General features: G+C 69.7%; 58 protein-coding genes (2 of these 58 only partly in view). 39 read left to right on the top strand and 19 right to left on the bottom strand.

The features are described 5' to 3' along the window. Together IE660_RS03085 and IE660_RS03080 are read left to right on the top strand one after the other, a co-directional pair. Positions 1-583 carry the 3' portion of an ABC-F family ATP-binding cassette domain-containing protein gene (locus tag IE660_RS03085; RefSeq protein ID WP_203566816.1) on the top strand. The gene continues 1016 nt to the left of window position 1, outside the view, so 583 of the gene's 1599 nt are visible here — the last part of the coding sequence; the start codon falls outside the window, past its left edge; it ends in the stop codon at positions 581-583. 568 nt (positions 584-1151) lie between these two features. Continuing rightward, a complete protein-coding gene (locus tag IE660_RS03080) occupies positions 1152-3035 on the top strand; it encodes an ABC transporter ATP-binding protein (protein WP_235996722.1) in 1884 nt (627 codons plus the stop codon). 4 nt (positions 3036-3039) lie between these two features. Here IE660_RS03080 and IE660_RS03075 read toward each other — a convergent pair whose 3' ends face one another. The 4 genes from IE660_RS03075 to IE660_RS03060 are packed head-to-tail and all read right to left on the bottom strand — an operon-like array spanning position 3040 to position 5713. Further along, positions 3040-3813 carry a methyltransferase domain-containing protein gene (locus IE660_RS03075; RefSeq protein WP_328701814.1) on the bottom strand — a complete coding sequence of 258 codons (774 nt, stop codon included), beginning with the start codon at positions 3811-3813 and terminating at the stop codon, positions 3040-3042. A 59-nt stretch (positions 3814-3872) separates the two neighbouring features. Continuing rightward, on the bottom strand, positions 3873-4625 hold the full coding sequence (locus IE660_RS03070; RefSeq protein ID WP_203566814.1) for an SDR family oxidoreductase: 753 nt from the start codon (positions 4623-4625) through the stop codon (positions 3873-3875). A gap of 1 nt (position 4626) precedes the next feature. After that, complete coding sequence (locus IE660_RS03065) at positions 4627-5430, bottom strand: SURF1 family cytochrome oxidase biogenesis protein (protein WP_203566813.1); 804 nt, start codon at positions 5428-5430, stop codon at positions 4627-4629. 10 nt (positions 5431-5440) lie between these two features. Beyond that, positions 5441-5713: a DUF3099 domain-containing protein gene (locus tag IE660_RS03060; RefSeq protein WP_407928984.1), complete on the bottom strand. Its 273-nt coding sequence runs from the start codon at positions 5711-5713 to the stop codon at positions 5441-5443. Positions 5714-5864: 151 nt separating this feature from the next. On the opposite strand from IE660_RS03060, the gene fabG reads away from it, so the two are divergent. Further along, positions 5865-6593 (top strand): 3-oxoacyl-ACP reductase FabG, encoded by a 729-nt coding sequence (gene fabG / locus IE660_RS03055; RefSeq protein WP_203566812.1) that lies wholly within the window; start codon positions 5865-5867, stop codon positions 6591-6593. 113 nt (positions 6594-6706) lie between these two features. Next, the gene (fabI, locus tag IE660_RS03050) at positions 6707-7477 is read left to right on the top strand and encodes an enoyl-ACP reductase FabI (RefSeq protein ID WP_203566988.1); all 771 of its coding nucleotides are present in this window, start codon (positions 6707-6709) and stop codon (positions 7475-7477) included. Between the two features lie 6 nt (positions 7478-7483). On the opposite strand, the gene IE660_RS03045 is transcribed toward fabI, so the two are convergent. Continuing rightward, positions 7484-8209: a hypothetical protein gene (locus IE660_RS03045; protein WP_203566811.1), complete on the bottom strand. Its 726-nt coding sequence runs from the start codon at positions 8207-8209 to the stop codon at positions 7484-7486. 65 nt (positions 8210-8274) lie between these two features. Between IE660_RS03045 and IE660_RS03040 the strand changes: the two genes are divergently transcribed. The 5 genes from IE660_RS03040 to IE660_RS03020 all read left to right on the top strand — a co-directional run bounded on the left by IE660_RS03040 (position 8275) and on the right by IE660_RS03020 (position 13451). Next, positions 8275-9096, top strand: coding sequence for an ABC transporter ATP-binding protein (locus IE660_RS03040; protein ID WP_203566810.1), 822 nt, complete (start codon positions 8275-8277; stop codon positions 9094-9096). Positions 9097-9157: 61 nt separating this feature from the next. After that, a complete protein-coding gene (locus IE660_RS03035; protein WP_203566987.1) occupies positions 9158-9589 on the top strand; it encodes an NfeD family protein in 432 nt (143 codons plus the stop codon). Positions 9590-9633: 44 nt separating this feature from the next. Beyond that, positions 9634-10923 (top strand): SPFH domain-containing protein, encoded by a 1290-nt coding sequence (locus tag IE660_RS03030; RefSeq protein ID WP_407928983.1) that lies wholly within the window; start codon positions 9634-9636, stop codon positions 10921-10923. A gap of 798 nt (positions 10924-11721) precedes the next feature. Next, positions 11722-12630 (top strand): hypothetical protein, encoded by a 909-nt coding sequence (locus tag IE660_RS03025; RefSeq protein WP_203566808.1) that lies wholly within the window; start codon positions 11722-11724, stop codon positions 12628-12630. Between the two features lie 11 nt (positions 12631-12641). Next, a complete protein-coding gene (locus tag IE660_RS03020) occupies positions 12642-13451 on the top strand; it encodes a TrmH family RNA methyltransferase (RefSeq protein WP_203566807.1) in 810 nt (269 codons plus the stop codon). A gap of 81 nt (positions 13452-13532) precedes the next feature. Here IE660_RS03020 and def read toward each other — a convergent pair whose 3' ends face one another. From def to IE660_RS03005, 3 genes are read right to left on the bottom strand one after another with little or no spacing between them, the layout of a single operon-like run. Next, entirely contained in the window at positions 13533-14162 is a 630-nt protein-coding gene (gene def / locus IE660_RS03015) for a peptide deformylase (RefSeq protein ID WP_203566806.1), read from the bottom strand. Then, on the bottom strand, positions 14159-15400 hold the full coding sequence (locus tag IE660_RS16325; RefSeq protein ID WP_203566805.1) for an amidohydrolase: 1242 nt from the start codon (positions 15398-15400) through the stop codon (positions 14159-14161). Before IE660_RS16325 ends, def begins: the two co-directional genes overlap by 4 nt. 28 nt (positions 15401-15428) lie before the next feature. After that, positions 15429-16445, bottom strand: coding sequence for a lactonase family protein (locus IE660_RS03005; protein WP_203566804.1), 1017 nt, complete (start codon positions 16443-16445; stop codon positions 15429-15431). A gap of 88 nt (positions 16446-16533) precedes the next feature. On the opposite strand from IE660_RS03005, the gene IE660_RS03000 reads away from it, so the two are divergent. After that, positions 16534-17454, top strand: coding sequence for a tyrosine recombinase XerC (locus IE660_RS03000; RefSeq protein WP_203566803.1), 921 nt, complete (start codon positions 16534-16536; stop codon positions 17452-17454). Positions 17455-17493: 39 nt separating this feature from the next. Here the strand turns inward: IE660_RS03000 and IE660_RS02995 are convergent, their stop codons facing one another. After that, a complete protein-coding gene (locus IE660_RS02995) occupies positions 17494-18420 on the bottom strand; it encodes a M23 family metallopeptidase (RefSeq protein ID WP_203566802.1) in 927 nt (308 codons plus the stop codon). Between the two features lie 317 nt (positions 18421-18737). On the opposite strand from IE660_RS02995, the gene rpsB reads away from it, so the two are divergent. The 6 genes from rpsB (at position 18738) to rlmN (ending at position 24144) form a co-directional block, all read left to right on the top strand. Beyond that, entirely contained in the window at positions 18738-19721 is a 984-nt protein-coding gene (gene rpsB / locus IE660_RS02990; RefSeq protein WP_203566801.1) for a 30S ribosomal protein S2, read from the top strand. A 33-nt stretch (positions 19722-19754) separates the two neighbouring features. Further along, positions 19755-20567: a translation elongation factor Ts gene (gene tsf, locus IE660_RS02985; protein WP_203566800.1), complete on the top strand. Its 813-nt coding sequence runs from the start codon at positions 19755-19757 to the stop codon at positions 20565-20567. Between the two features lie 110 nt (positions 20568-20677). Continuing rightward, positions 20678-21391 (top strand): UMP kinase, encoded by a 714-nt coding sequence (pyrH, locus tag IE660_RS02980; protein ID WP_203566799.1) that lies wholly within the window; start codon positions 20678-20680, stop codon positions 21389-21391. Positions 21392-21490: 99 nt separating this feature from the next. Continuing rightward, positions 21491-22048, top strand: coding sequence for a ribosome recycling factor (gene frr, locus IE660_RS02975; protein ID WP_207730865.1), 558 nt, complete (start codon positions 21491-21493; stop codon positions 22046-22048). Between the two features lie 16 nt (positions 22049-22064). Beyond that, complete coding sequence (locus IE660_RS02970; RefSeq protein ID WP_203566798.1) at positions 22065-22955, top strand: phosphatidate cytidylyltransferase; 891 nt, start codon at positions 22065-22067, stop codon at positions 22953-22955. A gap of 103 nt (positions 22956-23058) precedes the next feature. Then, complete coding sequence (gene rlmN / locus IE660_RS02965; RefSeq protein ID WP_235996965.1) at positions 23059-24144, top strand: 23S rRNA (adenine(2503)-C(2))-methyltransferase RlmN; 1086 nt, start codon at positions 23059-23061, stop codon at positions 24142-24144. A gap of 63 nt (positions 24145-24207) precedes the next feature. Here the strand turns inward: rlmN and IE660_RS02960 are convergent, their stop codons facing one another. Together IE660_RS02960 and IE660_RS02955 are read right to left on the bottom strand one after the other, a co-directional pair. Beyond that, the gene (locus tag IE660_RS02960) at positions 24208-25350 is read right to left on the bottom strand and encodes an LOG family protein (RefSeq protein WP_235996720.1); all 1143 of its coding nucleotides are present in this window, start codon (positions 25348-25350) and stop codon (positions 24208-24210) included. A 2-nt stretch (positions 25351-25352) separates the two neighbouring features. Continuing rightward, a complete protein-coding gene (locus tag IE660_RS02955) occupies positions 25353-26696 on the bottom strand; it encodes a serine hydrolase domain-containing protein (RefSeq protein WP_203566796.1) in 1344 nt (447 codons plus the stop codon). A 66-nt stretch (positions 26697-26762) separates the two neighbouring features. Here IE660_RS02955 and IE660_RS02950 point away from each other — a divergent pair, with 66 nt between their 5' ends. From IE660_RS02950 to IE660_RS02905, 10 genes are all read left to right on the top strand, one after another. Beyond that, positions 26763-27263, top strand: a complete 501-nt coding sequence (locus IE660_RS02950; RefSeq protein ID WP_203566795.1) for a hotdog fold domain-containing protein — start codon at positions 26763-26765, stop codon at positions 27261-27263. A 70-nt stretch (positions 27264-27333) separates the two neighbouring features. Beyond that, positions 27334-28548 carry a 1-deoxy-D-xylulose-5-phosphate reductoisomerase gene (gene dxr / locus IE660_RS02945; protein WP_328701813.1) on the top strand — a complete coding sequence of 405 codons (1215 nt, stop codon included), beginning with the start codon at positions 27334-27336 and terminating at the stop codon, positions 28546-28548. Continuing rightward, on the top strand, positions 28545-29831 hold the full coding sequence (locus IE660_RS02940; RefSeq protein WP_203566793.1) for a M50 family metallopeptidase: 1287 nt from the start codon (positions 28545-28547) through the stop codon (positions 29829-29831). The genes dxr and IE660_RS02940 overlap by 4 nt, the downstream gene beginning before the upstream one ends. Positions 29832-29903: 72 nt before the next feature. Further along, complete coding sequence (ispG, locus tag IE660_RS02935; RefSeq protein WP_203566792.1) at positions 29904-31049, top strand: flavodoxin-dependent (E)-4-hydroxy-3-methylbut-2-enyl-diphosphate synthase; 1146 nt, start codon at positions 29904-29906, stop codon at positions 31047-31049. Between the two features lies 1 nt (position 31050). After that, complete coding sequence (locus IE660_RS02930) at positions 31051-31887, top strand: GNAT family N-acetyltransferase (RefSeq protein WP_203566791.1); 837 nt, start codon at positions 31051-31053, stop codon at positions 31885-31887. 68 nt (positions 31888-31955) lie between these two features. Continuing rightward, on the top strand, positions 31956-33800 hold the full coding sequence (ilvD, locus tag IE660_RS02925; protein ID WP_203566790.1) for a dihydroxy-acid dehydratase: 1845 nt from the start codon (positions 31956-31958) through the stop codon (positions 33798-33800). Between the two features lie 302 nt (positions 33801-34102). After that, positions 34103-35872, top strand: coding sequence for a proline--tRNA ligase (locus IE660_RS02920; protein WP_203566984.1), 1770 nt, complete (start codon positions 34103-34105; stop codon positions 35870-35872). Next, entirely contained in the window at positions 35869-36153 is a 285-nt protein-coding gene (locus IE660_RS02915) for a glutaredoxin domain-containing protein (protein WP_328701812.1), read from the top strand. Before IE660_RS02920 ends, IE660_RS02915 begins: the two co-directional genes overlap by 4 nt. Before the next feature lie 76 nt (positions 36154-36229). Next, positions 36230-36373, top strand: a complete 144-nt coding sequence (locus IE660_RS02910) for a ribbon-helix-helix domain-containing protein (protein ID WP_203566789.1) — start codon at positions 36230-36232, stop codon at positions 36371-36373. Next, positions 36370-37125 (top strand): hypothetical protein, encoded by a 756-nt coding sequence (locus IE660_RS02905; protein ID WP_203566788.1) that lies wholly within the window; start codon positions 36370-36372, stop codon positions 37123-37125. Before IE660_RS02910 ends, IE660_RS02905 begins: the two co-directional genes overlap by 4 nt. Before the next feature lie 90 nt (positions 37126-37215). On the opposite strand, the gene IE660_RS02900 is transcribed toward IE660_RS02905, so the two are convergent. Then, positions 37216-37668: a globin domain-containing protein gene (locus IE660_RS02900; RefSeq protein WP_203566787.1), complete on the bottom strand. Its 453-nt coding sequence runs from the start codon at positions 37666-37668 to the stop codon at positions 37216-37218. 15 nt (positions 37669-37683) lie between these two features. Then, the gene (locus IE660_RS02895; protein ID WP_203566786.1) at positions 37684-38649 is read right to left on the bottom strand and encodes an aldo/keto reductase; all 966 of its coding nucleotides are present in this window, start codon (positions 38647-38649) and stop codon (positions 37684-37686) included. Between the two features lie 74 nt (positions 38650-38723). On the opposite strand from IE660_RS02895, the gene IE660_RS02890 reads away from it, so the two are divergent. After that, positions 38724-39506, top strand: coding sequence for a sulfite exporter TauE/SafE family protein (locus tag IE660_RS02890; protein ID WP_203566785.1), 783 nt, complete (start codon positions 38724-38726; stop codon positions 39504-39506). Between the two features lie 3 nt (positions 39507-39509). On the opposite strand, the gene IE660_RS02885 is transcribed toward IE660_RS02890, so the two are convergent. Continuing rightward, positions 39510-40532: a DUF4439 domain-containing protein gene (locus IE660_RS02885; protein WP_203566784.1), complete on the bottom strand. Its 1023-nt coding sequence runs from the start codon at positions 40530-40532 to the stop codon at positions 39510-39512. A 98-nt stretch (positions 40533-40630) separates the two neighbouring features. Here IE660_RS02885 and rimP point away from each other — a divergent pair, with 98 nt between their 5' ends. Then, complete coding sequence (rimP, locus tag IE660_RS02880; RefSeq protein ID WP_203566783.1) at positions 40631-41200, top strand: ribosome maturation factor RimP; 570 nt, start codon at positions 40631-40633, stop codon at positions 41198-41200. Between the two features lies 1 nt (position 41201). Continuing rightward, positions 41202-42176 carry a transcription termination factor NusA gene (gene nusA / locus IE660_RS02875; protein WP_203566782.1) on the top strand — a complete coding sequence of 325 codons (975 nt, stop codon included), beginning with the start codon at positions 41202-41204 and terminating at the stop codon, positions 42174-42176. Between the two features lie 50 nt (positions 42177-42226). On the opposite strand, the gene IE660_RS02870 is transcribed toward nusA, so the two are convergent. From IE660_RS02870 to IE660_RS02865, 3 genes are all read right to left on the bottom strand, one after another. Beyond that, on the bottom strand, positions 42227-42838 hold the full coding sequence (locus tag IE660_RS02870) for a hypothetical protein (RefSeq protein WP_203566781.1): 612 nt from the start codon (positions 42836-42838) through the stop codon (positions 42227-42229). A 60-nt stretch (positions 42839-42898) separates the two neighbouring features. Further along, positions 42899-43036: a hypothetical protein gene (locus tag IE660_RS15610; protein WP_235996717.1), complete on the bottom strand. Its 138-nt coding sequence runs from the start codon at positions 43034-43036 to the stop codon at positions 42899-42901. An 88-nt stretch (positions 43037-43124) separates the two neighbouring features. Next, positions 43125-43658 (bottom strand): class I SAM-dependent methyltransferase, encoded by a 534-nt coding sequence (locus IE660_RS02865; RefSeq protein WP_235996715.1) that lies wholly within the window; start codon positions 43656-43658, stop codon positions 43125-43127. Positions 43659-43742: 84 nt separating this feature from the next. Here IE660_RS02865 and IE660_RS16105 point away from each other — a divergent pair, with 84 nt between their 5' ends. The 5 genes from IE660_RS16105 (at position 43743) to IE660_RS02840 (ending at position 49457) form a co-directional block, all read left to right on the top strand. Next, positions 43743-44006 carry a YlxR family protein gene (locus tag IE660_RS16105; protein ID WP_328701811.1) on the top strand — a complete coding sequence of 88 codons (264 nt, stop codon included), beginning with the start codon at positions 43743-43745 and terminating at the stop codon, positions 44004-44006. A gap of 187 nt (positions 44007-44193) precedes the next feature. After that, positions 44194-47055 carry a translation initiation factor IF-2 gene (gene infB / locus IE660_RS02855; protein ID WP_203566779.1) on the top strand — a complete coding sequence of 954 codons (2862 nt, stop codon included), beginning with the start codon at positions 44194-44196 and terminating at the stop codon, positions 47053-47055. 104 nt (positions 47056-47159) lie between these two features. Next, a complete protein-coding gene (gene rbfA / locus IE660_RS02850) occupies positions 47160-47666 on the top strand; it encodes a 30S ribosome-binding factor RbfA (RefSeq protein ID WP_203566778.1) in 507 nt (168 codons plus the stop codon). Beyond that, a complete protein-coding gene (truB, locus tag IE660_RS02845) occupies positions 47659-48531 on the top strand; it encodes a tRNA pseudouridine(55) synthase TruB (protein ID WP_203566777.1) in 873 nt (290 codons plus the stop codon). The genes rbfA and truB overlap by 8 nt, the downstream gene beginning before the upstream one ends. A gap of 23 nt (positions 48532-48554) precedes the next feature. Beyond that, a complete protein-coding gene (locus IE660_RS02840; RefSeq protein ID WP_328701810.1) occupies positions 48555-49457 on the top strand; it encodes a bifunctional riboflavin kinase/FAD synthetase in 903 nt (300 codons plus the stop codon). A gap of 539 nt (positions 49458-49996) precedes the next feature. On the opposite strand, the gene IE660_RS02835 is transcribed toward IE660_RS02840, so the two are convergent. After that, on the bottom strand, positions 49997-50485 hold the full coding sequence (locus IE660_RS02835) for a GNAT family N-acetyltransferase (protein WP_203566776.1): 489 nt from the start codon (positions 50483-50485) through the stop codon (positions 49997-49999). Positions 50486-50699: 214 nt separating this feature from the next. Here IE660_RS02835 and rpsO point away from each other — a divergent pair, with 214 nt between their 5' ends. The 3 genes from rpsO (at position 50700) to IE660_RS02820 (ending at position 54958) form a co-directional block, all read left to right on the top strand. Next, positions 50700-50963, top strand: coding sequence for a 30S ribosomal protein S15 (rpsO, locus tag IE660_RS02830; protein WP_203566775.1), 264 nt, complete (start codon positions 50700-50702; stop codon positions 50961-50963). A 462-nt stretch (positions 50964-51425) separates the two neighbouring features. Next, positions 51426-53666 (top strand): polyribonucleotide nucleotidyltransferase, encoded by a 2241-nt coding sequence (locus tag IE660_RS02825; protein ID WP_203566774.1) that lies wholly within the window; start codon positions 51426-51428, stop codon positions 53664-53666. Then, the gene (locus IE660_RS02820; RefSeq protein ID WP_203566773.1) at positions 53663-54958 is read left to right on the top strand and encodes a M16 family metallopeptidase; all 1296 of its coding nucleotides are present in this window, start codon (positions 53663-53665) and stop codon (positions 54956-54958) included. Before IE660_RS02825 ends, IE660_RS02820 begins: the two co-directional genes overlap by 4 nt. An 18-nt stretch (positions 54959-54976) precedes the next feature. Here IE660_RS02820 and IE660_RS02815 read toward each other — a convergent pair whose 3' ends face one another. Then, a complete protein-coding gene (locus tag IE660_RS02815; protein ID WP_203566772.1) occupies positions 54977-55522 on the bottom strand; it encodes a hypothetical protein in 546 nt (181 codons plus the stop codon). Between the two features lie 61 nt (positions 55523-55583). Between IE660_RS02815 and dapB the strand changes: the two genes are divergently transcribed. Continuing rightward, positions 55584-56321: a 4-hydroxy-tetrahydrodipicolinate reductase gene (gene dapB, locus IE660_RS02810; protein ID WP_203566771.1), complete on the top strand. Its 738-nt coding sequence runs from the start codon at positions 55584-55586 to the stop codon at positions 56319-56321. 7 nt (positions 56322-56328) lie between these two features. Next, on the top strand, positions 56329-56706 hold the 5' portion of the coding sequence (locus IE660_RS02805) for a hypothetical protein (protein WP_203566770.1). It continues 357 nt past the right edge of the window; the window shows 378 of its 735 coding nt (coding positions 1-378); the start codon lies at positions 56329-56331; its stop codon lies off the right edge, out of view.

Genomic DNA, 56706 nt, shown 5'->3' with positions numbered 1-56706 from the left:
GGTGTTCACCGACGTCGACCTCGCCATCGACCGTGGCTCGAAGGTGGTGGTGCTCGGGCTGAACGGCGCCGGCAAGACCACGCTGCTGCGGATCCTCGCCGCCGTGGAGCAGTCCGACACCGGTGAGGTGCTCCCCGGCCACGGGCTCAAGCTGGGCTACTTCGCCCAGGAGCACGACCTGCTCGACCTCGGTGCCACCGTGCTGCAGAACATGCAGGCCTCGGCCGACGCGATGAGCGAGACCGAGTGCCGGCGGGTGCTGGGCTCGTTCCTGTTCACCGGTGACGACGTCGACAAGCCCGCCCGGGTGCTCTCCGGTGGTGAGAAGACACGTCTCGCTCTCGCCATGCTGGTGGTCAGCGCCGCCAACGTGCTGCTGCTCGACGAGCCCACCAACAACCTCGACCCAGCCAGCCGGCAGGAGGTGCTGTCGGCCATCCGCGGCCACCGCGGGGCGATCGTCCTGGTCACCCACGACGAGGGTGCTGTCGAGGCGCTGGAACCCGACCGGGTGCTGCTGCTGCCTGACGGTGTCGAGGACCTGTGGAGCCCCGACTACGCCGACCTGGTGCAACTGGCCTGAGCCCGCTCCCGGGACCTGTTCCTGCGTACCTGTTTCTTGCGACCTGTTTCCTGCGACCTGTTTCCTGCTTCCTGTTTCCTGCGGCCTGCTCTCTGCGACCTGTGCCCGCCGCCCCTTCCTGCTTCGCGGTTGCCGATTTGGGGCAGCGACGTCGAACGGCTCACCGAGGCCACCGCACCCTCCCACCTTCCGTGCCCGGAATCGGCGAGACGTCGCTCTGGACTCCTGGCCTGTGCCCCCCTCCCGCCCTTCCGTCACATGTGACCCGTCCTCTGTCGGCCCGTCACCCGCGCCCCGTCCCGGCAACCCGTACTGAGGCCTCGTCCCCGCGCCCCCTCCCGGCCCCCATAACGGCCCCGTCCCAGCCCCTATGTCGGCCCCGTCCCGGCCATGTCCCGGCGCCCCTCACCTGACCCCGGACGCCGATTCCGGGCAGCGACGCCGAGCCGCTCACCAAGGCCAGCGCACCCTCCCGCCTTCCGTGCCCATAATCGGCGAAACGTCGTCCAACACCTCGTCCCAGACCGGGTCATCGGCCAGCGACTAGGGTTGCCGGGGGAGGTGGCCCATGGGCATGCCACACGGTGGCGGACGGATGATGCGCCAGTTCGGGCGCGAGGACGAGGTGCGTGGCCACCGACTCGCTGAGGGCACGGTCCGCAGGGTGCTGGGCTACGGCCGGCCCTACCGCTGGATGCTTGCTGCGTTCCTGGTCACCATCGTGGTTGGCGCAGTGCTGGGCGTCGCCCCGCCGCTGCTGCTGCAACGCATCGTCGACGACGGTGTGCTCGCCGGCAATGCCCGACTGGTGATCATCCTGGCCGCCGTGGTGGCCCTGATCGCCCTGCTCGATGCCGTCGTCGGCACCGTCGCCACCTGGCTCTCGAGCCGGATCGGGGAAGGCCTGATCCGCGACCTGCGGGTGCAGGTGTTCGACCACGTCTCGTCGATGCCGCTGGCCTTCTTCTCGCGCACCCACACCGGCCAGCTGGTGTCTCGCCTGCAGTCCGACGTGATCGGCGCCCAGCAGGCCTTCACCGCGACCCTGTCGCGGGTGGTGTCGAACCTGATCTCGCTGGTGCTGGTGCTGGTCGCCATGGCCGCGCTCAACCTGCCGCTGACCCTGGCCTCGCTGGCCTTCGTGCCCCTGTTGATCATCCCCAGCCGCATCGTCGGACGCCGGGTCGCCGCCCTGCAACGCGAGTCGATGCAGGTCAACGGCCGCCTCTCGGCGCTGATGACCGAACGCTTCACCGTCAGCGGCGCCCTGCTGGTCAAGCTGTTCGGCCGACGCCAGCGCGAGCATGACACCTTCGCCGAACCCGCCAACGCCCGACTGGGCATCGGCGTGCGGATCGCCATGGTCAGTCGCTACTTCGCTGCCTCGCTCACCCTGGTCGCTGCGTTGGCGACCGCCATCGTCTACGGCTGGGGCGGTGTGCTCACCGTCGAGGGCTCGATGACGCTGGGCACACTGACGGCCCTGGCTGGCCTGCTCGGACGCCTCTACGGCCCGTTGATGCAGCTCACCAGCGTGCGCGTCGACATCATGAGCGCCCTGGTCAGCTTCGAGCGGGTCTTCGAGGTGCTCGACCTGGAGCCGCTGATCAAGGACGCCCTGGACGCCGTCGACCTGCCCGATGGTGCCTCGCACCACGAGGCCAGCATCCAGTTCGACGACGTCTGGTTCACCTACCCCGAGCCGGCGCTGTACTCGCTGCGCTCGCTGGAGCCCGAGGGAGTGGTCGAGGAGCGTCCCAACGAGCCCGTGCTTCGTGGGGTGAGCTTCCGGGCCGAGCCCGGGCAGACGGTTGCCCTGGTCGGTGCCTCCGGGGCGGGCAAGACCACCATCACGCACCTGCTCAACCGCCTCTACGACGCCACGTCAGGCCGGGTGTGCATCGGCGGCCACGACGTGCGCTCGATCCGAGGCGAGTCGCTGCACGCCGCCGTGGGCTACGTCACCCAGGACGCCCACATGTTCCACGACACCATCCGCAACAACCTGCTCTACGCGGTGCCGACGGCCACCGAGGAGCAGATGCGTGAGGTGCTGGCCGCCGCGCAGGTGCTCGACCTGGTCGACCGGCTCCCCGACGGACTCGACACCATGGTCGGCGAGCGCGGCTACCGACTCTCCGGTGGTGAGCGGCAGCGGTTCGCGATCGCACGGCTGCTGCTCGTCCAACCTTCGATCGTTGTACTGGACGAGGCCACCGCCCACCTCGACCAGGAGTCGGAGGTGGCCGTGCAGCGTGCCCTCGACACCGCGATGGCCGACCGCACCAGCGTGGTGATCGCGCACCGGTTGTCGACCGTGCGCCACGCCGACCAGATCCTGGTGATCGACCGCGGCCGGGTGGTCGAGCAGGGCACCCACAGCGAACTGCTGGACGCCGATGGCCCCTACGCCCGGCTGTACGCCAGCCAGTTCCAGGGGGCAGACCAGTGAGGATTCAGCGGCGGTAGCTGCGCACGTCGACCGACAGCGTCACCGTCGCGGTCAGCCCCTGCGGTGCCGGGTGGTGGTGGGCGTTCGGTCCCATCGCGACCAGGTCGGCGATCGACGACTCGTCCAGCTCGATCCGGCGGACGACGCTGGTGTGGTCGACCTGCTGGTACCCCGCGAACTGAGCGGTGAGCTGGTCGTCCTTGCCCTCGTGGATGCCGAGCAGGCCGAGCTCTGCGCGCAGTTCCTGCAGGTGGTCCGGGCGAGGGGTGGCGACGATCGCCACGCCGCCGGGACGAAGTACCCGAGCGAAATCGGCGGCGTTGCGTGGGGCGAAGACGCAGAGCAGGGCGTCGACCGAGGCGTCCTGCAGGGGGAGCCTCGCCCAGGTGTCAGCGACCAGGCTGACCATCCGCGGATGGCTCCGAGCGGCGCGGCGGGCGGCGGCGGGCGAGATGTCGCTCGCCACGCCCAAGGCGTCCGGATGGCTGTCGAGGGCATCGGCCACGTACCAGCCGGTGCCAGCACCGACCTCGAGCAGCACCCGCGAGCCTGCCGGCACGGCTGCGGTCACGGCCTCGGCGAGCGGCCGGTAGTGACCGGCGGACAGGAACCGCTCCCGGGCTGCCACCATCGCTGGTGTGTCAGCGTTGGCCGGAGCAGCTCGGCCCAGCAGGTTCACGTGCCCCTGACGAGCCAGGTCGAAACGGTGCCCCGCGCCGCAGACCAGGCTCGCTGCGGTCCGCGCCATAGGGCCGGGGTCGCCGACGCGTCCACACACCGGGCACGCCAGCAGCCCAACAGCCCTGTCCCACAGCGCCAGGTCGACCACGTGTCCGCTCAGATCGCCCGGCCGGCGCCGCCGTCGACCGCGACCAGCGTGCCGCTGACGTAGCTGGCGGCATCCGACAGCAGGAAGGCCGCGACGCGTCCGAACTCGTCGGGATCACCCAGGCGGCGCAGCGGGATGGTTTGCTCGGCGGCTGCCCGAGCCGCAGCCGGGTCGGGCGCGCCGGAGTGCAGGTCGGTGATCCGGTCGGTGGCGATGCTGCCGGGAAGGACGCCGACCGCTCGTCCACCCTGAGGGCCGATCTCGTCGGCCAACTGGCTGACCAACCCGGCCAGGCCGGGACGCAGCCCGTTCGAGATCGCCATCCTGGGCAGGGGAGTGCGGGCGGAACTCGACAGGACGAAGCCCAGCCGCGGCGCCTCGACCGCTGGGCAGACCGCCCGCGCCACCCGCAGCGCGGGCAGGAAGACGCTGTCGAACCCGGCTCGCCACTGTTCCTCGGTGGTCTCGAGCACCGTCCCGGGTGGCGGGCCGCCGACACTGACCAGCGCCCCGTCCAGCCGGCCGAACCGGTCGATGGCGGTGCGCACCGCACGGGCTGGCAGGTCCGGGTCGGTCAGGTCACCGGGCAGGGCCAGGGCGCCATCGCCCAGCGCGGCCGCCTCGCGTTCCAGCAGATCGGCCCGGCGTGCCACCATCACCACGCGGGCACCCTCGGCGACCAGGGCGCGGGCACTGGCGAGCCCCAGTCCGCTGGAGGCAGCGGTGACGAGGAAGCAGCGATCGTGGAGTCCCAGGTCCATCTCAGTCCTCCCGGGTGGGGGTCACGGTGACGGGTGCGTCGTCGGAGGGGACCTGGTCGGCAGCGGCGGCGCGTGCCTCACGGGCCAACTTCTTGCGGCGTTCGCGCAGGTCGCCCCTGATCAGGATCACCGCGCCACCGACGGCGATCAGGGTGAAGACGAACCACTGCACCGCGTACGACAGGTGCGGTCCCTCGTCCAGGCTGGGTGGCGGCACCAACTGAAAACTCGGGTCGTCGGCCGGGGTCGTGCTGATCGCCTGGATGTGACCGTCGACCACGGGCTTGCCGAGCCAGGCCGCGATGGCGGGGGAGTTGATCAGCCGCACGGTGTTCTGCACCGGGGTGATCGCATTGGCTTTGCCCACCTCGTTGCGCCGCACGTACCCGACCACGGTCACCTCACCAGCCGGCGGGGTCGGGCTGACCGCGTCCAGGGTGTTCTTGGGGCGCGGCAGGAACCCGCGGTTGACCAGCACCACCTGGCCGTCGCTGGTGACCAGCGGGGTGACCACCTCGACACCGGCCTGGTCGGCCACGTTGCGGTAGCGCACGGTGAGCATGTGGTCGGGATCGAAGGTGCCGGTGACGCTGACCCGCTGCCACTGCTGGTCGTCGCTGATCGGTCCGGTGAACACCTCGTCCCACGGCTTCACCGGCTGCTGCTGGTGCGCCACGACGCGGGCGTTGGTCTCGCGGCGCTGCTCGAGTCGGTGGATCTGCCACTCACCGAGTCTGACGAAGACCGCAGCCAGCACGGCCACGAACACGGCCAGGGCCAGCCAACGGATCCAGAGCTTGCGCACCCTCGGCAGCCTAGCCTCGCAGTTCGTCCGACCCAACCGGGGTGGTCTCGCCCCGGATCACTTCGTGCGACATCAACGCGGGGCGCGTCTCGTCGTCCGGTTCCCAGGAACGTCGGGTCGGCTCGCGGGTGGAGATGTTGGCGAACAGCACCGCCAGCGGCGGAATCACCGCCGCGCCCAGCAGGAACAGCCAACGCCACGGGTGAGGGGTGACCACGAGCCCGAAGAAGCAGACCATGCGGATGCCCATCGACACCAGGTAGCGGCGCTGCCGCCTCGACAGGTCGTCACTGGTGCCGTGGGCTGCGTCGGTGATCACCACCGGTTGCAGGTTCGCGGGCTGCTGGGGCACCGGCCCAGCCTACGCCGACACGACGCGTCGGATTCGTGGTCAGTGCGGCGCCGTGGACGCTCCGCTGGGTAGGTTCGACCCCGTGAGTGAGACAGCCGAGCAAACAGGCGGACGAAGCGCCCTGGTCACCGGGGTGAGCAAGGGGATCGGACGAGCGATCGCCGAGGACCTCGTGGCCGCCGGGTACCGGGTCACCGGCACCTACCGCAGCGGCGACGTGCCGCAGGGTGTGCTGGGGGTGCAGTGCGACATCACCGACCCCGACCAGGTCGAGTCCGCCTTCGCCGCGGCCGAAGAGGCCCACGGGCCGGTCGAGGTGCTGGTCGCCAACGCCGGCATCACCAAGGACGGGCTGCTGATGCGGATGAGCGAGGACGACTTCGCCTCGGTCATCGACACCAACCTCACCGGCACCTGGCGGGTGGTCAAGCGGGCCACCCGGGCCATGATGCGCGCCCGATACGGACGCATCGTGCTGGTCAGCTCGGTGGTCGCCCTGCTCGGATCGGCCGGTCAGGTGAACTACGCGGCCAGCAAGTCGGCCCTGGTCGGCCTGGCCCGCAGCGTCTCGCGCGAGCTCGGCGGACGAGGGATCACCTGCAACGTGGTGGCTCCGGGCTTCATCGAGACCGACATGACCGCGGTGCTCGCCGACGACGTGATCGCCGGCTACAAGCAGCGGATCCCGGCCGGACGACTCGGCACGACCGCTGACGTGGCGGCCGCCGTGCGCCACCTGGTCAGCGACCAGGCCGGCTACACCACCGGGGCCGTCATCCCGGTCGACGGCGGCCTCGGCATGGGGCACTGAGTCATGGCGGGGGATGACCCCGCCACGCACACATTGCTGCGGGGGAGGACCCCCTGCACCCCCCACGGGGGAGGGCTTCCCGCCCCCTCACCACAGAACCCAAGGGAGAAGACCTGGGCCTCCTCGAAGGCAAGAACATCCTGGTCGCCGGTGTGACCATGAACACCTCCATCGGCTACGCGGTGGCGCAGGTCGCCCAGGCCGAGGGCGCGACCGTGCTGGTCAGCAACTTCGGACGAGCCCTGTCGCTGACCCGACGCGTCGTCCAGAAGCTCGACCCGGTGCCCCCGGTGCTCGAGGTCGACGTCACCAACGACGACCACCTGGCCGGGCTGCCCGACATGGTGCGCGAGCACGTCGACCGGCTCGACGGCATCGTTCACTCGATCGCCTTCGCCAACCCCGAGACCGCGCTCGGGGGCAACTTCCTGACCACCGGCTGGGACGATGTCGCCACCTCGCTGAAGGTGTCGGCCTACTCGTTGGCCAGCCTGACCATGGCCTGCAAGCCACTGTTCGGTGAGAAGTCCAGCGTGGTCGGCCTGACCTATGACGCCCGGGTGAGCTGGCCGGCCTACGACTGGATGGGGGTCTCGAAGGCCGCCCTGGAGTCGACCAGCCGCTACCTGGCCCGCTACCTCGGGCCCGAGGGCATCCGCTGCAACATCGTCTCGGCCGGCCCGCTCGAGACCATCGCCAAGAAGGCCATTCCCGGCGCCGAGCAGTTCAACGACGTCTGGTCGCAGCGTGCCCCCCTTGGCTGGGACCCGCGCGACCTCACTCCCACCGCCAAGGCCGTGGTTGCCCTGCTCAGCGACTTCTTCCCGGCCACCACCGGCGAGATGATCCACGTCGACGGGGGAGTGCACTCCACCGGAGCGTGACCGGTCTCACTGCATCAGGTGCGTCGGCCACGATGCCGCGGCCTCGATCGCGTCCAGACAGGCTGCCTCCAGCCGACGCAGCACCTGCTCACGGGTCAGCACCCCATGGGAGTGCAGCACCTCGGGTGCCGCCTCCAGCGCGGCCTCGATGTGACCCAGCAGAACGAGCGCCCGGTCGAGCAGCACCTGTGAGGTGGCGGGATAGGCCCCGCCAAGACGTACCGTCCCAGCCCGTTCGGCCAGCGCTCCTGCGGTCAGGCCGAGGGCCTCGAGGGTGGTGGTCGCCTCGCCGATGGTGCGGCCCAGCGCCTGCGCGGCCTCGTGGGGCAGGGGTGCGGTCGCCGGACGGTTGGCGGCTCGTAGCCGCCACCGGACCGCGAGCGTGCCATCAGCATCGGTCTCGCACGGCTCCCAGAGCAGGCCGGTCCGGGTATGGAGGACCACCGAACTCCGATTGGCCACCAGCGCACGGGTGACCTCCTTGGGGCCGCGAAGCGGTCCCGGGCGTCCAGGCGCGGGCAGGGCGAGGATCCAGCCCTGACCGAGCGGCTGGTGCGCCACTCGTCCCAGCGCCAGCCGCAGGCTGCCCCCGGTGCCGGGCAACAGGTCGTCCGGATCGTCCACGCTGTGCAGTCGGGAGCCACCGGTGAGGGCATGCTCAGCCTCAGCCGCGGACACCAGTCTCGCGTCCACGTGGTTGAGTGCGACCACCAGTCGCAGAGCCGTGAGCACCCACGCAGGGTAACCGCTGGCCTGCCCCACCCGGCAGCCCACCCGGGCACGGTAGGTTGGACGACATGAGCGCAGTGGTTGAACTGGTCGACGTTGGCGTCCGCCGTGGGAACGCCACCCTGCTGCGATCGATCGACTGGATCGTCGACGAGTCCGACCGCTGGGTGATCATCGGCCCCAACGGTGCCGGCAAGACCACCCTGCTGCAGATCCTGGCCGGACACATGCACCCCACCACCGGCATGGCCGGGCTGCTCGGCGAGGTGCTGGGAGCGGTCGACGTGTTCGAACTGCGGCCCCGGATCGGCGTCACCTCGGCAGCCATCGCCGAGCGCATCCCGCGAGCGGAGTCGGTCTCGAACGTCGTGGTGTCGGCCTCGTACGCAGTGATGGGCCGTTGGCGCGAGGAGTACGACGACCTCGACCACCAGCGCGCGCTGGAACTGATGACCCAACTTCGGGTCGGGCACCTCGCCGACCGCACCTTCGGCACCCTCAGCGAGGGCGAGCGCAAGCGCGTCCAGATCGCCCGCGCCCTGATGACCGACCCCGAACTGCTGCTGCTGGACGAGCCTGCGGCCGGTCTCGACCTGGCCGGACGTGAGGCGCTGGTGGGCACCCTGTCGGAGCTGTGCACAGACGACTACGCCCCGGCGACGGTGCTGGTCACCCACCACGTCGAGGAGATCCCGGCCGGGATCACCCACTGCCTGCTGCTCAAGCAGGGCGAGGTGGTCGCTGCCGGACCGATCGGCGAAGTGTTGACCGACGACCTGCTGTCGCGCACCTTCGACCTGCCGCTGACCGTGACCCACGAGGCTGGACGATGGACCGCCCGCGCCAAGCCGATGCGCCCGGCCCGCGCGGCGACCGAGGCGAGCGGGTGAGGGGGTCATCGTGCGTCAGTGGCTGAGCGACAACCTCTGGTCGTTGTGGCTGGCGGCCGCGATGCTGCTCGGCGTGGCCGAGATGCTCACCCTCGACCTGACCCTGCTGATGCTCGCCGCGGGGGCGCTGGCCGGTGCCGGCACGGCTGCGGTCTTCCCCGATGCCTGGCTGGCCCAGGTGCTGGTGGCCCTGGCAGTAGCCGGGCTGAGCCTGTTCCTGCTGCGGCCCACCCTGCTGGCCAAGGTGCGCAACGCCCCGGGCTACCGCAACTCGGTGAACAAGCTGGTCGGCAGCACTGCCACCGCCACCGCCGAGATCTCGGTGACCGGGGGAGAGGTGAAGGTCGACGGGCAGCTGTGGACCGCCCGCACGTTGGACTCGTCGGTCCGGGTGCTGCCCGGGCAACTCGTGGAGATCTACGAGGTCGAGGGCACCACCTTGGTGGTCTACCCGAGCGAACGTGGACTGCCCTACCGAAACACTGGCCTGTGACATCCGCTGGCCCTGGCAGTACGAAGGAGTAGAGCGTGGAGTACATCATTCCGGCGATCCTGATCCTGACGGTGATCGTCGCGCTGGTACAGGCCGTGCGCATCATCAACCAGCAACAGATTGGCTTGGTCGAGCGGCTGGGGAAGTTCCGCCGCACCCTCGAGCCTGGCCCGCACCTGGTCGTCCCGATCGTCGACAAGGTGCGTCACACCCTCGACATGCGCGAGCAGGTGCAACCGTTCCCGCCGCAGGGGGTGATCACCGAGGACAACCTGATGGTCAACATCGACTCGGTCATCTACTTCCAGATCGTCGACCCGGTGCGAGCCGCGTACGAGGCGCAGAGCTACAAGGCCGCGATCGAGCAACTCACCATGACCACGCTGCGCAACATCATCGGCGGCATGGACCTCGAGGCCGCCCTGACCAGCCGTGAGGAGATCAACCAGCGGCTGCGTGCGGTGCTCGACGAGGCCACCGGCAAGTGGGGCATCAAGGTCAACCGCGTCGAGCTGCGGGCGATCGAGCCGCCTCCCACGATCCGTGACGCGATGGAGAAGGGCGCCCGGGCCGAGCGAGACAAGCGGGCCCAGATCCTGTTGGCCGAGGGTCAGCGGCAGTCGCAGATCCTGTCTGCGGGCGGTGACCGTGAGTCGGCGATCCTGCGAGCCCAGGGTGAGCGCGAGGCCGCGGTGCTGCGCGCCCAGGCCGACCGTCAGGCCCAGATGCTGCGGGCCGAGGGTGAGGCGCAGGCCATCACCACGGTGTTCAACGCCATCCACGCCGGCCAGCCAGACCAGGGGCTGCTCGCCTACCAGTACCTGCAGATGCTGCCCACGCTGGCCCGGGGTGACGCGAACAAGGTCTGGATTGTGCCGTCGGAGCTGAACGACGCCCTCAAGGGGCTCGGCTCGGTGATGGGCGGGGCGACCGAGACCGGTGGCCCCAACGCCGCACCACTGCGCGCCACGGGCAACTTCAAGGCGCCAGAGAAGGTCGACGTGTTCGCCGAGATCGAGCAGCAGAAGGTCACCGAGAAGGCTGATTCCGACGCCACCGTGCAGAAGGCGATCGAGGAGGCAGCCAAGCTCGAGAACCCGAACGCGCTGAAGAGCCGTCGCGACGACAGCCGGTCGCTGCCCCCGCCGGTGCCGTACACGCAGCACACCCCGCCGAATGCGCCCGAGAGCGAGCCGTGGAGCCAGCAGTCCGCCCCGGAGGCCGGTGGCTTCGGCGGCCAGCAGGGTCCCCAGCAAGGCCCATGGCGCCAACAGGGTCAGCAGGGTCAGTCCTACGGCCAGCAGGGACAGCCTTGGGGACCGCCGCAGCAGTGATCTGAGTCAACGGGTCCTCCGCCACGCCGGAGGGCCCGTTGTCATGTCCGGCGAACGACTCCGGACCGGCACCTCGACGGGTGCCGCGAGGTCGGCTGCCGGGCACTCCACCCCCTCGCTGCCTCCTCTGCGCCGCCCCCCTCCGCCGCGCCCCCTCCACCTCGCCGTCCGCGCGCCGAATCCCGGCACGGAGACTCGATGGGCCTGCGAGACATGCCTGGCAACCTGGCTTCCCGGCCCGGAATCGGCGAACCCACACCGGGTGCCCGACGTGCCGGCGCCACCCCGCGCCGCCGCCCTCTCCGCCGCGCCGCCTCTGAATGCCGACCGCGCGCCGAATCCCGGCAGGGAGACACGATGGGCCTGCGAGACACGCGTGGCAGGTCGGCTTTCCGGCCCGGAATCGGCGAACCCACAGCGGGTGCCCGACGTGCCGGCGCCACCCCGCCTGCCCACCCCCCACCGCCCCGTGTGGGCCTTCCGCCCCTACCATCGCTCCCGCACCCGGGTGGTCAGCGCCGCCAGTGGGTGGCGGCGCCGGTGGTTTGGGCGCCGCGAATCACTCCTCTCCGCGCCGCCCCCGACCTGGTCCACCCAATTGGCCGCCGATTCCCGGCATGGAGACACGACTCCCGGTACGGAGACACAGGGCCGCACCGAGCCCCTCGTCGCCGCTCGGGCTTCCGGCCGGGAATCGGCGATCGGGCTGTGTCCACAGCCCGCGGGCGACTCCGAGCGCCCTCCACAGGTCCGAGGTTGGGTGACGCACCACCTGTGTCTGCTTCTCACAGTGAGGGCATGACCGTCATCGCCGGGATCGAGGCCCATCTCGCGTTGCATGGTGTCTGCGCGGTCTCCGAGCATCCGCAGTGGTCTCGACGACTCGCCGAACTCGCGGACGACAAGGTGCTGGTCAGGTTGCTTCCAGGCATCTACGCCGTAGCTGCCAACGCCAGGGAAACCAGGATCCGCTGCGCGGCACTCATGCTGTGGGATCCCGATGCCGTGGTCACCGGCCTGGCGGCCGCCGCGCTGACCTTCTGGCCCAAGGCCAGGGTCGCCGAGGTCGAGTTCCACTCCCGCCGCAAGAAGCGAAGCTATCCCGGGTTCCGGCTGCACCGCAGCCAAGTGCCCCCCGACCAGGTGTCCGAAGTCCAAGGGCTACGCCTGGTCTCATCCGCCTGGGCGGCGGTGCACCGCGCAGCCGTCGACGACGGGGTGGCGATCGACGAGTACCTGCGGGCCTCGTTCGGCAAAGTGGCCCACGTTGCCCAGGCGCTGGTCGACTTCGGGCGTCGCGTGGGGAACCCGATGCGTCGCGCAGTGGTCACCGACTCCCGCAGCAACCCATGGTCGCCTCGGGAACGAAGGCTGCACGGCCTGTTGCGCCGGGCAGGGATCGTTGACTGGGTGGCCAACCTCAAGGTGATTGCCGACGGCACGACCCACTTCCTCGACATTGCCTTCCGGGACTGCATGGTGGCCTTCGAGTACCACGGCGTGGAGCACCACCTCTCCAGTGCCTCCGACGTGATCAACGACCACCAGCGCACCGCCCGCCTGGCGGCTGAGGGCTGGACGATCGTCCCGCTGACCACCGAGGCGCTGGACGATGTGGAGCGCCTCATCGACCTGGTGCGCCGAACGCTCGACTCCCATCGTCGAGGGCTGGTCACTGGCGGCAGGCGGCGACGCAGTGGAGGGTAGGCTCACGCCTCGTGGCCCGCTACCTGGAGGTCGACGACCCACACGATCCCCGCCTCGCCGATTACGTACGGCTGCGCGAGACCACCTTGCGGCAGTCGATCGAAGCCGAGCACGGGCTCTACATCGCCGAGGGTGAGAAGGTGATCAGGCGAGCCCTGGAAGCCGGCCACCAGCCGAGGTCGCTCATGCTGGCGCCGCGCTGGATCGAGGGTCTGCGAGACCTGCTCGACGGCCTCGACGTCGATGTCTGGGTTGTGAGTCCGGCCCTCGCCGAACAGGTCACCGGCTTCCACGTGCACCGTGGGGCTCTGGCGAGCATGCGCCGTCCCGAAGTCACCCCGCTGGACGACCTGTTCGGCTCGCGCCGCCTGGTGCTGTGCGAAGACCTGGTCGACCATGCCAACGTCGGGGCGATCATCCGCTGCGCAGCCGGACTGGGCTGGGACGCCGTGGCGTTGTCGCCGCGCAGCGCCGACCCGCTCTATCGCCGAGCCGTCAAGACCTCGATGGGTACCGTGTTCAGTCTCCCGTGGACGCGACTGGGTGAGACCGTGGACGACCTGCGCCGCCTCAGGGACGCAGGCTTCTGCCTGGTGGCAGCCGCACTGACCTGTGACGCCGTGACCTTGGATGCGCTTCCCGCCGACCTCGCACTCCGGCCCTTGGCATTGTTGCTGGGCACCGAGGGAGACGGGTTGAGCGACGCCTGGCTGGACGAGGCCGACGTGGTCGTCTCGATCCCGATGGCTCGGGGTGTCGACTCGCTCAACGTGGCGACGGCCGCCGCGGTGCTGTGCTGGGAGTTGCGCGACCGAAGGTAGCTCGAGCGCCGTGGCCCATCAGGACGAGACCTGGGCGGGTACCTCGTCGTCGCGGGTCTCCGAGAGATGCGCTGAGTCGGATCAGACCTCAGCGTGTTCGGTCTCGTCCTCGGCGTCGTCCGGCACCGCCCCACGCACCTTGGTGCTGATCGGCCAGTCGTCGGGATAGCGCGGGGCGAGGTCCTCGCGCTGCTTGTCGAGGGCGCGTCGCGCCCGGTTCGACAGCCGGTCGCCGAACACGATGCCGTTGCAGTGGTCGGTCTCGTGCTGCAGGCACCGGGCGAACAGGCCGGTGCCGACCAACTCGACCGGCTCCCCGTTCTCGTCCACGCCGGTGCACCACGCCTTGTCGGGACGCGAGAGCGACTGGTAGGCGCCGGGCCACGACAGGCAGCCCTCGTCGGTGGCGTCGAGCTTGCGTTCGCGGCCCTCGGGCAGACGCACCTCGGGGTTGCAGACCACGCCGACATGGCGTTCGCCGTCGTCGTCGGGGCAGTCGTAGACGAAGACGGCGAGGTCGACCCCCACTTGGGTGCCGGCCAGGCCGACACCCTCGGCGGCGTACATGGTGGCGAACATGTCGCGGACCAGGTCGTGGAGTTCGGGTCCGAACTCGGTCACCGGTCGGGTGGGCTCGTGCATCACCGGCTCACCCCAGCGGGTCACCCGGCGGACGTTGCCCCCGCTGAGCAGGTCGTCGGCCGGGCTCATCGGCGACCCCGCTGCGGCGGTGCGACGGTGGTGCCCAGGGTGGAGTAGGCGTCGAGGGTGACGCCCTCGTTGGTCTCGTGGTCGTAGTCGTAGACGCGTCGACCGTCCACCCAGACCGACTCGGCCCGGCTGTAGATGTCGAGCGGATCGCCACTCCACAGCACCAGGTCGGCATCCTTGCCCACTTCGAGCGATCCGACCCGCTCGTCCAGGCCGAGGATGCGCGCGGGGTTGATGGTGATCGACTCCAGCCCGACCGTGCGGTCGAGACCGTCCTTGACGGCCAGGATCACCTGGTAGACGAGGAAGTTGATCGGGATCACCGGGGCGTCGGTGGTGATGGCGATGGTGACACCGGCGCGAGCCAGGTGCCCCGGGTTGGCGAGCGAGCGCTGGTTGACCTCCCACTTCGACCGCGAGGTCATCAGCGGGCCGATCACCACCGGCAGGTTGCGCTCGGCGAGCACGTCGGCGAGCAGGTGGGCCTCGGTGCCGTGGTTGATCACCAAGCGGTAGCCGAACTCGTCAGCGATCCGGATGGCGGTGGCGATGTCGTCGACCCGGTGGGTGTGCTGGCACCAGGGCAGCGTGCCGTCGAGCACCTGCAACAGCGCCTCGGAGGTCAGGTCGTGGTCGAACGGCTTGCCCTCGCGGGCGGCCTCGGCGCGCTTGGCGCCGTAGTCACGGGCCTTGGTGAACGCGTCTCGCAGCACGGCTGCCACACCCTGGCGGGTCGAGGGCAGACGCTTCTGCTCGGCGCCGTGGAAGCGCTTGGGGTTCTCACCCAGGGCTGACTTCATCGAACACGGCGACTTGATCACCATCTCGTCGACCATTCGGCCCCAGCACTTGAGCGCCACGGTCTGCCCACCGATCGGGTTGGCTGACCCGGGCTTGACCACCATCGAGGTCACTCCACCCGAGAGCGCGTCGCGGAAACCCTCGTCGCTGGGGTGGATGGCGTCCAGCGCACGGAAGCGTGCGCCGTTGACCTCGGTGCCCTCGTTGGTGTCGTTGCCCGCCCAGGCGATGCCCTCCTCGTGGATGCCGACGTGGCCGTGGGCCTCGACGAACCCGGGCAGCAGCCACTGGCCACCGGCGTCGAACACCTCCGCTCCCTCCGGCACGGTGACATCGGCGCCGAGGGCAGTGATCCGGCCTTCGTCGAACACGACAGTGCCGTCGAAGGGGTCTCCCACCACGGGCACGACATGGGCGTTGATGATCGCGTGGCTCATGCCAGCGAGCCTATCGCCGGTGACGAGGTCAGCCGTCCACCACCTCACGGAAGCACAGGGCAGCCGGGGAGGGCACCTCGGTGCGGTCGAGCACCCGCCAGCCACGCGAGGTCTCGCCGAGCACGGTCACCTCGTGCGATCCCAGGTGCGCCACCCACAACCGACCGTCGTGGACGACGATGTCGCGGGGGTGGTCGCCTCCGGAGTCGAACTCGTCGACGAGGACGAGGCTGCCGTCGTCGACCCAGTCGAGGACGGCCAGGGTGTTGATCATTCGATTCGCGAGCACCACCTGGTCGTCGGCCAGCAGCCGGATGCCCGACGGCACTCCACCGCCGACCAGCGACCCGTCGACCACAGCCGTCTGGCGCCAGCCGACCCGGGCATCGACGCCCAACTCGAACGCGGCGACCTGGCCGCTGAGTTCCCCGGCGACCGCGATCTGGCGCATGGCATTGACGCCCTCGCCGACCTCGCGAACCACCAGGTGGCGAGGGCCGAAGCCCGGGGGCAGCACGATCGGGTCGAGTTCTGACAGCACGCCCTCGTCCCAGACCAGGCTGCGCACCAGGTCTGCTCCCAGGTCGCAGACCAGCAGCCAGGTGTTGGTCAGCCAAGCCACGTGGTGCGCGTGAGGAGCCTCCTGCCGTGCGGCGTCGACCCCCGAGTGCCCGGTGAAGCGACGCTGTTCCACCAGTCTTGGCCCACCACCCTCGGCTCCGGTGCCGACGATCGCGATCGAGCCCGAGGTGTAGTGCGCGAGTGCCGCCCAGGCGGCATCGGGGCTCAACGCGACGTGGCAGGCGTCGGCGTCGCCGGTCGAGACCGATTCGCCCACCGACACCGGGTCGAGCACGATGCGCACCAAGGACGACTCATCGAGGTGGAGGCCGGCCCAGATCTCGTCGTCGCCCTCGACCAACCACCCCGGGTCGGTCACCTCCAGGCTGCCTGCCGGGCGCAGGGTGGTGTCATTGACCTCGAACCACCGCAGACCCGGCTGCTCCCCATGCGTGAACGAGCCCACCCACAGCTGTGTTGCCATGGCATGACGCTACTGCCTGGGCACGACCAGCGACGGCACCTAGAGTGGCAGCAGGGTCGGTCGTGAGCGGCGGCCGCAGGAGGACCTCATGGAGGAGTTGGACGAACGGTGGCGCACCGCGCTGCATCGCTTCGACGACCACCTGCGCCTCGACCTGCGCCGCTCGGAGCACACCCGTACCGCGTACCGGTCCGACCTGGTCAGCCTGGCCACGCACCTGTCCGAGGCAGGTGTCAACGGACCTGGGGGAGTGACCCTGCGAGACCTTCGAGGCTGGCTGGCGGCCCAACACGCGGGTGGCGCAGCTCCCGCCACCCTGCAGCGACGCAGCGGTGCGGTCCGGGTGTTCTTCCGCTGGGCACACGCCCAGGGCGTGGTTGACCGCGACCCGGCAGCCAGCCTGAAGTCGCCCAAGGTTGGACGCCGGCTACCGCCCGAGCTCACCCAGGCCGACCTCCAGCAGGTCTACGCGGCCGCCAGTGCCAGAGCTGCTGAGGACGAGGGACCCGGCGGGCGGCGCGATGTCGCCCTGCTCGAACTGCTCTACGCCACCGGCATCCGAGTCTCGGAGCTCTGCGGCCTCGACGTGGACGACCTCGACCACGAGCGCGGCACCGTGCGGGTGCTCGGCAAGGGCAACAGGGAGCGGGTCGTCCCCTTGGGCAGGCCGGCGCGCGCCGCATTGGACGCCTGGGTGCAGGTGCGCCACCAGTGGGTCACATCCGACTCGGGCCCGGCCCTGTTCCTCGGAGCCCGGGGTGGTCGGATCGACCCGCGGGTGGTGCGCCGCGTCGTCCACGCGAGCCTTGAGGCGGTGCCCGAGGCGCCTGACCTGGGGCCGCACGGGCTGCGGCACGCGATGGCGACCCACCTGCTCGAGGGCGGCGCCGACCTGCGTAGCGTGCAGGAGATGCTCGGGCACTCGTCCTTGGCGACCACGCAGATCTACACGCACGTGACCAGCGACCGGCTCCGGGCGGCCTTCCGGCAGGCCCACCCTCGCGCCTGAGACCGTCGCGGGCACGCGGCCGCGAACGGCCGATCATGGTCACACCCACCGTGTCGGGTCGACGATCCGCCCGTCCTGCCAAGCCATGAAGTGCAGGTGGCAGCCGGTCGACCATCCCGTCGATCCGACGTCACCGACTCGCTGCCCAGCCGCCAGAACCTGTCCGGGTGCGACCGTGGCCCTGGCCAGGTGGGTGTATCCGGTGCGCAGCCCTCCGGCATGCTCGACAACGACGCGGATGCCGTAGGCCACGTGCCGCTCCACCAGCACCACCCGTCCCGGTGCGATCGTCCTCGCCGGGCTGCCACAGGCTGCACCGATGTCGACACCGTCGTGCAGCCGCCACGTGCCCAGCAACGGGTGGCGACGCATCCCGAACGGCGAAGTGATCGGTCCCTCGGCGGCTCGCGCCGTGGCCGACGACCACGGTAGGCCGGGGCTGACCGACACCTCGAGCGTCGGGGGTGGCGACGGAAGGGCGCCGTCCGGCAGCAGGCGAACCTCGGGGACGAGCAGCCACGTCAACGGGTCGAGGTACTCCTCGCCCCTGACCAGGCCCCAGTGCAACCCGGGATGGGGCTCGCGGCCGACGAGGCGTCCGATCACCTGCCCCGACTCGACCCAGTCGTCGGGGCTGACGCTCGCCACCACCGGCTGGTAGGTGGTGCGCAGCCGGGTCTGCTCGTCGTGGGTGATGGTGATCGTCGCGGTGCCGGCGATGGTGCCGACGTGGCTCACCCGGCCGGCGGCGGCAGCGCGCACCACCGCTCCCGGTGACGCGTCGAGGTCGACCCCGCGATGGCCGGCTCCCCACGCCTTGTCCGGCGGGTCGAACGGCCGCAGCACCGCTCCCGGGACGGGACGCTCCAGCGTCAGCCCCTGCGCCCTGGCCGGGGGCGGCACTCCCAGCTGCGCAGCGAGCACGATGGTCACCACGACCAACCATCTGGACAACGGACTCCTCACGCCGACACTCTGGGACGAGCGGCACTGGCGTGCGTCAGGCGGTTGTGGGCCTGTGGACAACACTGCGAGCCGCCCCGCACCTGTGGACAGTCGCCGATTGGCGCCACCCCGGCGCGGCGAACTAGACTCGCCTGCGGCGATGGAAGGGCCCCAGGCTCGACCGTCGACTAACACAGTGCAGGCATGAGTCCCACCGCGGTCCGAGGAAGCGATTTCCGAGGTCGGTGAGGCTGCTGCACGAGGCAGCGCCGGGGCCCTCGGCGCGACGCAACCGACTGGGGCGTGGCCGTGCCACGCCCACCACGAAAGGACCGGCCATGGCCGTCGTCACCACCCGCCAGTTGCTCGAGAGCGGCGTCCACTTCGGGCACCAGACCCGTCGTTGGAACCCCAAGATGAAGCGGTTCATCTTCACCGAGCGCAACGGCATCTACATCATCGACCTGCAGCAGTCGCTGAGCTACATCGACAAGGCCTACGCCTTCGTCCGCGAGACTGTCTCGCGCGGCGGCCAGGTGCTGTTCGTCGGCACCAAGAAGCAGGCCCAGGAGGCCATCTCCGAGCAGGCCACCCGCGTCGGCATGCCGTACGTCAACCAGCGTTGGCTCGGTGGCATGCTCACCAACTTCCAGACCGTCATCAAGCGCGTGCAGCGCCTCAAGGAGCTCGAGGCCATGGACCTCGACACCGTGGCCTCCGGCGGCCTGACCAAGAAGGAGAACCTCGGCCTCAAGCGTGAGCTCGAGAAGCTCGACCGCACCCTGGGCGGTATCCGCGACATGTCGCGCGTGCCCCAGGCGGTGTGGATCGTCGACACCAAGAAGGAGCACCTGGCCGTCGACGAGGCGCGCAAGCTGCGGATCCCGGTGATTGGCATCCTCGACACCAACTGTGACCCGGACGAGGTCGACTTCCCGATCCCCGGCAACGACGACGCGATCCGCTCGGTGGCCCTGCTCACCCGGATCATCGCCGACGCCGCCGCCGACGGCCTGATGGCTCGCTCGGGCCGTGGCGCCGAGGGCGAAGAGGCCGAGCCCATGCCCGACTGGGAGCGCGAGCTGCTGGCCGGTCAGGACGCTGCCTCCGCCGCCGAGGCCCCCGCCCAGGAGGCTGCCCCGGCCGAGGCTGCTGCTGAGGCGCCTGCTGCTGACGAGGTCGAGGCTGAGGCCCCGGCTGCCGAGGCCACCGAGACCCCCGCTGCCGAGGCTCCTGCCGCCGAGGCCACCGAGGCCCCCGCCGCTGAGGCTGCCGAGGCCGGCGAGACCGTCGAGGCCCCGGCCGCCGACGAGTCCAAGTGACCCTGATCCACGAACGAGAGATTGGATTCCCCCATGGCAATCACCGCTGCTGACGTCAAGAAGCTCCGGGACGCCACCGGCGCCGGGATGATGGACGCCAAGAAGGCCCTCACTGAGGCCGACGGCGATTTCGACAAGGCGATCGAGGTGCTCCGCGTGACCGGCCTGTCCAAGGCCGCCAAGCGCAGCGACCGCGAGGCCAGCAACGGCCTGGTCGCCGCTGCCGGCAACGCGATCGTCCAGCTGGGCGCCGAGACCGACTTCGTCGCCAAGAACGACGAGTTCGTCGCCCTCGCCCAGGAGATCGCCACCGCGGTCAACGAGGCCAAGGTCGACGGCAAGGAGGCCGCTGGTGCGGTCACCCTCGCCTCGGGCCAGACCGTCGACGAGACCATCCAGGCGCTGGCCGCCAAGATCGGCGAGAAGCTCGAGCTGGCTGCCGCGACCTACTACGACGGCAACGTGCACACCTACCTGCATCGCCGCTCGCAGGACCTGCCCCCGCAGGTCGGCGTGCTGGTGGAGTACACCGGCGACAACGCCGAGCTCGTCCACGCGGTCGCGCTGCAGATCGCCGCGATGAGCCCGCAGTACGTGACCCGCGACGACGTGCCGGCCGACCTGGTCGACAACGAGCGCCGGATCGCCGAGGCCACCGCCCGCGAGGAGGGCAAGCCCGAGGGCGCCCTGCCCAAGATCGTCGAGGGACGTGTGGGTGGCTTCTTCAAGGACGTCGTGCTGGTCGACCAGCCTGCCGTCTCGGACGACAAGAAGTCCGTGGGCAAGCTGCTCGAGGAGGGTGGCGTCACCATCACCCGCTTCGCCCGCCTGTCCGCCGGAGCCTGATCGCGCTCACGAGCAAGGCAACAGCAAGGCACAGTAGAGTGGCATGCGCCGGGGAGTGATCCCCGGCGCATGTTGCATGTCAGCACTGATGGCGACCCGAGGAGACTTCGTTGGCCAGTCCGTACAAGCGTGTCCTGCTGAAGCTCTCCGGTGAGGTGTTCGGCGGCGGCAAGGTCGGCGTCGACCCGAACGTGATCCGTTCGATCGCCGAGCAGGTCGCCGAGGTCGCGACCAGCGGCGTCCAGGTCGCCGTCGTGGTCGGTGGCGGCAACTTCTTCCGTGGAGCCGAACTGCAGCAGCAGGGCATCGACCGCGACCGCGCCGACTACATGGGCATGCTGGGCACCGTCATGAACTGCCTCGCCCTGCAGGACTTCCTCGAGAAGGCCGGCGTCGCCACCCGGGTGCAGACCGCCATCACCATGGGTCAGGTCGCCGAGCCCTACATTCCCCGCCGCGCCGAGCGCCACCTCGAGAAGGGGCGCGTCGTCATCTTCGGTGCCGGCGCCGGCATGCCGTACTTCACCACCGACACCGTGGCCGCCCAGCGCGCGCTCGAGATCGGCGCCGAGGTGCTGCTGGTCGCCAAGCAGGGCGCCGACGGCGTCTTCGACCGCGACCCCAACAAGCACGCCGACGCGGTGATGTTCGACGAGTTGACCTACGACGAGTTCATCTCACGCAACCTGCGCATCGCCGATGCTGCGGCGATCAGCCTGGCCCGCGACAACAACCTGCCCGTGCTGTTCTTCAACCTCGACGTGCCCGGCAACATCGTCCGCGCCGCCAGCGGCGAGAAGCTCGGCACCCGCGTGCACGCCTGACCCCACCAGACCAGGCCCCCAGAACCAGAACCCCCAGAACCAGAACCCCCAGAACCAGAACCCCCAGAACCAGAACCCCAGACCGACAAGGAAGCGACCATGATCAACGAGATCAATGCCGAGACCGAGAAGAAGATGAAGGGTGCGGTGGAGTTCACCGGGGAGGACCTGGCGAGCATCCGGACCGGACGCGCCCACCCGGCCATGTTCAACAAGCTGATGGCCGACTACTACGGCGCACCCACGCCGCTGCAGCAGCTGGCCACCTTCAGCACCCCTGAGGCCCGCACCATCCTGATCCAGCCCTTCGACCGTTCGGCGATGAACGCGATCGAGCGGGCGATCCGCGACTCCGACCTGGGCGTCAACCCGTCCAACGACGGCAACGTGATCCGCTGCATCATGCCGGCGCTGACCGAGGACCGCCGCAAGGAGTACATCAAGATGGCCCGCCACAAGGCCGAGGAGGGCCGGGTCGCGGTGCGCAACGTGCGCCGTCACGCCATCGACCAGATCAAGAAGCTCGAGAAGGACAAGGAGATCGGCGAGGACGAGGCGACCCGCGCCGAGAAGCACCTTGACGCGGTCACCAAGAAGTACGTCGACCAGATCGACGACGTGCTGAAGAACAAGGAAGCCGAACTGCTCGAGGTCTGAGCAGCCGGCACCGTAGATGAGTCAGGAACCGATCGCGCCGACAGCGACCGCCGCCACGCCCAAGCCGGGCGGGCGGGCCGGCCGCAACCTGCCAGCAGCGATCATCGTCGGCGTGCTGCTGTTCGGCGCGGTCGTCGCCACGCTGGGCTGGTGGCACTGGGGCTTCGTGCTGCTGGTCGCCACCGCCCTGTCTCTCGGTGCGGTCGAGGTCGCCAGGGCGCTGTCGCGGGTCGGCATGGATGCCGCCATCGTCCCGATCGTGCTCGGCACCTGGACGATCGTGGTCGGCTCCTACTACGCCGGACAGCACCCCGAACGGGGAGTGAGCTCCAACACCCTGCTGCTGGCAGCACTCAGCCTGACCGTGCTGGCCACGCTGGTGTGGCGGATCTTCAAGGGCCCGGAGAACTTCGTCAAGGACGCCGCGGCCAGCGTGTTCATCGTCGGCTACATCCCGCTGCTGGGCTCGTCGGTGTCGCTGATGCTGGCCGGTGAGCGCGGCCCGCAGCGGATCATCGCGTTCCTGGTGTGCGTGATCGCCTCCGACGTGTTCGGTTACGCGGTCGGAGTGTTGTTCGGACGAACCCCGCTGGCGCCCAGGATCAGCCCGAAGAAGACCTGGGAGGGTTTCATCGGCTCGGTGGTCGGCGGCATGGCCGTTGGCGCGATCCTGTCCAGTTGGCTGCTGCAGGTCTCGTTCTGGGTCGGGCTGGTGCTCGGTGCGGCGATGGTCGCGTTCGGCACCGCCGGTGACCTGATCGAGAGCCTGATCAAGCGCGACGTCGGCATCAAGGACATGTCCTCCTTCCTGCCCGGCCACGGCGGCATCATGGACCGGCTCGACTCGCTGCTGGTCGCCGCCCCTGTCGCCTGGTTCGTGATGTACCTGTTCGTGCCGGGAGGCTGACGTGACCGACCGACGCCAGGTTCGTCCCCGTACCGAGGGCTGGCAGCAACAGGTCGACGCCGAAGGGCGTCCACTGCTGCAGTTCGCCAGCCCGACCCGCGGCATGCCGCCGGAGCACTGGGCCGACCTCGACCCTGACCAGCGTGTGCAGCGGGTCGTCGACCTGGGCCTGCCGCGGTTCCGCGCCAAGCAGCTCAGCACACACTACTTCACCCACCACTCGTCCGACCCGGCGTCGATGACCGACCTGCCGGCCAACTCCCACGAGTGGGTCAGCGCCCTGTTGCCGCCGCTGCTCACCGAGGTGCGCCGCCTCGAGACCGACCGGGGCGACACCATCAAGTTCCTGTGGCGGCTGCACGACGGCGCCCTGGTCGAATCGGTGCTGATGCGCTACGTCGGCCGGGTCACCCTGTGCATCAGCTCCCAGGCCGGCTGCGGCATGAACTGCCCGTTCTGCGCCACCGGGCAGGCCGGGCTGACCCGCAACCTGTCGAGCGCCGAGATCGTCGACCAGGTCGTCCGGGCCAACCAGGTGGTGGCCCGGGGTGAGCTCGGCGGCAAGCGCCGCGACGACCACTCCGCCGATCGGGTGTCGAACATCGTGTTCATGGGCATGGGTGAGCCTTTGGCCAACTACAAGCGGGTGGTCCATGCCGTGAGGACGATGATCGCCGCCCCTCCCGACGGGCTGGGCATGAGTGCCCGCGGGATCACGGTCTCGACCGTCGGGCTGGTGCCGGCCATCACCAAGCTGGCGGCCGAAGACCTGCCGGTCACCTTCGCCCTGTCGTTGCACGCCCCCGACGACGAACTGCGCGACGAGCTGATCCCGGTGAACTCGCGCTGGAAGGTCGACGAGGCACTCGATGCTGCCCGCGGCTACTTCGACACCACCGGTCGTCGGGTCTCGATCGAGTACGCCCTCATCAAGGACATGAACGACCACGCCTGGCGCGCCGACCTGCTGGCACGCAAGCTGAACGCCCGTGGACGAGGCTGGGTGCACGTCAACCCGATCCCGCTCAACCCCACCCCCGGGTCGATCTGGACCGCCTCTGACAAGGCCGTGCAGGACGAGTTCGTCCGACGCCTGAACGCTGCGGGGGTGCCGACCACCCTGCGTGACACCCGTGGCAAGGAGATCGACGGCGCCTGCGGCCAGTTGGCCGCCACTGACGAGGACTGACCCCGGCCGGCAGCGACCAGACCTGCGCCAGCAGCGGGCGCCCGGGCGGGCTCGTCCACCGTTTCACTGAGCAGGGCGGTTCACCAGCACCTGAGCGGCCTGCTCGATGTCGTCCACGAGGTGGACGTGGGCCTCCATGCTCCTTCCGCGCGCCAGGCCCTGCACCAGTGGCCAGGCCGGCAGCGTCCTCGTCCAGTGCTCGACGCCAACCAGCACCATCGGCGCAGGCACCACGTCGGCTGCCGCGTAGTAGTTGCCGGTGGCGGCCTGGAAGATCTCCTGCACGGTTCCTGCTGCCCCCGGCAGGTAGATGATCCCGGCGCGGCAGCGTTGCAGCAGGGTGTCCTCGCGCAGCGCGTTGGAGAAGTACTTGGCGATGTGGCTGGCGAACGCGTTCGGGGGCTCGTGACCGTAGAACCAGGTCGGCACCCCGACGCTGGTGCCCTCACCGTCGTAGCGGTGCTTGACCTCAAGCGCCTTGCGAGCCCAAGCGGTGATCCCCTGGCCACCCTCGGCGCGCGGCCGGAAGCTCGGCACCGTGGCCAGTTCGTCGACGGCCGCGTCAATCACTGCGGTGTCGACGTCGTGACCCGGACGAGCCAACGCCGCGCCCAGGTTCGCGGCCTCCATCGCACCCGGACCACCACCGGTGAGCACCGTCGCCCCGGCCGCGGTCAGCCGGGCCGCCAGGTGGGCCGCGGCCCGGTACGACTCCGAACCGCGGGCCGCCGCGTGGCCACCCATGATGCCCAGCGTGTTCTGCGGGCCGAGCGGGCCTGCCAACTCGTCGAGGGCGTCGCTGATGGCATGGTCGTGCAGGGTCATCGCCAGGGTGTGTTCCAGCGACGCCGCCCCGGGACGACGCTGCCAGGCATAGGTCATCGCGTCGAGCGTGTCCTCGTAGCGGTGCTCGAGCCCGGCATAGAGTTCCTCGGCGTCGTAGAGCGTGCTGCGATACGGGTTGAACGGCAGGTCGGGCAGCGTGGGGAAGACCAGAGCACCCCGGGCACGAACATCGGCCTCGGCCTGCTCGGTCAGGGCACAGCCCAGGAAGACCGTGCGGGTGACCGCCACCCCCGCCAGCGCCTCGGTGCGCTCACTGAGGTCGATGCCCTGCAACGCCACCCGGGTCAACGACCTGGGCGGACGATGCGTCAGCCACCGGTCGAACTCCTCCAGGGAGTGCAGCTCGACGAGGTGCGGCATGGTCACTCGTCCCAGCCGGCCGGCAACGAGATCGCAGCGATGGTGTCGCGCCCCAACGGCTGGGTCGTCCACGTCATGCGGGCCTGGTCGGTGAGCCTCAGCATCGCGGTGTGCGGGGTCTGGATGCAGGCGATCCGCACTTCGATGGCGTCGTCGTCCTGCACCGCCGCCGAGCAGGCCACCTTCGCGATGCGCTCACCGTACTGTTCGTGGCTCCACGTCATCGAGCCCTCGACCCAGTGGCCGTGGCCAACTCCCAGTCGGTGCTGGCCGCCGTCCGCGTCGTCCCACAGCAGCTCCCAGCCGTTCTCGACAGCGGTCAGGCTCAGCCGTCCACCCCGCTCGTCGGTGCCCTCCCAGACCTGACCCGGTTCGGCGATCGCGCCGAGCGCTGGTGGGACGACCACCGGCTCGTCCGGCACCTGCAACTGGTCGATCTCGGGCAGCAGGATGTCGAAGACCTGGTCGATGGTCTCCTGCATCGAGTCGGTCGAACTGGTGATCACCACCGCGAGCTTCTCCTCGGGCCACATCAGCCCGTACTGGCCGCAGGCACCATCGGCGCGATGGCCCTCGCGGTTGCGCCAGACCTGCCAGCCGTAGCCGTTGGTCCACTCCGGGGCGCCTGGGTCGTCGGTGGTGGCGACCTTGCGGATCGGGTACTCCTCGATCCAGCGCTGCGGCAGCAGCCGCTCACCCTGGTACACCCCGTCATTGGTGAGCAGGCCGATGAACTTGGCAAGGTCGCGCGGGGCGATGTGCATGCCCGAGTAGCCGGCGGAGTTGCCGGCGCTGTCGGTGCTCCAGTAGGTCGGGCCCGCGCCCATCGGGTCGAGCACCCGCTCGCGGATCAGCTCGTGCACGGTCTTGCCCATCGCCTTCGAGATGGCCACCGACACCGCATAGGTGCACAGCTGGTTGTAGCAGAAGGTCACCCCGACCTCACCCTCGGGCTCCCAGCGCAGGAAGTCGCCCAACCCCTCGGGTCCGACGTCCCAGCGGCCCTGGAACAGGGTGATCGTGTCGGTGGTGTGACCTGAGGCCATGGCCAGGCAGTCGCGCAGCCGGATGGTGCGTGCCTTGGGGCCGACGCGGTCGTCCACCAGGTCGCTGAACAGGTCGACCAGCAGGTCGTCGGGCGAGAGCTTGCCCTCGTCCCAGGCGATGCCGAAGGCCGCCGAGGTGAAGGTCTTGCTCATCGAGTAGATCAGCGACTGCTGCTCAAGCCCCCATGGTTCGGCGGCCAGGGCGACCAGCGGCTCACCTTCACGCACCACCGTCAGCGAGTGGAACTCGACCCCAGCCTCGCGCTGGGCCTGCAGGAAACGAGAGATCGCGTCAGACATGGTTCCAGTCAAGCGCACGCCCTCGTCCGGCGCGGCAGGTCGGGGCAAGCCACTAGGCTTCGCGGCATGTCGACCACCCCCTCACCGCACAGTCGCGAGCCCAAGGTGCTGGCCCTGCGTCGCCGCATGCTGCGGCTGCCCGTGGTGGGGGAGCGGATCTTCGACATCGTCTTCGCCCGGATGGCGCCCTACTTCTCGACCGTTCGCCCGCATTTCACCCGGGTCGAGCCCAACCACGTCGAACTGGTCATCGGCAAGCGCCGACGCGTGCACAACCACATCGGCACCGTGCACGTGATCGCGATCTGCAACGGACTCGAGGCGGCCATGGGCTGCTTGGCTGAGGTCACGGTGCCGGCCGACAAGCGCTGGATCCCCCGCGGCATGCAGGTCACCTACCCGGCCAAGGCCGACAGCGACATCACCTGCATCGCCACCACCGAACCCGCCGCCTGGGTCGGGGACGACCCCGCGCTCCCGGTCACCGTGCGTGCGGTGCGAGCCGACGGCACGGTGGTGGTCGAGGGGACGATCGACCTGTGGGTCACCCCGCGCAAGCCGCGCTGATCGCCTCGATCGTCCGCGCATGGAGCCGCCAGTCTCGGTGTTGTCCTGTGCGCGTGCCACACTGGACGCCGTGACGCGGCGCGACGTGGTGATCCTGGGCTCGACCGGATCCATTGGCACCCAGGCCATCGAGGTCATACGCGAACGCCCGGACCAGTTCCGCGTGGTCGCCCTGGCAGCCGGCGGATCCGACGTCGCCACGCTGGCCGCGCAGGCGCTCGAGTTGCAGCCCCAGGTCGTGGCCGTGGCCCGTCCGACCGTCGTCCAGGACCTGCAGTTGGCGCTGTACGCCGCCGCCAAGGAGCGTGGCTGGAGCACCGGTGAGACCAGGCTCCCGCAGATCATCGCCGGACCTGATGCCGCCACCAAGGTCGCGGCCATGGACTGTGACGTCGTCCTCAACGGAATCACCGGATCGGCCGGCCTGCTGCCCACCCTGGCCGCGCTCGAGCACGGCACCACGCTGGCGCTGGCCAACAAGGAATCGCTGGTGATCGGTGGACGCCTGGTCACCCAGGCTGCTGCTGAGGGCCAGATCGTGGCGGTCGACTCCGAACACTCCGCCTTCGCCCAGGCCCTGCGGGCCGGACGACGCGACGAGGTGCGGCGGCTCGTCCTCACCGCCTCGGGTGGGCCGTTCCGCGGACGGACCCGTGACGAGCTCGGCGAGGTGACCCCTGAGCAGGCGATGGCCCACCCGACCTGGGACATGGGGCGGGTGATCACCATCAACTCCGCCACGCTGGTCAACAAGGGCCTGGAACTGCTCGAGGCCGGGCTGCTCTACGACGTCGACCTCGACGACATCGTGGTCACCGTGCACCCGCAGTCCATCGTCCACTCGATGGTCGAGTTCCACGATGGGTCGACCATCGCCCAGGCATCGCCGCCGGACATGAAGTTGCCGATCGCGCTCGGGCTGACCTGGCCCGACCGCCTGCCAGACGCCGCCGCCCCCTGCGACTGGACGACCCCGGCTGCCTGGACCTTCGAACCGCTCGACTCGGTCGCCTTCCCCGCCGTCGAGCTGGCCCGCCGGGCCGGCAAGGCCGGTGGCACCGCACCAGCGGTCTACAACGCCGCCAACGAAGCCTGTGTCGACGCCTTCTGCGCCGGACGGATCGGCTTCCTGGCCATCGTCGACACCGTCACCGCCGTGCTGGACGAGCACCTGGCCGCAGCCGGTGACGCGCACGGGCACGTGAGCGACGACCAGATGAGTGTCGACGCGGTGCTGGCCGCCGACCGTTGGGCCCGCGACCGGGCCGAGGAGCTGTGCCGATGAGTGACGTGGTGATCATCCTGGCGGCCGCGATCGGGTTCTTCGCCCTGATCATGGCCTCGATCGCGCTGCACGAGATCGGCCACCTGCTGCCCGGCAAGCTGTTCGACGTCAAGATCACCCAATACTTCGTCGGATTCGGCAACACGCTGTGGTCGCGGCGGCGAGGCGAGACCGAGTACGGCTTCAAGGCCATCCCGCTGGGCGGCTACGTCAAGCTGATCGGCATGTACCCACCGGCCTGGGGCACGCCGGGCCGGTCGAACCGGGTCAAGCGGCTGGCCGACTACGCCCGCGAGGCCGAGTACGAGGAGATCACCCCCGCCGACAACGGCCGGCTGTTCCACCAGAAGAAGACCTGGCAGAAGCTGGTCATCATGTTCGGCGGTCCGGCTATGAACCTGCTGCTGGCCTTCCTGATCGTGCTCGGCGTCAACATGTTCCACGGCCAGTACCGCTCGACGCTGGTGGTCGACCAGGTCAGCGAGTGCGTCGTCCCCGCCGACCGCGCCGACCAGAAGTGCACCGCGGACGACCCCGCCACCCCCGCCGCCAAGGCCGGCTTCCGGGTCGGTGACCAGATCGTCAGCTTCAACGGCGAGAAGATCGACGACTGGGATGAGCTCTCCACCCTGATCAGGGCCAACCTCGACCGCCCGGCCACCATCGTGGTGCTGCGCGACGGGGCCCAGGTCAGCCTGAGCACCTCGACCGTGGTCACCGGCCTGCCGCACCGGCTCGACCCGGGACGCACGGTCGAGGCAGGGTTCCTCGGGGTGTCGCCGCGGCGCGAACTGCAGCGCGGCGGACCGCTCACCACCGCCGACGACCTGTGGACGATGACCACCCAGTCGGTGAGTGCCCTGTCGCGGTTCCCGGTCAAGGTGTGGAACGTCGCCGTCGACCTGGTCACCGGGCAGCCGCGTGACGTCAACGGCCCGATCTCGATCGTGGGCGCCAGTCGTGCCGCCGGCGAGATCGCCGCCGCCGACCAGATCCCCGTTGGTGACCGGGTCGCCAGTTGGTTCATGCTGCTGGGGGCGGTCAACCTGTTCGTCGCCCTGCTCAACCTCGTCCCGCTGATGCCGTTGGACGGCGGACACATCGCCGGTGCGCTGTACGAGGCGGCCAAGCGTCGCCTGGCCCGGCTGCGCGGACGACCCGACCCGGGCCACGTCGACACCGCCATGATGCTGCCCGTCGCCTATGCCGTGGGAGCCTTCCTGGCCCTGTCGGGACTGGTGCTGATCGTGGCCGACATCGTCTCGCCGGTGAAGCTGTTCTGAGCCGTTGCTGGTCGTCCTCGCCGGCCGCCCAGCAGGCCGGACCACGCGCGCACGCGCTGTAGGCTGGCGCCCATGACCGCTGTGAACCTCGGGCTCCCCCCGATGCCGCCCCCCACGCTGGCCCCCCGGCGCAAGACCCGCCAGATCCAGGTGGGCAAGGTCGCCGTCGGCGGAGGTGCACCGATCACGGTGCAGTCGATGACCACCACCAAGACCACCGACATCAACGCCACCCTGCAGCAGATCGCCGAACTGACCGCGACCGGCTGCGACATCGTCCGGGTGGCCGTGCCCAGCCAGGACGACGCGGACGCCCTGCCGGCGATCGCCAAGAAGTCGCAGATCCCGGTGATCGCCGACATCCACTTCCAGCCCCGCTACGTGTTCGCCGCGATCGACGCCGGCTGTGCGGCGGTGCGGGTCAACCCGGGCAACATCCGGGCCTTCGACGACCAGGTCGCAGGCATCGCCAAGGCGGCCGCTGACGCCGGAGTCTCGATCCGGATCGGCGTCAACGCCGGTTCGCTCGACAAGCGCCTGCTCGACAAGTACGGCGCTCCCACCGCCGAGGCGCTGGTCGAGTCCGCGCTGTGGGAGGCCAGCCTGTTCGAGGAGGTCGGCTTCGGCGACTTCAAGATCTCGGTCAAGCACCACGACCCGGTGGTCATGGTGCGCGCCTACGAGATGCTCTCGGAGCAGTGCGACTACCCGCTGCACCTCGGCGTCACCGAGGCCGGGCCTGCGTTCCAGGGCACCATCAAGTCGGCGGTCGCCTTCGGTGCGCTGCTCAGCCGCGGGATCGGTGACACCATTCGGGTGTCGCTGTCGGCGCCGCCGGTCGAAGAGGTCAAGGTCGGGCTCAAGATCCTCGAGTCGCTCAACCTGCGCCAGCGCCAACTCGAGATCGTCTCGTGCCCCTCGTGCGGGCGCGCCCAGGTCGACGTCTACACCCTCGCTGAGAAGGTCACCGAGGGGCTTGAGGGCATGACCGTGCCGCTGCGCGTCGCGGTGATGGGGTGCGTCGTCAACGGTCCCGGTGAGGCACGAGAGGCCGACCTCGGTGTCGCCTCGGGCAACGGCAAGGGCCAGATCTTCGTCAAGGGCGAGGTGATCAAGACCGTGCCCGAGAGCGAGATCGTCGAGACCCTGATCGCCGAGGCCAACCGGCTCGCCGCCGAGAGCTCCGAGGTCGGTTCACCCGAGGTCTCGGTCAGCTGAGATGGCCACGCGCCTGAGGGTGCTGGGCAATGGTGACCTGCCGGCGCTGCTGCAGCTCACCGCCCACGACCCGGTGGCGCACCTGTTCGTGCGGGCCCGCACCTCGCAGTACGGCATCGGCCGGCTGACCCTGGGCTGCGAGGTGCTCGGCTTCGAGCGCCAGGGCCGTCTGGTCTCGGTGCTGCACCACGGGTCGAACCTGGTGATGGCCGGTGACGACCCCGAGGCGGTGCAGGCCTTCGTCGCCAAGATCGGGCCGCGGCGCCACACCTCGTCCATCATGGGGCGCTCGCCCGACGTGCGCGCGCTGTGGGAGGGCCTGACCCAGCGCTGGGGGCAGTCGTGGGGCGCCTACCGTGACCTGCGTCCACGGCAGCCGTTGATGGTGATGCAGGACGATCCGACCGTTCCCGAGGACCCCAGGGTGCGCCGGGTGCGGGCCGACGAGTTCGAGGCCTACTTCGATGCCGCGGTGAAGATGTACACCGAAGAGGTCGGGGTGACGCCACTGGAACCCTCTGGTGGCTACGCCAGCTACGTGCGCGGCCTGATCGCGCAGGGACGAGCCTTCGGGATCGTCGAGAACGGTCGAGTGCTGTTCAAGTCCGACATCGGGACCGCCATGGACGCGGTCTGCCAGGTGCAGGGGGTCTGGCTCGATCCCTCACTGCGCGGCCGAGGACTCTCGGAGCCGGCGATGGCCTCGGTGGTGCGGCTGTGCCGCGAGAACCACCCGGTCGTCTCGCTCTACGTCAACGATTTCAACACCCGCGCCCGCAAGCTCTACGAGCGCGTCGGGTTCGACACCGTGGACGAGTTCGCCACGGTGCTGTACTGAGCCGTTCGAGTGCGCCCAGCCATCGGGCGGCGGCGGTTGGCGTTCGTCCTCGTGGGAGACTGGACGACATGCCAGCACTGCGTTCGCGTACCTCGACCCACGGCCGCACCATGGCCGGAGCCCGCGCCCTGTGGCGGGCCACCGGCATGACCGACGACGACTTCGGCAAGCCGATCGTGGCGATCGCCAACAGCTTCACCCAGTTCGTCCCCGGTCACGTGCACCTCAAGGACATGGGGCAGCTGGTGGCCGGCGCGGTCGCCGAGGCTGGGGGAGTGGGGCGTGAGTTCAACACCATCGCGGTCGACGACGGCATCGCCATGGGCCACTCCGGCATGCTCTACTCGCTGCCCAGCCGCGAGCTGATCGCCGATGCTGTGGAGTACATGGTCAACGCCCACTGCGCTGACGCCCTGGTCTGCATCAGCAACTGCGACAAGATCACCCCCGGCATGCTGCTGGCGGCGCTGCGCCTGAACATCCCGACCGTGTTCGTCTCCGGTGGACCGATGGAGGCCGGCAAGACCCAGGCCATCGAGGGCATCGTCCACTCCAAGCTCGACCTGATCGACGCGATGATCGCCTCGGCCAACGACGAGGTCACCGATGGCCAACTCGACACCATCGAGCGCTCGGCCTGCCCCACCTGTGGCTCGTGCTCGGGCATGTTCACCGCCAACTCGATGAACTGCCTGACCGAGGCGATCGGGCTGTCGCTGCCGGGCAACGGTTCGACGCTGGCCACCCACGCCGCACGCGAGGAGTTGTTCCTCGAGGCTGGTCGACTGATCGTCGACATCGCCCGCCGCTACTACGACGAGGACGAGGAGTCGCTGCTGCCGCGCGCAATCGCCACCCGTGAGGCCTTCGAGAACGCGATCGCGCTCGACGTGGCCATGGGTGGATCGACCAACACCGTGCTGCACCTGCTCGCCGCCGCCCGCGAGGGTGAGGTCGACTTCCAGATGAGCGACATCGACGCCATCTCGCGTCGCGTCCCGTGCCTGAGCAAGGTCGCCCCGAACACCCCCAAGTACCACATGGAGGACGTGCACCGTGCCGGCGGCATTCCCGCCATCCTCGGTGAGCTCAACCGGGTCGGGCTGCTCAACACCGGCGTGCACTCGGTGCACTCACCCGACCTGCAGGGTTGGCTGGACGAGTGGGACATCCGCAGCGGCAAGGCCTCTGACAAGGCCATCGAGCTGTTCCACGCCGCCCCGGGTGGGGTGCGCACCACCGAGGCGTTCTCGACCAGCAACCGTTGGGAGTCGCTCGACACCGACGCGGCCGAGGGCTGCATCCGTGACCGTGAGCACGCCTACACCGCCGACGGCGGGCTGGCTGTGCTGTTCGGCAACATCGCCGAGGCAGGCTGCGTGGTCAAGACCGCCGGCGTGCCCGAGGCGGTGTGGACCTTCTCGGGCCCGGCCGTGGTCTTCGAGAGCCAGGACGACGCGGTCGAGGGCATCCTCGGCGGCAAGGTCGGTGCCGGGGACGTCGTGGTCATCCGCTACGAGGGCCCCAAGGGCGGCCCCGGCATGCAGGAGATGCTGTACCCGACCTCGTTCCTCAAGGGCAAGGGCCTGGGACAGAAGTGCGCGCTGATCACCGACGGCCGGTTCTCGGGCGGCACGTCGGGGTTGTCGATCGGGCACATCTCGCCCGAAGCGGCCTCCGGTGGCCTGATCGCCCTGGTCGAGGACGGTGACACCATCGCGATCGACATCCCGAACCGGTCGATCTCGCTCGAGGTGGACGACGCGGTGCTGGCGGCCAGGCGCGAGGCCCAGGCCGGGCGCGAGCAGCCGTTCACCCCGGCTGATCGGGACCGTCCGGTGTCAGCAGCGCTACGGGCATATGCCTCGATGGCTGCCTCGGCCTCGGACGGAGCCGTTCGCATCGTCCCCTGAGGCAGGGCTCCTGCTGCCTCGATGGTGGAGGAACGAGCGTCAGCGAGGGCCTCGAAAGCAGCTTCTGCCGCGCGTTTTCGAGACCCACGCTCGTCCCCGCCTCGGGTGCTCCTCAACTGGCGTTCTCTGACTGCTGTTGGCCGATTTCGGGCACGGAGCTCCGGAGCGTATGCAGCGCTCGGTCGCCCTCCCGGGTTCCGTGCCCGGAATCGGCGCGGAAACCAGGTCGAGCCGAACCGCCTCACCCCGATAGTCTGGGCGGCGTTGTCGCCAACACCGAGGAGGCCGGCGTGATCACCCGGATGTCGCAGTTGTTCGTCCGCACCCTGCGTGAGGACCCCGCCGACGCCGAGGTGCCCAGCCACCGCTGGCTGGTGCGCGCCGGTTACGTGCGACGGGTCGCGCCGGGCATCTACTCCTGGCTGCCGCTGGGGCTGCGGGTGCTGCACAAGGTCGAGACCATCGTCCGCGAGGAGATGAACGCGATCGGTGCCCAGGAGGTCCACTTCCCGGCGCTGCTGCCGCGTGAGCCCTACGAGGCCACCGGCCGCTGGACCGAGTACGGCCCAAACATCTTCCGGATCGTCGACCGCAAGGGCAGCGACTACCTGCTCGGCCCGACCCATGAGGAGATGTTCACCCTCATGGTCAAGGACATGTACAGCTCGTACAAGGACCTGCCGCTGTCGCTGTACCAGATTCAGACCAAGTACCGCGACGAGGCCCGTCCGCGCGCCGGCATCCTGCGTGGGCGCGAGTTCGTGATGAAGGACGCCTACTCCTTCGACATCGACGACGAGGCCATGGAGCGCTCCTACAACGCCCACCGCGACGCCTACGTCAAGATCTTCGACCGGCTGGGCTTCGACTACGTCATCGTCCAGGCCGACGCCGGGGCGATGGGTGGCTCGGCCTCGGAGGAGTTCCTGGCGATCGCCGCCAACGGTGAGGACACCTTCGTCCGCTCGCCGGGCGACTACGCGGCCAATGTCGAGGCGGTCACCACGCCGACGCCGGACGCGATCCCGTTCGACGACGCGCCGGCCGCCCACGTCGAGTCCACCCCCGACAGCCCGACCATCGAGTCGCTGGTTGCGCTGTCGAACGCCCAGTTCGCCCGCGCCGACCGTGAGTGGACCGCCGCGGACACCCTCAAGAACGTGGTGTTCATGCTGCGCGGTGTCGACGGCAGCCGCACCCCGCTGGTGATCGGCCTGCCCGGTGACCGCGAGGTCGACCCCAAGCGGCTTGAGACCGCGGTTGCTCCCGCTGAGGCCGAGCCGTTCACCGATGCCGACTTCGAGGCCAACCCCGAGTTGGTCAAGGGCTACATCGGTCCGGTGCGCGACGGTCAGGCGGTGCTCGGCGAGGAGGGCTCGTCCAAGGTCCGCTACCTGCTCGACCCCCGCGTCGTCAGCGGCACCCGCTGGATCACCGGCGCCAACCTGGCCGGGCACCACGTCTACGACCTGGTCGCCGGACGCGACTTCACCGCCGACGGGACGATCGACGTCGCCGAGGTGCGCGAGGGTGACCCGGCACCGGACGGTTCGGGTCCGCTGACCCTGTCGCGCGGCATCGAGATGGGCCACGTCTTCCAGCTGGGCCGTAAGTACGCCGAGGCCCTGGGCCTGAAGGTGCTCGACCAGAACGGCAAGCTGGTCACCGTCACCATGGGCTCCTACGGTGTCGGGGTCTCGCGTGCCGTGGCCGCCGTGGCCGAGGGCACCGCCGACGACAAGGGACTGTGCTGGCCGCGCGAGATCGCGCCGTTCGACGTGATGGTGCTGGCCACCGGCAAGGGTGACGAGGTCGCCCAGGAGGCTGAGCGGATCGCAGGCGAACTCGACGAGTTGGGTGTCGCCACACTGCTGGACGACCGCAAGGCCTCGCCCGGGGTGAAGTTCGCCGACTCCGAGATCCTCGGTGTGCCGACCATCGTGGTGGTCGGACGAGGCCTGGCCGAGGGGCAGGTCGAGATCCGTGACCGGCGCACTGGTGCGGCCCGCAACGTCGCTGTCGCCGACGCAGTGCATCAGGTCGTCACCGACATCGACCCCGAGACCCCGTGACCGTCTCGCGCTCGTCGCAGGCCGATGCCCTGGCCGCCATCGACCAGGGTGGGGTGGTCGTCTACCACCGGCCGGGCTGCGGGTACTGCGCCCGGCTGATCCGCTCGGTGGGCAGGCTCGCCGAGCGCGCCACCTGGGTCGACATCTGGGCCGACGAGGACGCCGCCGCCTACGTGCGCAGTGTCAACGACGGCAACGAGACCGTGCCGACGGTGGTGATCGACGGCGTCGCGTTCACCAATCCGAAGCCGTCGGTGGTCAAGGCCGCCCTCGAACGCTGAACCGTGCCCCGCGAACTCTGACCCGGGCCCTCGTGCTCTGCCCCTTGGCCGTGAGCAGTTTGCTAGCATTCTAGGCATGGAGAAGAAGGTGCAGTTCAACGTCTACCTGCCCCCGGAGCTGGTCAAGCAGGTCAAGCACCGCGCCATCGACGAGGGACGAAGCCTGTCCGCACTGGTCGAGGATGCGCTCCGCCACTACGTCGAGAGGACCGCACGATGACCCAGCAGCCGACCTACGTCATCCTGCCGATGCGCTTCACACCCAAGCCAGACCCGATGGCTGCGTTCCTCGAGGCGGTCGGTCTGCGGCGTGTGCTCACCTCGGACTCGCAGACCTTCGTCCACTTCGTCGGGCTCGGGGGAGAGGTCGCCGTGCACGGACCCGACACCGAGGGTGGCACCCTGACCGAGCCCCACACGGCCCTCAACCTGCTCACCGTCGACGTCGCCGCGGCTGCCAACGACCTGGCCACCAAGGGTGTCGGGGTTGACTGGTGGGACGAGAGCTACGGCCGCCAGGGTGTCTTCCGCGATGCGCGCGGGCGCTCCGTGGGGCTCAACGAGGTGCAGACCGACACCTACGGCTACCAGGACCACGGCGCGGTTCCCGGTGGCGACATCGTCGTCACCGCCATCGTGTACAGCACCGACTTCGAGGCTGACGCAGAGCGCTTCGGGCATTTTGGCTTCCGGGTGCTGCCCGGCTCGGACGAGAACTGGACGGCGCTGTCGGCCGGGCCTCGCTCGGGGGTGATCGGGCTGCACGCACCCTTCGGGCGGGTCGAACCCGAGGGCTCCACCGATGCGTGGATCGAGTTGGGTCTCGAGACCACCTCGCCGCTGGAGGTCGTCCGTGACCGCCTGCTCGCCGCCGGCCACGACGCTGAGATCGTCAGCGACGAGAACGCGACCAAAGTGCACGTCACCGATCCCGACGGCTTCCACCTGGAGATCCATCCCTACGTCGGCTGACCGGCCCGCACCCGCTTCCCCCGCCCGAAAACCGCGTTCCCGCCCCAACGGTGGTGCGGGCACTCGCTTTTCGTGCGGGGGAACAGCAGCTCAGCCAGCGACCGGGCCGTCCCAACTCCACTTCGGAACGGGCAGTCCGTCGACGATGCCGTCGGCCGAATCGGGGTTGGCGTTCATCAACCCCAACGCCCAGCGCCAGTAGTCACGAAGGGTCTGGCCGAGCCGCGGGTCGGCGTCCAGACCGGCATCGGCCACGGCCTGGTCCCAGCAGGCGATCGCGGCCTCGTCCAACTCGACGTGCGGGCCGTTGCAGGCATGCATGCGCAGCACGCCGCTGTCGTCCTCGCCCAACTCGCTCCACAGCGGCGGCCCGCCGAGCGCCTCGCTGAAGTAGGCCGCCAGCCGATCGGTGTGGTCGGCGCGGTAGCCGTGCTCGAACGGGTGCGCGGCGATCGGGTCGGCGGTCACCCGGCGGTGCCAGGCCTCGGCCAGCGCCTGCATCGCTGGGTACCCACCGGCTGCCTCATTGATCGTGGACTCCATGGTCCACACCCTGCCTCAGAACTGCACGTGGTGGGGCGTGTACACATCAGCCAACGCGGTCATCTCCTCATCGGTGAGTTCCACATCGAGGGCTGCGGCGGCGTCAGCCAGGTGGTGCGGCTTCGTGGCACCCACGATCGGGGCGGTGATCGCCGGGTTGGCGAGCACCCAGGCCAGCGCGAGCGTCGCCATCGAGACCCCACGGTCGGCCGCCATCTGCTGCACCAGGTCGACCACGGCCTTGTCGGAGTCGGAGTACAGCGACGCGATCCGGCCGTCGGTCGACTGGCGGGTGGTCTGCTCGTCCCACGGGCGGGTCAGCTTGCCACGCGCCATCGGGCTCCACGGAACCACCCCGATGCCCTCCGAAGCGCAGTAGGGGAGCATCTCGCGCTCCTCCTCGCGGTAGATCAGGTTGTACTGCGGCTGCATCGACACGAACCTCGTCCAGCCGTTGAGGTCGGCGGTGTACTGCATCGTCACGAACTGCCAGGTCCACATCGACGACGCGCCGATGTAGCGCACCTTGCCGGCCTTGACGACGTCGTGGAGCGCCTCCATGGTCTCCTCGATCGGCGTCTCGGGGTCGAAGCGGTGCACCTGCATCAGGTCGATGTGGTCGGTGTCGAGGCGGCGCAGCGAGGCGTCGGTCTGTTCCATGATCGCCTTGCGCGACGACCCGCGACCGCCGGGGCCGTCGTGCATCGGATGGAAGAGCTTGGTGGCCAGCACCACGTTCTCGCGCGTGGTCAGTTTCCTCACCGCGCGCCCGGTGAACTCCTCACTCGAGCCCGCCGAGTACACATTGGCCGTGTCCCAGAAGGTGATGCCGAGGTCGAGGGCCTGCCTGTAGTACTCCAGCGAGGACTCCTCGTCCAGCACCCACTCCTGGCCAGCGCGCTTGCCGTCGCCGAAGCTCATGCACCCCAGAGCCAGCCGACTCACCTTCAGTCCCGAACCACCCAACCTGATCTGTTCCATGGCCCCAGCCTGCCACTGCTGCGGCGTCCCAGGCAGGTACTGTCAACACCGGTGCCACACCGCCGGGAGGGTCGATGGAACTGGCCACGCACGCGGTGCTGCTCCTGCTGCTCGCGGCCTTCGTCGCCGGCTGGGTCGACGCGGTGGTCGGCGGCGGTGGCCTGATCCAGTTGCCCTCGCTGCTGATCGGGTTGCCGGACGACACCTCGGCTGCGGCCATCAGCGGGACGAACAAGGTCTCGTCGGCCGCGGGCACCCTGGTCGCCACCATCACCTACCTGCGCCGCATCCCGCTCGACGTGCGCGCAGCGTCACCGCTGGTGGTGGCTGCCTTCGCCGGCTCGATGCTGGGCGCCAGGCTCGTGCAGTACCTGCCCAAGCAGTGGTTCACCCCGGTGGTGCTGGTCGTCCTGGTCGCGGTCGGCATCCACACCCTGCGCCGCCCGAGCCTCGGTCTGCAGCACAACGTCCGCCACCACGGGGCCGCGCACGCCCTGCGCGCCGGGGCCATCGGCGCGGTGGTTGGGGTCTACGACGGGTTCCTCGGCCCGGGCACCGGAAGCTTCTTCGTGATCGCTCTGGTCGGGTTGCTCGGCTACGGGTTCCTGCAGGCCTCGGCCATGGCCAAGCTCGCCAACCTGACCACCAACGCCGCCGCCATCCTCGTCCTGGGCAGCCAGGGTGTCGTGATCTGGCACCTGGCCTTGCCGATGGCCGCCGCCAACCTCACCGGGGGCTTCCTCGGAGCTCGCACCGCGTTGCGCCGCGGCAACGGCTTCATCCGCAAGGTCTTCATCACCGTGGTCTCGGCGCTGGCCGCGAAGCTCGCCTGGGACACGGTCGTCCTGTTCAGTTGAGCGTCACGGCCAGCCGGGCCAGACCACCATCGCGCCGCCGAACGCCTGGCAGCGCGGCACCTGCGCCAGCATCGCTGCCAGCGCCTCGTCGCGGTCGGTGCCCTCGGTGGCGGCGACCACGCGTCCCCAGGCGTCGAGCAGGTCGCGCTCGAGCAGGACGAACAACTGCGTGGCTTGGGTCACCGTGGTGGGGGTGATCGGCTGTCGGTATCCCGGACGAGGCCCCGGCGGGTCATCACCGTCCTCGCGGATGCCGGTGGCCACCGTGTCACGCAGCCGACCCAAGGCGGCCAACCGGTCCTCGGCGGGCTTGCGCAGCCGGTCGGTGAACGCGATCACTGCCACGCCGGTCTCATAGCCCTGGACGACGGCGTGCAGTCGCTGCAGCAGCACCGAGCGCGCCTCGGTCGGCGTGCCCGGGTCGATGTGGTGGGGACGAGTCGCCCGAGCCAGCATCGGCCGGGTCGGTACCCCCTGTGATGCCGCGGTCACCATCAGCGAGGCCCACAGCAGCGCCATCCCGGGCTCTTCGGCGGTCGCCGACCGGGTGCGGTGCTCACCGACCAGACGGGCCGAGTCGGCCTTGATCGCGGCCAGCGCTGCCTGCGGTGTGGCGTGCTGGGCGGCCTTCACGGGGGCCGGCGACGACACCGGCACCGCCATCGGGTCGAGTTGACCCAGCAGGTGGGCGGCACCGGCGTGTGCCCCCATCACGGTGGTCGCCCACTGTTTGACCGCCGCCGACACCCCCGAGGGGGCGGCTGCCAACCAGGCCAGGTGCGAGGCGAGCGTGGTCTCGTCCTCGCCGGCAGCGACGTTCGATGGTTCGGGGGTGGGCTCGGGCGTCGGCGTCGTCCCCGAGGGGTTGCGGGTGGAGTGCACCACCGGGTCGGTCCAGCGGCACCCGGCCAGGCCGGCCAGGACCCCCGAACCGATCAGCCCAGAACCGATCAGCCCAGAACCGATCAGGCCCGCACCAGCCCGCAGCAACCCTCGCCGCGAGGTGACCGAGCCGTTGCCTGCCATGGCCCCAGAGCCTAGCCAGCCATCTCCCGTTCCCCCCAAATGGCGGGCTACACTCGTCCATCACAACCGCAACCGACAATCGAACCCCGGGAGCTGACATGTCGCAGGAGCGAATCGCCGCGCTCGTCGAGCCGATCCTCGAGCGCCACGGCCTGGAACTCGACCGACTCGAGGTCATCCCCGCGGGGCGCCGAAGCGTGGTGCGGGTGACCGTTGACGGTGACGGACCCCACGGACGCGGTCCGCTGCTCGACGACATCGCCGCCGCCAGCCAGGACCTCTCGCAGGCCCTCGACGAGGCCGATGCGGTCAAGGCCGACAGCTACACCCTCGAGGTCTCCAGCCGCGGGCTGTCGTCCCCGCTGACTGAACCCAAGCACTTCCGCCGCAATCTCACCCGGCTGCTCAAGGTGACCCTGGACGACGGCCGCACCCTCGAGGGCCGATTGCTGGCAGCCACCGAGACGACCATCGACCTCGAGGTGACGCCCGAGTCGGTCAAGGGCAACCGCAACCCCAAGCCGGTCACCCACACCCTCGACATGGCCAGCGTGCGCAAGGCCTTGGTGCAGGTCGAGCTGAACCGATCGATCGACGACGACCTCGGGCTGGGCGACGATCTGCTCGACGACGAGGACGACACCGACAACGAGTTGGAGGAGAACTGACATGGACATCGACATGGCTGCGCTGCGCATGATCGAGCGCGACAAGGAGATCCCCTTCGACATCCTGGTCAAGGCGATCGAAGAGGCCCTGCTCAACGCCTATGACAAGACCCCGCACGCCCAGAAGGGCGCACGCGTGGTGCTCGACCGCAAGAGCGGCAAGGCAGCGGTGATGGTGCCCGAACTCGACGAGGACGATGCTGTCATCGGCGAGTACGACGACACCCCCGCCGACTTCGGACGCGTCGCCGCCGCGACCGCTCGCCAGGTGATCTTCCAGCGGCTGCGCGATGCCGAGGACGAGCAGAAGTACGGCCACTTCCTGGCCTCCGAGGGCGACATCCTGCTCGGGACGGTGCAGCAGGACCGTGACTCGCGCACCGTGCGGGTCGACCTCGGCTCGATCGAGGCGATCATGCCCCAGGCCGAGCAGGTGCCCGGTGAGGACTACAGCCACGGGCGAAGGCTGCGGGTCTACGTGGTGGCGGTTCGCCGTGAACTGCGCGGCCCCCAGGTCGTGGTCTCACGCACCCATCCCAACCTGGTCAAGAAGCTGTTCGCCCTCGAGGTGCCCGAGATCGCCCAGGGCATCGTCGAGATCAAGGAGATCGCCCGCGAGGCCGGCCACCGCTCGAAGATCGCGGTGATCTCGCACCGTTCCGACGTGTCGGCCAAGGGCGCCTGCATCGGGCCCATGGGGCAGCGGGTGCGTGCGGTGATGCACGAACTCAACGAGGAGAAGATCGACATCATCGACTGGTCGGAGGATCCGGCGGCGTTCGTCGGCCAGGCGCTCAGCCCGGCCAAGGTGTCGTCGGTGACGGTCGTGGACGCTGCTGCCAAGGCTGCCCGTGTGGTGGTGCCCGACTACCAGTTGTCGCTGGCGATCGGACGCGAGGGCCAGAACGCCAGGCTCGCGGCCCGGCTCACCGGGTGGCGGATCGACATTCGTTCCGACGCCGAGCAGCAGGGCTGACGGAGGCCGGCAGACCGGGAGGTCAGCCGGGATGGGACCGAGGTCGGCGGTCAGCCGCCGATCTTGGTCTCCTTGACCTTGGTGAGCATCTCGTCAGCCTCGGCCTGGGTGATCTTGCCCTGCTTGACCGCCTCGGCGAGCTTGGCCTCGATCATCGCCTCGTTGCTGGCGACCGTCTCGTCCTTGACCTCGTTGATCGCCTTGGCCAGCGCCTGAGGGGTGACCTTGAGCTCGCGTGCGGCCACGGACATTGCGCGCCGCTCGTAGAGCTTCGCCAGAGCCTCACGGTCGGTCTCTGTGCCGGTCTTCCAGCGCAGGCCCTCGGCCTGGGTGGGCACGACCTCGCTCTTCACCTTCTCGGCCGCTGCCTTCAGCTGCTCAGGGGTGCGGTCGAGCTTGGTGGCCAGCTGCTCGATGCTGGCACCGGCCAGCGCCTGCAGCTCGGGCGGCACCTCGTGCTGACCCTTCTTGCCCGGGACGTTCTTGCCCGGGACACTGTTGCTGGCGTCGGTCTTGCCGGGCTGGTCGGCCGGCAGCACGTTGACCGCCTGCTGAGCGGGAACCTCGGGCTGGCTGGCCTCGTGAGCCACGGCCCACCCGCCGAGTCCGAGCGCGAGGGCCCCGACCGCGGCGACCGCCATCGTGGTTGCTCGCCTGGGCATGGTTCCTCCTGCGGGGTGCGGCACGGCCAGCTCAGGACCGGGGGACACTGCCAGAGTAGGTCACGCCGAGGCCTCGTCCAAGGGCACCGAGGCGACGAAGACGAACTCCCGGCCGGGACGGTCGGGGGCGTCACGCACCTCGTCCACGACGAAACCGCAGGCCCGAGGGGAGGCCTCGACCGCCTCGCGTGAGCGCAAACGCAGTGTCGAGGTCGACCACACCTGCTCGCCGTCATCACGGAAGGTGGTGCGTCCGCGGAAGGTGACGAACTCGCCCTCGACTCGGTCACCTCACCCCAGGTCTCGAGCACGCCGTGGCCCTCGATCTCGACCACGCGGCGCTCGTCCAGTCGCGCTTCCAGTCCTCCCAGATGCGCCGGTCGGGGTCGCGGGCCTCGAACACCAACAGGCCACCGAGCCGAAGGCACTGGCGAGCCGCCGTCAAGGTGGCCAGCCACTGCTCGTCGGTCAGGAAGTCCTGGGCCACGTCGCCAGTCATGGTGGCGATCTCGACCGGCAGCGGCAGGTCGTCGCGTGAGTGGACGTCGGGCGCGGTGCCGGGCAACCAGTGCACCCGGTCGGCGCCGGGCTTGGGGTGGGCGACCTCGAGCGAGGCCTCGGCCGGGTCGACACCGATGACGGTCGTGCCCCGGCCGGAAAGCAGGCAGGCGAAGGTGCCGGTGCCGCAGCCGAGGTCGAGCACCCGGGTGGCGCCGAACTCGGTGACCATCGCCACGTCGTGGTCGAGGTCGGACCGATCCGGGTCGAGCGGGTCGTAGACCTGGGCGAGGCGGGGATGGGCGAAGGCGGCATCGGGCATGGGACGAACCCAGGTCGACCGCGCAGCGGACGCCAGCGGAAGTGCGCAGCGACGATCGTCGGGGTGCCCGGTAGGGTCGCTGCCGTGGCCGCTCCCATTCGCACCTGCATCGGCTGCCGTCGCACGGCGCCGCAGGCGGAGTTGCAGAGGTACGTGGTCGTCGACGGACGAGCCACCCCCGACCCCTCGCGACGGCTGCCCGGCCGCGGCAGTTGGCTGCACGACGACCCCACCTGTCTGGACCAGGCCCTGCGCCGGGGCGCCTTCAGTCGCAGCCAGCGGCGCCAGGTCGAGGCGAGTGGCCTCAAACCGCCCCCCGAGTTGGGGCGTGAGGGCCGGAATCGCTAAGCTGGGGGATGCAGTCCCGCCGAGTTCCCTCGGTGTGGGGATCCCGATCAAGCACCGTCCTCGGCAGAGTTCGGCTGCGCGCCAGAAAGTGGGCTCACGCTCATGACCACTCGATGAGTACCCAGCAATGAGCATGCACAACAACTAACTGGTCCGCACCATCGGGCGCGGACCGCCAAGGAGAGCAGTGGCAAAGGTCCGCGTCTATGAGCTCGCGAAAGAGCTCGGACTCGAAAGCAAGGACGTCCTCAAGACGTTGAACGACATGGGCGAGTTCGTCCGGTCGGCGTCTTCCACCATCGAACCCCCCGTCGTGCGCAAGCTGCGCGAGCAGGCAGCCAGTGCCCAGGCGGCGGCTGCGCCTGCCGCGCCAGCGGCTCCGGCACCCAAGGCGGCAGCTCCTGCCGCACCCGCCGCGTCTGTTGGTCGCCCGGCTCCTCGTCCGACTCCCGGGGCACCCACCCCGGCCCCGGCAGCAGCTGCACCCGCAGTTCCTGCCGCACCGGCAGCCCCGGCGGCTTCGGCACCCCCGGCACCGGCTGCGCCCACCGCGCGTCCGACCGGAACGCCTGGCGTGCCCGGTGCTCGTCCAGGTGCCGCCCCGCGCCCCGGCGGCGCTGCGCCGCGTCCGGGCGGAGCTCCCGGCGTGCCCGGTGCCCGTCCCGGTGCCCCGCGCCCCGGTACTTCTGGCGGTCCTCCCGGCGGGGGCTCGCGTCGTCCCGGTACGCCTCGTCCGGGCAACAACCCGTTCGCCCCGGCACAGGGCATGGGCACCCAGCGTCGTCGTCCTGAGGGTGCGCCCCCGGCACGTACCGGCGCCCCCGGTGCCCGTGACGCCCGTCCCGGGGCACCCCGTCCGGGCGCGCCTGGTGGTGACCGGATGCCTCGTCCCGGTGGTACCGGCGGCCTGCCCGGCATGCCTCGTCCCAACCCGGCGATGATGCCCAAGGTGCAGAACGCCGGTGTCGGCGCTGCCCGTCCCGGTGGTCCCGGCCGTGGTGCCGGACCGCGCCGCGGCGGACCCGGCGGTGGCCCAGGTCGCGGTGGTCCCGGCATGGGCGGTGGACCGGGTACCGGTCCGATCGGCGGCGGCCGTGGTGGTCGCGGTGGTCGCGGCGGCTCGGGCACCCAGGGTGCGTTCGGTCGCGGTGGCGCCGGTGGCAAGCGCGGACGCAAGTCGAAGAAGCAGCGCAGGCAAGAGTTCGCCGAGATGGACGCACCGGTCATCGGTGGCGTGCGCATCAGGCAGGGTGATGGCTCGACGGTCCGCCTGCGCCGCGGCGCCTCGTTGACCGACCTGGCCGAGCGGATCGGCGTCGAGCCGGCATCGCTGGTGCAGGTGCTGTTCAACCTCGGCGAGATGGTGACCGCCACCCAGTCGGTCTCGGACGAGACCCTCGAGGTGCTGGGCACCGAGCTCAACTACGACATCCAGGTCGTCTCGCCCGAGGACGAGGACCGCGAGCTGCTAGAGAGCTTCGACGTGGTGTTCGGGGAGGACGCCGGTGACGAGAGCGACCTGGCTCCGCGTCCGCCGGCCGTCACCGTGATGGGCCACGTCGACCACGGCAAGACCAAGCTGCTGGACGCGCTGCGCCACGCCAACGTGGTGGCCGGCGAGGCCGGTGGCATCACCCAGGCCATCGGCGCCTACCAGGTCGAGACCGAGGTCGACGACACCGAGCGCAAGATCACCTTCATCGACACCCCGGGCCACGAGGCGTTCACCGCCATGCGTGCCCGTGGTGCGAAGTCGACCGACATCGCGGTGCTCGTGGTGGCCGCTGACGACGGTGTGATGCCGCAGACGATCGAGGCGCTCAACCACGCCCGGGCGGCTGACGTGCCGGTCGTGGTCGCGGTCAACAAGATCGACAAGCCGACCGCCGACCCGGCCAAGGTGCGCGGTCAGCTCACCGAGTTCGGGCTGGTGCCCGAGGAGTATGGCGGCGACACCATGTTCGTCGACATCTCCGCGGTCACCGGCGAGGGCCTCGACAGCCTGCTGGAGGCCGTCGTCCTCACCGCTGACGCGGCACTCGACCTGCAGGCCAACCCCGACATGCCCGCGCAGGGCGTGGCGATCGAGGCCCACCTCGACAAGGGGCGCGGTCCCGTGGCCACGGTGCTGGTTCACCGCGGCACGCTCAAGATCGGCGACTCGATCGTGGCCGGCTCGGCCCACGGTCGCGTGCGAGCGCTGATCAACGACCAGGGTGACACCGTCGACGAGGCCCCGCCCTCGATGCCGGTGCAGGTGCTGGGTCTGACCAGCGTTCCCGGTGCTGGTGACAACTTCTTGGTCGTCGACGACGACCGGATGGCTCGCCAGATCGCCGACAAGCGTGAGGCCCGGATGCGGGCCGCTGCGCAGGCCGCTGGTTCGCGTCGTCGCACCCTTGACCAGCTGTTCGAGCAGTTGGAGAAGGGCGAGACCCAGGAGCTGCTGCTCATCCTCAAGGGCGACGGTGCCGGTTCGGTCGAGGCGCTCGAGGATGCTCTGTCGAAGATCGACGTCGGCGACGAGGTGTCGCTGCGGGTCATCGACCGTGGCGTCGGTGCCATCACCGAGACCAACGTGTCGCTGGCTGCGGCGTCCAAGGCGGTCATCATCGGCTTCAACGTGCGGCCCACCCCGCACGCCGCCCAGATGGCCGACCGTGAGAACGTCGACATCCGCTACTACTCGGTCATCTACTCCGCGATCGACGAGATCGAGGCTGCTCTCAAGGGCATGCTCAAGCCGATCTACGAGGAGAAGACCTTGGGCCAGGCCGAGATCCGCGAGATCTTCCGTTCCTCGCGGTTCGGTGTCATCGCGGGCTGCATGGTCATCGACGGACTCATGCGGCGCAACGCCAAGGCGCGCCTCATCCGCGATGGCGTCGTCCTCGCCGACACCTCCATCGCCTCGCTGCGTCGCGAGAAGGACGACGCGACCGAGGTGCGTGAGGGTTACGAGTGCGGCATGACGCTGGCCAACTACTCCGACATCAAGACCGGGGACATCATCGAGACCTATGAGATGGTCGAGAAGCCCCGCGACTGACGTCGCAGACCGCAGGACCTGAAGGCGCCGGGGAGTCGACCACTCCCCGGCGCCTGTGGTCTGAGAAGCTCAGAACACCCCCTTTCGACCCCGAGGAGAGACCCATGAGCAACCCGCGCGTGGCCAAGCTGGCCGAGCAGATCCACGTCATCGTGGCCGAGATGCTCGAACGCCGGATCAAGGACCCTCGACTGGGTTTCGTGACCGTCACCGACGTGCGCCTGACCGGCGACTCTCGTGAGGCCACGATCTTCTACACCGTGATGGGCTCCGACACCGAGCGCCAGAACTCCCAGGCTGCGCTCGACTCGGCCAAGGGCCTGCTGCGTTCGACGGTGGGCAAGCGGCTCGGCCTGAAGTTCGCCCCCTCGTTGGCCTTCGTGCTGGACGCCACCCCCGAGGCCGCGATGGCGATCGAGGACCTGCTCGCCAAGGCCCGTTCGAGTGACGCCGAGGTGGCCGCCCAGGCTGCCGGCGCCAGCTACGCCGGTGACGCCGACCCCTACCGCCGCAAGGACGAGGACGCCGACGAGGACCAGGACGAGGACGACCTCGACGAGGCTGACGAGGACGAGGCTGACGAGGACTCCGACGAGGAGGCTCGTGGCTGAGGTCGGCTCAGGCCTGGTCGTGGTCGACAAGCCGCAGGGCTGGACCTCGCACCAGGTGGTCGGGCGGCTGCGTCGCCTGCTCGGCACCCGCAAGGTGGGCCACGCCGGCACGCTCGACCCGATGGCGACCGGCGTGCTGCTGGTCGGGGTGAACCGGGCCACTCGCCTGCTCGGCCACCTGGCCGCCCACGACAAGACCTACCTGGCCACCATCCGGCTGGGTGAGCAGACCACCACCGACGACGCCGAGGGCGAGACGGTGGCGACCACCGACGCGTCCTCGGTCGGTGATGCCGACATTTCGATGCAGGTCGCTGCCCTGACCGGCGAGATCGACCAGGTGCCCAGCACCGTGTCGGCGATCAAGGTCGACGGCAAGCGCGCCTATGCCCGGGCCCGCGCCGGCGAAGTGGTCGTGCTCAAGTCGCGCCGGGTGACGGTGAGCCGCTTCGACGTGCTCACCCGACACGAGAGGGGAGGGCACGTCGACCTCGACGTGGTGGTCGACTGCACCTCGGGCACCTATGTGCGGGCGCTGGCCCGTGACCTCGGGGCGGCGCTGGGCGTCGGTGGGCACCTCACCGCGCTGCGGCGCACCCGGATCGGGGGCTTCGAACTGCCCGGCCTCGATCCGATGCTGGACGAGGCGCCACCGCTGATCGGCATGGCCGAGGTGGCCAGGCGCTGCTTCCCGGTGGTCGACCTGGACCAGAACCAGGCCACCGACGTCAGGTACGGACGAGGCCTCTCACTTCCGTTGTCCGGTCTGACCGGTCTGGTCTTCGCCGCCGACCTGCTTGCCCTGCACGAACCCGACCCCGAGCGCCCCGGACGAAGCCGGGCCGTCGCGGTGTTGGTCGGCTGATCAAGGCCCCTAGACTGTCCGGCGTGCAGGACAGTCAGCGCAGCATCGTCGTCATCGGCAACTTCGACGGGGTCCACTCGGGGCACCGCGGCCTGATCGAGCGGGCCCGCGAACTCAGCGACGGTCGTCCGGTCGTCGCGGTCACCTTCTGGCCGCACCCGCAGGCCGTCATCCACCCCGGTACCGAGCCGCTGCTGCTCACCGACCTGCACCAGCGCATCGACCTGCTGCGCGACGCTGGGGCCGACGAGGTGCGCGTGGTCACCTTCGACCACGAGGTGATGGGCTGGAGCCCGGCCGAGTTCGTCGAACGCGTCATCGATCCGCTGCACCCGGCCGTGGTCGTCGTGGGCACCAACTTCCACTTCGGTTCCAGGGCCGCGGGCACCGTCGAGACCCTGCGCGAACTGGGCGCGGGACGTTTCGACGTCGTGGCCACCGACCTGGTCACCGTGGGCGACGAGGGAACCTGCTCATCGGCCATCCGCAAGGCGTTGGCCGACGGTGACGTCGAACTCGCAGCACAGCACTTGGGTCGTCCGTTCCGCTACGTCGGCGTGGTGGTGATGGGCCACCAGCGCGGTCGAGACCTCGGGTTCCCGACCGCCAACCTGCCCACACCGCCGGGATTCGCCGTGCCGGCCGATGGCGTCTACGCGGGGTGGGCGACCAGGCTCGACCAGCCCGGCGCCGAGCGCTGGCCCGCGGCGATCTCGGTCGGCACCAACCCGACCTTCGACGACGTGCGAGCCACCGTGGTCGAGGCCCACGTGCTCGACCGTGACGACCTGGAGCTCTACGGCATCGAGATCGCGGTCGACTTCGTCGCGAGGCTGCGCGGCAACGTGAAGTTCGAGTCTCTGGACGCGCTGATCGCCCAGATCGGTGCCGACGTCGCGGCCGCACGGTCGATCCTGCTCGGCTGAGTCGCTCGTCCTGCCACGCCCGGCTGGGGTCGGACACGGTTCGTGGCGGGAAATCACTGGCTGACGGCAACTTTCACGCCACGAACCGGACGCGGACGACGGTCACGTCGTGGTTCGTGGCGGGAAATCGCGGGCTGAAGGCCACTTTCGCGCCACGAACCGGACGCGGCCGACGGTCACGTCGTGGTTCGCGGCGGGAAATCGCGGGCTGACGGCCACTTTCGCGCCACGAACCGGACGCGGCCGACGGTCACGTCGTGGTTCGCGGCGGGAAATCGCGGGCTGAAGGCCACTTTCGCGCCACGAACCGGACGCGGACGACGGTCACGTCGCGGTTCGTGGCGGGAAATCGCGGGCTGAAGGCCACTTTCGCGCCACGAACCGGACGCGGACGACGGTCACGTCGCGGTTCGTGGCGGGAAATCGCGGGCTGAAGGCCACTTTCGCGCCACAGATCGGACGACTGCAGCGTGCGGGAGGTGGGCGGAAGGTGCACCGAGTGGGCTCCCGGAAGGGGAGCGAGGCAGTCGCGAGGCGCCTCAGCGCATCGTCAACGACTTGCGGTAGATCGCGTAGTAGCTGCTGGCCAGGCTCGGGTGGTTGACCTGGTCGGCGTCGGGATCCTCGACGAAGCGGTGGTCTCCGGTGGCGGAATAGCCGAGGTCGATCGCCATCGGCACCATCTTCTCGTTGTTGGGATCGACCGCCAGGAAGCACTCGGTGAAGCCCTGCTCCCTGGCCTGGGCCTCGAGGAACTCCGACAGCGCCTTGCCCAGACCCTCGCGACGATGTCCCGGCTCGACGAACAGCAGCTTGACCTCGGGTTGCTCCGCCGACTCGGTCAGGTCGAGCACACCACTGCCCAGCACGGCGCCGTCTCGTTCGGCCACCGCATACACTGCCTCTCCCCGGATCTGGGCCTCATGGCTGCGGTCGACCAGACCCAGTTCCGGCCGGGTCGACATGGCGCGCAACTGGTCGAGGTCGGCCTCGGTGACCGGACGAACGGTGGCGGGTGCCTGGGTCATCAGGGGGTCCTTTCCCGATGGGGTGCATGGCCAGTCAACCACGCGAGCAGGTGCGGGGGCGAGACGGGGCTGAGCCGTGGACGACCAGCCGCTCGATTTCGTCCGGGTGTGGGCGAGCGAGTAGTGTGACCCTCGGCGTGATGACGCCCGCGGACCCAGAGAGCCCCTCGTCGAGGTAGGCGCCGCGCAACGAGATGGAAGGAGCGCCCACACGATGGATGCCGAGACCAAGAAGAAGATCATCGACGAGTACGCCACCAGCCCCGGTGACACCGGCTCGCCCGACGTGCAGATCGCGCTCCTGACCAAGCGCATCGCGCACCTCACCGAGCACCTCAAGGAACACAAGGGTGACCACCACAGCCGCCGTGGCCTGATGCTCATGGTCGGCCAGCGCCGCCGGCTGCTCAACTACGTCGAGAAGCAGGACGTCGAGCACTACCGTGAGCTGATCAAGCGCCTCGGCCTGCGCCGGTGATCTGACAGACGTACCCAGCAGCGCCCCCACCACAGCGGTGGGGGCGCTGTTGCATTTCGGGGACCCGGGCGACTGCGCCGATTCCGGGCACCGACCCTGGGTGTGCACGTTCGGCCTTCGGTGGGCCCGGCGTTCCCTGCCCGGAATCGGCGCGCGCCGACCCACCACGCACGAATGGGTGTTCCCGCCCGATCCCGCTAGACTGGGCGGGTCACCCGTGTGGGTGACGACAACTCCATCCCGTCCGACGCCGCACCGCATCTGGTCTGGTCCTCGGTAGTGGCCTTCGGGTCTCGTCGACACGACGATCCCCGCGGGCCTCGATCGAAGACCGGCTGGAAATCCCCGGCTGGTGGTCCCGCACGCCGACACCGGCGAGAGCGAGGACGCCCCAGCACCCTGCGCACGTCAGGCACAGATGCCTGCGCCCAGTGGTGTCAGACCAAACCAGAGAGGAATCCCGTGGAGGGACCTGATCTTCAGTTCACCGAGGCCGTTCTCGACAACGGCCGCTTCGGCAAGCACGTCGTCCGTTTCGAGTCGGGCCTGCTCGCCCGCCAGGCCGATGGCTGCGCCTCGGTCTACCTCAACGACGACACCATGCTGCTGTCGGCCACCACGGCCGCCAAGACCCCCCGTGACTCCATCGACTTCTTCCCGCTGACGGTTGACGTCGAGGAGCGCATGTACGCCGCGGGCCGCATCCCCGGCTCGTTCTTCCGCCGCGAGGGCCGCCCCAGTGAGGGCGCCATCCTGGCGTGCCGCCTGATCGACCGCCCGCTGCGCCCGTCGTTCGTCAAGGGCCTGCGCAACGAGGTGCAGGTCGTCGTCACCGTCATGGCCCTCAACCCCGAGGTGCTCTACGACGTGCTGGCGATCAACGCCGCCTCGATGTCGACCCAGCTCGCCGGGCTGCCCTTCTCGGGCCCGATCGGTGGCGTCCGTGTCGCCCTGATCGACGGCCAGTGGGTCGCCTTCCCGACCGTGCACCAGCTCGAGGACGCCGTCTTCGACATGGTGGTGGCCGGTCGCGTGCTGGCCGACGGTGACGTCGCGATCATGATGGTCGAGGCCGAGTCGACCGAGCAGACCTTCGAAGCAGTGCGCGCCGGTGCGCAGGCCCCGACCGAAGAGGTCGTCGGCCAGGGCCTCGAGGCCGCCAAGCCGTTCATCAAGGCCCTGTGCGACGCGCAGGCCGAGCTCGCCGCCAAGCTGCCCAAGGAGACCTTCGACTTCCCGGTCTTCGCCGAGTACGGCGACGACGTCTACGACGAGGTCGCCCGCCTGGGTGAGGAGAAGCTCCGCGACATCATGCAGATCGCCGGCAAGCAGGAGCGTGACGACGCCAGCCACGCGCTGCGCAAGGAGATCACCGACGAGCTGGCCGACAAGTTCGACGCCCGCGCGACCGAGATCTCGGCCGCCTTCAAGTCGCTGACCAAGAAGATCGTGCGCCACCGCACCCTGACCGACGGTGTGCGCATCGACGGCCGCGGCGTGCGCGACATCCGCAGCCTGTCGGCCGAGGTCGGCGTGCTGCCGCGCGTGCACGGTTCGTCGCTGTTCATGCGTGGCGAGACCCAGATCCTGGGCGTCTCGACGCTCAACATGCTGGGTCTGGAGCAGAAGCTCGACACGCTGGCTCCCGAGACCACCAAGCGCTACATGCACCACTACAACTTCCCGCCCTACTCCACCGGTGAGACCGGTCGGGTGGGTTCGCCCAAGCGCCGCGAGATCGGCCACGGCGCGCTGGCTGAGCGTGCGCTCGTCCCGGTGCTGCCCAACCGCGAGGAGTTCCCCTACGCCATCCGTCAGGTGTCGGAGGCGCTGGGCTCCAACGGTTCGACCTCGATGGGTTCGGTCTGCGCCTCGACGCTGGCCCTGCTCAACGCCGGTGTGCCGCTGAAGGCCCCCGTGGCCGGCATCGCCATGGGCCTGATGAGCGAGACCATCGACGGCGAGACCAAGTACGTGGCGCTGACCGACATCCTCGGTGCCGAGGACGCGCTGGGTGACATGGACTTCAAGGTCGCCGGCACCAAGGACTTCGTCACCGCCCTGCAGCTCGACACCAAGCTCGACGGCATCCCCGCCGCTGAGCTGGCCAAGGCGATGCTGCAGGCCCGCGAGGCCCGCCACGCGATCCTCGAGGTGATGAACGAGGCCATCGACGCCCCCGACGAGATGAGCCCCTACGCTCCGCGGATCATCACCGTGAAGATCCCGGTCGACAAGATCGGTGAGGTCATCGGCCCCAAGGGCAAGATGATCAACCAGATCCAGGACGACACCGGCGCCCAGATCACCATCGAGGACGACGGCACCATCTACATCGGTGCCGAGAACGGCGAGGCCGCCGAGGCCGCGCGTGCCACCATCAACGGCATCGCCAACCCGACGATGCCCGAGAAGGGCGAGCGTTACCTGGGCACCGTGGTCAAGACCACCGCCTTCGGTGCGTTCATCTCGCTGCTGCCAGGCAAGGACGGCCTGCTGCACATCTCCAAGATGCGTGGCCTGGCCGGTGGCAAGCGGGTCGAGAGCGTGGACGACGTGCTCAGCGTCGGCCAGAAGCTGCGCGTCGAGATCAACGAGATCGACGACCGCGGCAAGCTCTCGCTGATCCCGGTCGAGGACGAGTCGGAGGGCTCGGCCGAGCCTGCCGCCGCCGAGACCGCTGAGGCCACCGCCGCCGAGTGAGCCTGATCGACACCACCAGCACCGCCCGGGAGGACAGCGACATTCGTCGCAGCGTCCTCCCGGGCGGTCTGCGTGTCGTCACTGAGCACCGCAGCGGCACCCATGGGGTGCACGTGGGCTGGTTCGTCGGGGTCGGCTCACGGCACGAGACCGCCCGCCAGCACGGCTGCAGCCATGTGCTCGAGCACGTGCTGTTCAAGGGCACCAGGCGGCGTGACGCCGCCGAGGTGAGCGCCGCCGTCGAACGTGTCGGTGGCGACCTCAACGCCTGGACCGGACGAGACCACACCGCCTTCCACGCCCGCGTGCTGCGCCGCGACCTGCCGCTGGCCCTGGACGTGCTCGGCGACATGCTCACCGACTCGGTTCTGCGCGAGGCCGACCTGGCCAGCGAGAAGGAGGTCATCCTCGACGAGATCGCCATGCACCGCGATGACCCCCTCGAGCTCACCCAGGAACTCGTCCACGGATCGCTGTTCGGAACTGACCCGCTGGCTCGTCCAGTCATCGGCACCGAGGCCTCGATCACCGCCCTGTCGCGCAACCAGGTGCGCAGCTTCTGGCGACGCCACTACCGCACCGCCAGATCGGTGATCTCGGTGGTCGGCGACGTCGACCACGACCGGGTCGTCGACCAGGTCGCCCAGCTCAGGGTGCCCGAGGGCGAGCCGTTGACCCGCGAGCCGGCGGTTCTCGTCCAGCAGGCCGGCGAGGTGCGCCACCACTGGACTCGGCTGGCCCAGACCAGCGTCAGCCTCGGCTTCCCCGGCTTCGCCCGCGACGACGAACGTCGGTTCGCGCTGTCGGTGCTGACCACCGCCCTGGGGGGCGGCATGAGTTCACGGTTGTTCCAGCGGGTGCGTGAGCAGCGGGCGTTGGCCTACGCCATCGACTCCTCCGACAGCACCTGGCGCGGTGCTGGTCTGGCCAGCATCGACTGGCAGGCCCTGCCCGGTCGCACCGCCAGCATCGTCGACGAGGTGCGCGGCATCGTCACCGACGTCGTCGAGCACGGCATCACCGAGGACGAACTGCAGGCCGCGATCACCCTGATCGAGGGCCAGACCCGGCTGGCGCTCGACTCCGGGTCGACCAGCATGACCCGACTGGGGCTGACCTGGTTGTCGGACGACCTGCGCAGCGTCGACGACGTGCTGCAGGGCTACCGGCAGGTCACCCGCGACGCCGTCACCGACGTCGCCCGTCAGGTGCTCGGGAATCGTCCCCACCTGGCACTGGCGGGGGGACGCACCCCACTGCGCGCGGTCGAGCGCGTGCTCGATCGCTGGTGAGTCGGGTCGGCTGAAGCGTCAGCGGGCGCGGCGATCGCGCGGACGGTAGAACTCGCGCCGTGCCACCCAGTACTCCACGATGGCGGCGAGCAGGCTGAGCGAGCCGGCTGCCAGGCAGGCGTACACCAGCGCGCCTCCGATGCCGCGGGCCTCGGCCTCGGTCATCGCGATCCAGTTGCGCACCGGCGCGTGCCGCAACGGACCCGACTGCCCGGCCTCACCGAAGAACCACGGCCACGCCACGGCGAAGACCAGGAACACGGCGAACAGCCAACTCGTCCAAGCACCTGCCGCCCGCGGTGACACGATCGTCGCGCGGCCTCGGATCAGCCACGCCAGCACCAACATGGCCACGATGCTGGGGATCGTCACGTAGTAGAGCACGGTGAAGGTGAGCCACCCGGTCAGGCCGGCCAGGATGCGCAGCGCGAACCACGACACCGGCACCCAGACCGCCAGCACCACGATGATCCGAGGCAGCAGTCGCTGCCACGCGTTGGCCTTGACGGCCAGTCCGTAGGGTCGCGATGGGGCCGTGGCCGGGGTGGTCTGGGTGGCGGTCACACCCCGAGTCTACCGAGCGCGGCTAGGCTGGCCGACGACGACCACGGTGTGAGGAGCAGCAATGACCAAGGTGGCGGTGTTCGGGGCGAAGGGCCGAATGGGTGCCGAGGTGTGCCGGGCGGTCGAGCGCGCAGGCCACGAACTGGTCGCCGCGATCGACGTGGACGACGACCGCGCAGCCGCCGAGACCGCCGAGGTGGTGGTCGACTTTACCCATCCCGACGTGGTGATGGACAACTTGGAGTGGGCGATCAGCCAGGGCATCCACGCCGTCGTCGGCACCACCGGGTTCACCGACGAGCGCCTCGCCCAACTGCGCAGTTGGCTGGACGACCAGCCCGAGGTCGGGGTCGTCGTGGCCGCCAACTTCTCCATCGGCGCGGTGATGATGATGGCGATGGCCGACCTGGCCGCACGCCACTTCGAGTCGGTCGAGATCATCGAACTGCACCACCCCGACAAGGCGGACGCCCCCTCGGGCACCGCGTCGGTCACCGCCCAGCGGATCGCCGCCAAGCGTGCCGAGGCCGGCGTCGGGGTCAGCCCGGACGCCACCAAGCACGCCCTCGACGGGGCGCGCGGCGCCAAGGTCGAAGACATCACCGTGCACAGCGTGCGCTTGCGCGGGCTCGTCGCCCACCAAGAGGTGCTGTTCGGCACGGCGGGGGAGACCCTGTCGATCCGCCACGACTCGCTCGACCGGGTCTCGTTCATGCCCGGCGTGATCACCGCCGTCGAGGGCGTGGCAGAACGCCCAGGACTCACCGTGGGCATCGAACCGTTCCTCGGACTGACCTGAGCTGCCGATGAGGGAATCCACCCGCCCCCCTCGCGCTCGCCGCTTCTTCCGCCGTCTGGTCGTCGTCCTGGTCGTGCTGGCCGTGCTGGTGGGCGTCGGGGCGTTCGCCGCTGAACGGATCGTCAGGGACGAGGCCGAACGGATCATCCGCGAGCAGGTGAGCACGGCGCTGGGTGGTGAGGCGACCACCGTGCTGCACGACCAGGTCGTGCTGGTCAGCCTGAGCCGCGACCGACTCGACAAGGTCACCGGCTGGGTTGACGAAGCGGTGGTCAGCGACGGTGAGCAGTCAGTCGTGCTCGACCACGTCGACTTCACCGCCGTCGGCGTCCGCCATCCGCGGGATGCCAATCGGGTCACCGTCGACAAGCTCGATGCCAAGGCC

Origin of the sequence: Aestuariimicrobium ganziense (genome assembly GCF_015352975.1) — a bacterium.
GTDB classification, from domain to species: Bacteria; Actinomycetota; Actinomycetes; order Propionibacteriales; family Propionibacteriaceae; genus Aestuariimicrobium; species Aestuariimicrobium ganziense.
This window is presented reverse-complemented; position numbering and strand designations above follow the sequence as displayed.

What these genes read in the sequence shown, in the direction of transcription:
- IE660_RS03080 (WP_235996722.1), top strand. Translation starts at nt 1,152, where the DNA reads ATGGGCATGCCACACGGTGGCGGACGGATGATGCGCCAGTTCGGGCGC.
- IE660_RS03070 (WP_203566814.1), bottom strand. Translation starts at nt 4,625, where the DNA reads ATGGACCTGGGACTCCACGATCGCTGCTTCCTCGTCACCGCTGCCTCC.
- IE660_RS03040 (WP_203566810.1), top strand. Translation starts at nt 8,275, where the DNA reads ATGAGCGCAGTGGTTGAACTGGTCGACGTTGGCGTCCGCCGTGGGAAC.
- IE660_RS03035 (WP_203566987.1), top strand. Translation starts at nt 9,158, where the DNA reads ATGCTGCTCGGCGTGGCCGAGATGCTCACCCTCGACCTGACCCTGCTG.
- IE660_RS03025 (WP_203566808.1), top strand. Translation starts at nt 11,722, where the DNA reads ATGACCGTCATCGCCGGGATCGAGGCCCATCTCGCGTTGCATGGTGTC.
- def (WP_203566806.1), bottom strand. Translation starts at nt 14,162, where the DNA reads ATGAGCCCGGCCGACGACCTGCTCAGCGGGGGCAACGTCCGCCGGGTG.
- IE660_RS16325 (WP_203566805.1), bottom strand. Translation starts at nt 15,400, where the DNA reads ATGAGCCACGCGATCATCAACGCCCATGTCGTGCCCGTGGTGGGAGAC.
- IE660_RS03005 (WP_203566804.1), bottom strand. Translation starts at nt 16,445, where the DNA reads ATGGCAACACAGCTGTGGGTGGGCTCGTTCACGCATGGGGAGCAGCCG.
- IE660_RS03000 (WP_203566803.1), top strand. Translation starts at nt 16,534, where the DNA reads ATGGAGGAGTTGGACGAACGGTGGCGCACCGCGCTGCATCGCTTCGAC.
- rpsB (WP_203566801.1), top strand. Translation starts at nt 18,738, where the DNA reads ATGGCCGTCGTCACCACCCGCCAGTTGCTCGAGAGCGGCGTCCACTTC.
- tsf (WP_203566800.1), top strand. Translation starts at nt 19,755, where the DNA reads ATGGCAATCACCGCTGCTGACGTCAAGAAGCTCCGGGACGCCACCGGC.
- frr (WP_207730865.1), top strand. Translation starts at nt 21,491, where the DNA reads ATGATCAACGAGATCAATGCCGAGACCGAGAAGAAGATGAAGGGTGCG.
- IE660_RS02970 (WP_203566798.1), top strand. Translation starts at nt 22,065, where the DNA reads ATGAGTCAGGAACCGATCGCGCCGACAGCGACCGCCGCCACGCCCAAG.
- rlmN (WP_235996965.1), top strand. Translation starts at nt 23,059, where the DNA reads ATGCCGCCGGAGCACTGGGCCGACCTCGACCCTGACCAGCGTGTGCAG.
- IE660_RS02960 (WP_235996720.1), bottom strand. Translation starts at nt 25,350, where the DNA reads ATGCCGCACCTCGTCGAGCTGCACTCCCTGGAGGAGTTCGACCGGTGG.
- IE660_RS02955 (WP_203566796.1), bottom strand. Translation starts at nt 26,696, where the DNA reads ATGTCTGACGCGATCTCTCGTTTCCTGCAGGCCCAGCGCGAGGCTGGG.
- IE660_RS02950 (WP_203566795.1), top strand. Translation starts at nt 26,763, where the DNA reads ATGTCGACCACCCCCTCACCGCACAGTCGCGAGCCCAAGGTGCTGGCC.
- IE660_RS02940 (WP_203566793.1), top strand. Translation starts at nt 28,545, where the DNA reads ATGAGTGACGTGGTGATCATCCTGGCGGCCGCGATCGGGTTCTTCGCC.
- ispG (WP_203566792.1), top strand. Translation starts at nt 29,904, where the DNA reads ATGACCGCTGTGAACCTCGGGCTCCCCCCGATGCCGCCCCCCACGCTG.
- IE660_RS02930 (WP_203566791.1), top strand. Translation starts at nt 31,051, where the DNA reads ATGGCCACGCGCCTGAGGGTGCTGGGCAATGGTGACCTGCCGGCGCTG.
- ilvD (WP_203566790.1), top strand. Translation starts at nt 31,956, where the DNA reads ATGCCAGCACTGCGTTCGCGTACCTCGACCCACGGCCGCACCATGGCC.
- IE660_RS02920 (WP_203566984.1), top strand. Translation starts at nt 34,103, where the DNA reads ATGTCGCAGTTGTTCGTCCGCACCCTGCGTGAGGACCCCGCCGACGCC.
- IE660_RS02910 (WP_203566789.1), top strand. Translation starts at nt 36,230, where the DNA reads ATGGAGAAGAAGGTGCAGTTCAACGTCTACCTGCCCCCGGAGCTGGTC.
- IE660_RS02905 (WP_203566788.1), top strand. Translation starts at nt 36,370, where the DNA reads ATGACCCAGCAGCCGACCTACGTCATCCTGCCGATGCGCTTCACACCC.
- IE660_RS02900 (WP_203566787.1), bottom strand. Translation starts at nt 37,668, where the DNA reads ATGGAGTCCACGATCAATGAGGCAGCCGGTGGGTACCCAGCGATGCAG.
- IE660_RS02895 (WP_203566786.1), bottom strand. Translation starts at nt 38,649, where the DNA reads ATGGAACAGATCAGGTTGGGTGGTTCGGGACTGAAGGTGAGTCGGCTG.
- IE660_RS02890 (WP_203566785.1), top strand. Translation starts at nt 38,724, where the DNA reads ATGGAACTGGCCACGCACGCGGTGCTGCTCCTGCTGCTCGCGGCCTTC.
- IE660_RS02885 (WP_203566784.1), bottom strand. Translation starts at nt 40,532, where the DNA reads ATGGCAGGCAACGGCTCGGTCACCTCGCGGCGAGGGTTGCTGCGGGCT.
- rimP (WP_203566783.1), top strand. Translation starts at nt 40,631, where the DNA reads ATGTCGCAGGAGCGAATCGCCGCGCTCGTCGAGCCGATCCTCGAGCGC.
- nusA (WP_203566782.1), top strand. Translation starts at nt 41,202, where the DNA reads ATGGACATCGACATGGCTGCGCTGCGCATGATCGAGCGCGACAAGGAG.
- IE660_RS02870 (WP_203566781.1), bottom strand. Translation starts at nt 42,838, where the DNA reads ATGCCCAGGCGAGCAACCACGATGGCGGTCGCCGCGGTCGGGGCCCTC.
- IE660_RS02865 (WP_235996715.1), bottom strand. Translation starts at nt 43,658, where the DNA reads ATGCCCGATGCCGCCTTCGCCCATCCCCGCCTCGCCCAGGTCTACGAC.
- rbfA (WP_203566778.1), top strand. Translation starts at nt 47,160, where the DNA reads ATGAGCAACCCGCGCGTGGCCAAGCTGGCCGAGCAGATCCACGTCATC.
- IE660_RS02835 (WP_203566776.1), bottom strand. Translation starts at nt 50,485, where the DNA reads ATGACCCAGGCACCCGCCACCGTTCGTCCGGTCACCGAGGCCGACCTC.
- rpsO (WP_203566775.1), top strand. Translation starts at nt 50,700, where the DNA reads ATGGATGCCGAGACCAAGAAGAAGATCATCGACGAGTACGCCACCAGC.
- dapB (WP_203566771.1), top strand. Translation starts at nt 55,584, where the DNA reads ATGACCAAGGTGGCGGTGTTCGGGGCGAAGGGCCGAATGGGTGCCGAG.